Source organism: Streptomyces sp. NPDC088097 (assembly GCF_044741845.1).
Taxonomy (GTDB): Bacteria; Actinomycetota; Actinomycetes; order Streptomycetales; family Streptomycetaceae; genus Streptomyces.
Genome location: NZ_JBIUTJ010000019.1, coordinates 1 through 54,772 on the forward strand (window position 1 = coordinate 1; position 54,772 = coordinate 54,772).

Annotated in this window: 58 protein-coding genes and 1 pseudogene (1 of these 59 cut by a window edge); 36 read left to right on the forward strand and 23 right to left on the reverse strand. The window is 70.6% G+C overall.

Features of this window, described 5'->3' with window-relative positions:
- Positions 1-282: 282 nt before the first annotated feature.
- Positions 283-2,019 carry an Imm49 family immunity protein gene (locus tag ACIOD1_RS31830; protein WP_401906418.1) on the forward strand — a complete coding sequence of 579 codons (1,737 nt, stop codon included), beginning with the start codon at positions 283-285 and terminating at the stop codon, positions 2,017-2,019.
- Positions 2,020-2,111: 92 nt separating this feature from the next.
- Here ACIOD1_RS31830 and ACIOD1_RS31835 read toward each other — a convergent pair whose 3' ends face one another.
- Positions 2,112-3,023: a hypothetical protein gene (locus ACIOD1_RS31835; RefSeq protein WP_401906255.1), complete on the reverse strand. Its 912-nt coding sequence runs from the start codon at positions 3,021-3,023 to the stop codon at positions 2,112-2,114.
- Positions 3,024-3,230: 207 nt separating this feature from the next.
- Here ACIOD1_RS31835 and ACIOD1_RS31840 point away from each other — a divergent pair, with 207 nt between their 5' ends.
- The 6 genes and pseudogenes from ACIOD1_RS31840 to ACIOD1_RS31865 all read left to right on the forward strand — a co-directional run bounded on the left by ACIOD1_RS31840 (position 3,231) and on the right by ACIOD1_RS31865 (position 8,810).
- Complete coding sequence (locus ACIOD1_RS31840) at positions 3,231-4,205, forward strand: Ku protein (RefSeq protein WP_401906421.1); 975 nt, start codon at positions 3,231-3,233, stop codon at positions 4,203-4,205.
- Positions 4,206-4,517: 312 nt separating this feature from the next.
- Positions 4,518-4,679, forward strand: a complete 162-nt coding sequence (locus ACIOD1_RS31845) for a carbohydrate-binding protein (RefSeq protein WP_365627218.1) — start codon at positions 4,518-4,520, stop codon at positions 4,677-4,679.
- Positions 4,680-5,214: 535 nt separating this feature from the next.
- Positions 5,215-5,325, forward strand: a pseudogene (locus ACIOD1_RS31850) (helicase associated domain-containing protein); the annotation flags it as partial.
- A 478-nt stretch (positions 5,326-5,803) separates the two neighbouring features.
- A complete protein-coding gene (locus tag ACIOD1_RS31855; protein WP_401906424.1) occupies positions 5,804-7,309 on the forward strand; it encodes a PP2C family protein-serine/threonine phosphatase in 1,506 nt (501 codons plus the stop codon).
- Positions 7,306-8,382: a B12-binding domain-containing protein gene (locus tag ACIOD1_RS31860; protein ID WP_401906258.1), complete on the forward strand. Its 1,077-nt coding sequence runs from the start codon at positions 7,306-7,308 to the stop codon at positions 8,380-8,382. Before ACIOD1_RS31855 ends, ACIOD1_RS31860 begins: the two co-directional genes overlap by 4 nt.
- Complete coding sequence (locus tag ACIOD1_RS31865; RefSeq protein WP_401906260.1) at positions 8,379-8,810, forward strand: STAS domain-containing protein; 432 nt, start codon at positions 8,379-8,381, stop codon at positions 8,808-8,810. The genes ACIOD1_RS31860 and ACIOD1_RS31865 overlap by 4 nt, the downstream gene beginning before the upstream one ends.
- A gap of 67 nt (positions 8,811-8,877) precedes the next feature.
- Here ACIOD1_RS31865 and ACIOD1_RS31870 read toward each other — a convergent pair whose 3' ends face one another.
- A complete protein-coding gene (locus ACIOD1_RS31870) occupies positions 8,878-9,273 on the reverse strand; it encodes a TIGR03618 family F420-dependent PPOX class oxidoreductase (protein WP_365627211.1) in 396 nt (131 codons plus the stop codon).
- A 253-nt stretch (positions 9,274-9,526) separates the two neighbouring features.
- Complete coding sequence (locus ACIOD1_RS31875) at positions 9,527-10,774, reverse strand: hypothetical protein (RefSeq protein WP_401906262.1); 1,248 nt, start codon at positions 10,772-10,774, stop codon at positions 9,527-9,529.
- A gap of 244 nt (positions 10,775-11,018) precedes the next feature.
- Here ACIOD1_RS31875 and ACIOD1_RS31880 point away from each other — a divergent pair, with 244 nt between their 5' ends.
- Positions 11,019-12,254 (forward strand): hypothetical protein, encoded by a 1,236-nt coding sequence (locus tag ACIOD1_RS31880; protein ID WP_401906264.1) that lies wholly within the window; start codon positions 11,019-11,021, stop codon positions 12,252-12,254.
- Between the two features lie 334 nt (positions 12,255-12,588).
- Here the strand turns inward: ACIOD1_RS31880 and ACIOD1_RS31885 are convergent, their stop codons facing one another.
- On the reverse strand, positions 12,589-13,599 hold the full coding sequence (locus ACIOD1_RS31885; protein WP_401906267.1) for an NADP-dependent oxidoreductase: 1,011 nt from the start codon (positions 13,597-13,599) through the stop codon (positions 12,589-12,591).
- Between the two features lie 111 nt (positions 13,600-13,710).
- Between ACIOD1_RS31885 and ACIOD1_RS31890 the strand changes: the two genes are divergently transcribed.
- The 4 genes from ACIOD1_RS31890 to ACIOD1_RS31905 all read left to right on the forward strand — a co-directional run bounded on the left by ACIOD1_RS31890 (position 13,711) and on the right by ACIOD1_RS31905 (position 16,878).
- Positions 13,711-14,298, forward strand: coding sequence for a TetR/AcrR family transcriptional regulator (locus ACIOD1_RS31890; RefSeq protein WP_401906269.1), 588 nt, complete (start codon positions 13,711-13,713; stop codon positions 14,296-14,298).
- A gap of 432 nt (positions 14,299-14,730) precedes the next feature.
- A complete protein-coding gene (locus tag ACIOD1_RS31895) occupies positions 14,731-15,144 on the forward strand; it encodes a TraR/DksA family transcriptional regulator (protein WP_401906271.1) in 414 nt (137 codons plus the stop codon).
- Between the two features lie 190 nt (positions 15,145-15,334).
- Complete coding sequence (locus ACIOD1_RS31900; protein WP_365627195.1) at positions 15,335-16,225, forward strand: SDR family NAD(P)-dependent oxidoreductase; 891 nt, start codon at positions 15,335-15,337, stop codon at positions 16,223-16,225.
- Between the two features lie 71 nt (positions 16,226-16,296).
- A complete protein-coding gene (locus tag ACIOD1_RS31905) occupies positions 16,297-16,878 on the forward strand; it encodes a TetR/AcrR family transcriptional regulator (protein ID WP_401906273.1) in 582 nt (193 codons plus the stop codon).
- Between the two features lie 29 nt (positions 16,879-16,907).
- Here the strand turns inward: ACIOD1_RS31905 and ACIOD1_RS31910 are convergent, their stop codons facing one another.
- The 3 genes from ACIOD1_RS31910 to ACIOD1_RS31920 all read right to left on the reverse strand — a co-directional run bounded on the left by ACIOD1_RS31910 (position 16,908) and on the right by ACIOD1_RS31920 (position 19,126).
- Complete coding sequence (locus tag ACIOD1_RS31910) at positions 16,908-17,345, reverse strand: pyridoxamine 5'-phosphate oxidase family protein (protein ID WP_401906275.1); 438 nt, start codon at positions 17,343-17,345, stop codon at positions 16,908-16,910.
- Positions 17,346-17,546: 201 nt separating this feature from the next.
- Positions 17,547-17,975, reverse strand: a complete 429-nt coding sequence (locus ACIOD1_RS31915; protein ID WP_365627186.1) for an SRPBCC family protein — start codon at positions 17,973-17,975, stop codon at positions 17,547-17,549.
- A 110-nt stretch (positions 17,976-18,085) separates the two neighbouring features.
- On the reverse strand, positions 18,086-19,126 hold the full coding sequence (locus ACIOD1_RS31920) for an alpha/beta hydrolase family protein (protein WP_401906278.1): 1,041 nt from the start codon (positions 19,124-19,126) through the stop codon (positions 18,086-18,088).
- Between the two features lie 121 nt (positions 19,127-19,247).
- Here ACIOD1_RS31920 and ACIOD1_RS31925 point away from each other — a divergent pair, with 121 nt between their 5' ends.
- Together ACIOD1_RS31925 and ACIOD1_RS31930 are read left to right on the forward strand one after the other, a co-directional pair.
- On the forward strand, positions 19,248-19,883 hold the full coding sequence (locus tag ACIOD1_RS31925) for a GNAT family N-acetyltransferase (RefSeq protein ID WP_401906280.1): 636 nt from the start codon (positions 19,248-19,250) through the stop codon (positions 19,881-19,883).
- 35 nt (positions 19,884-19,918) lie between these two features.
- Complete coding sequence (locus ACIOD1_RS31930; RefSeq protein WP_401906427.1) at positions 19,919-20,782, forward strand: PaaX family transcriptional regulator C-terminal domain-containing protein; 864 nt, start codon at positions 19,919-19,921, stop codon at positions 20,780-20,782.
- Between the two features lie 207 nt (positions 20,783-20,989).
- Here the strand turns inward: ACIOD1_RS31930 and ACIOD1_RS31935 are convergent, their stop codons facing one another.
- From ACIOD1_RS31935 to ACIOD1_RS31950, 4 genes are all read right to left on the reverse strand, one after another.
- Complete coding sequence (locus ACIOD1_RS31935) at positions 20,990-22,195, reverse strand: transglycosylase family protein (RefSeq protein ID WP_401906282.1); 1,206 nt, start codon at positions 22,193-22,195, stop codon at positions 20,990-20,992.
- 96 nt (positions 22,196-22,291) lie between these two features.
- Complete coding sequence (locus ACIOD1_RS31940; protein ID WP_401906284.1) at positions 22,292-23,833, reverse strand: FG-GAP-like repeat-containing protein; 1,542 nt, start codon at positions 23,831-23,833, stop codon at positions 22,292-22,294.
- Positions 23,834-24,054: 221 nt separating this feature from the next.
- On the reverse strand, positions 24,055-24,330 hold the full coding sequence (locus ACIOD1_RS31945; RefSeq protein WP_401906286.1) for a hypothetical protein: 276 nt from the start codon (positions 24,328-24,330) through the stop codon (positions 24,055-24,057).
- 5 nt (positions 24,331-24,335) lie between these two features.
- Entirely contained in the window at positions 24,336-24,587 is a 252-nt protein-coding gene (locus ACIOD1_RS31950; RefSeq protein WP_401906289.1) for a hypothetical protein, read from the reverse strand.
- A 306-nt stretch (positions 24,588-24,893) separates the two neighbouring features.
- On the opposite strand from ACIOD1_RS31950, the gene ACIOD1_RS31955 reads away from it, so the two are divergent.
- On the forward strand, positions 24,894-25,877 hold the full coding sequence (locus ACIOD1_RS31955; RefSeq protein ID WP_365627909.1) for a LuxR C-terminal-related transcriptional regulator: 984 nt from the start codon (positions 24,894-24,896) through the stop codon (positions 25,875-25,877).
- A gap of 31 nt (positions 25,878-25,908) precedes the next feature.
- Here the strand turns inward: ACIOD1_RS31955 and ACIOD1_RS31960 are convergent, their stop codons facing one another.
- Complete coding sequence (locus ACIOD1_RS31960; protein WP_365627912.1) at positions 25,909-26,403, reverse strand: Lrp/AsnC family transcriptional regulator; 495 nt, start codon at positions 26,401-26,403, stop codon at positions 25,909-25,911.
- Between the two features lie 245 nt (positions 26,404-26,648).
- Between ACIOD1_RS31960 and ACIOD1_RS31965 the strand changes: the two genes are divergently transcribed.
- Positions 26,649-27,137: a DUF2000 domain-containing protein gene (locus ACIOD1_RS31965; protein ID WP_401906291.1), complete on the forward strand. Its 489-nt coding sequence runs from the start codon at positions 26,649-26,651 to the stop codon at positions 27,135-27,137.
- A 97-nt stretch (positions 27,138-27,234) separates the two neighbouring features.
- Here ACIOD1_RS31965 and pgm read toward each other — a convergent pair whose 3' ends face one another.
- Complete coding sequence (gene pgm / locus ACIOD1_RS31970) at positions 27,235-28,875, reverse strand: phosphoglucomutase (alpha-D-glucose-1,6-bisphosphate-dependent) (protein ID WP_401906292.1); 1,641 nt, start codon at positions 28,873-28,875, stop codon at positions 27,235-27,237.
- Between the two features lie 238 nt (positions 28,876-29,113).
- On the opposite strand from pgm, the gene ACIOD1_RS31975 reads away from it, so the two are divergent.
- The 3 genes from ACIOD1_RS31975 (at position 29,114) to ACIOD1_RS31985 (ending at position 32,596) form a co-directional block, all read left to right on the forward strand.
- A complete protein-coding gene (locus tag ACIOD1_RS31975) occupies positions 29,114-30,337 on the forward strand; it encodes a cytochrome P450 (protein WP_401906294.1) in 1,224 nt (407 codons plus the stop codon).
- Positions 30,338-30,446: 109 nt separating this feature from the next.
- Complete coding sequence (locus ACIOD1_RS31980; protein WP_401906297.1) at positions 30,447-30,887, forward strand: hypothetical protein; 441 nt, start codon at positions 30,447-30,449, stop codon at positions 30,885-30,887.
- A gap of 128 nt (positions 30,888-31,015) precedes the next feature.
- Positions 31,016-32,596: an FMN-binding glutamate synthase family protein gene (locus ACIOD1_RS31985; protein WP_401906428.1), complete on the forward strand. Its 1,581-nt coding sequence runs from the start codon at positions 31,016-31,018 to the stop codon at positions 32,594-32,596.
- A gap of 16 nt (positions 32,597-32,612) precedes the next feature.
- Here ACIOD1_RS31985 and ACIOD1_RS31990 read toward each other — a convergent pair whose 3' ends face one another.
- Complete coding sequence (locus ACIOD1_RS31990; protein ID WP_365627927.1) at positions 32,613-33,248, reverse strand: TetR/AcrR family transcriptional regulator; 636 nt, start codon at positions 33,246-33,248, stop codon at positions 32,613-32,615.
- A 105-nt stretch (positions 33,249-33,353) separates the two neighbouring features.
- On the opposite strand from ACIOD1_RS31990, the gene ACIOD1_RS31995 reads away from it, so the two are divergent.
- Positions 33,354-34,049, forward strand: a complete 696-nt coding sequence (locus ACIOD1_RS31995) for a hypothetical protein (protein WP_365627930.1) — start codon at positions 33,354-33,356, stop codon at positions 34,047-34,049.
- A 71-nt stretch (positions 34,050-34,120) separates the two neighbouring features.
- Here ACIOD1_RS31995 and ACIOD1_RS32000 read toward each other — a convergent pair whose 3' ends face one another.
- A complete protein-coding gene (locus tag ACIOD1_RS32000; RefSeq protein WP_365627933.1) occupies positions 34,121-34,648 on the reverse strand; it encodes a dihydrofolate reductase family protein in 528 nt (175 codons plus the stop codon).
- The gene (locus ACIOD1_RS32005) at positions 34,645-35,226 is read right to left on the reverse strand and encodes a TetR/AcrR family transcriptional regulator (RefSeq protein WP_365627936.1); all 582 of its coding nucleotides are present in this window, start codon (positions 35,224-35,226) and stop codon (positions 34,645-34,647) included. Before ACIOD1_RS32005 ends, ACIOD1_RS32000 begins: the two co-directional genes overlap by 4 nt.
- A 210-nt stretch (positions 35,227-35,436) precedes the next feature.
- Here ACIOD1_RS32005 and ACIOD1_RS32010 point away from each other — a divergent pair, with 210 nt between their 5' ends.
- From ACIOD1_RS32010 to ACIOD1_RS32020, 3 genes are all read left to right on the forward strand, one after another.
- On the forward strand, positions 35,437-35,847 hold the full coding sequence (locus ACIOD1_RS32010) for a RidA family protein (RefSeq protein WP_365627939.1): 411 nt from the start codon (positions 35,437-35,439) through the stop codon (positions 35,845-35,847).
- Between the two features lie 277 nt (positions 35,848-36,124).
- Positions 36,125-36,280, forward strand: a complete 156-nt coding sequence (locus ACIOD1_RS32015; RefSeq protein ID WP_365627942.1) for a hypothetical protein — start codon at positions 36,125-36,127, stop codon at positions 36,278-36,280.
- A 223-nt stretch (positions 36,281-36,503) separates the two neighbouring features.
- Positions 36,504-38,000, forward strand: coding sequence for a UDP-N-acetylmuramoyl-L-alanyl-D-glutamate--2,6-diaminopimelate ligase (locus ACIOD1_RS32020; RefSeq protein WP_365627944.1), 1,497 nt, complete (start codon positions 36,504-36,506; stop codon positions 37,998-38,000).
- A gap of 117 nt (positions 38,001-38,117) precedes the next feature.
- Here the strand turns inward: ACIOD1_RS32020 and ACIOD1_RS32025 are convergent, their stop codons facing one another.
- Entirely contained in the window at positions 38,118-38,696 is a 579-nt protein-coding gene (locus tag ACIOD1_RS32025) for a DUF2231 domain-containing protein (protein WP_401906299.1), read from the reverse strand.
- A gap of 170 nt (positions 38,697-38,866) precedes the next feature.
- Between ACIOD1_RS32025 and ACIOD1_RS32030 the strand changes: the two genes are divergently transcribed.
- The 8 genes from ACIOD1_RS32030 to ACIOD1_RS32065 all read left to right on the forward strand — a co-directional run bounded on the left by ACIOD1_RS32030 (position 38,867) and on the right by ACIOD1_RS32065 (position 47,010).
- Positions 38,867-39,076 (forward strand): hypothetical protein, encoded by a 210-nt coding sequence (locus ACIOD1_RS32030; RefSeq protein WP_365627950.1) that lies wholly within the window; start codon positions 38,867-38,869, stop codon positions 39,074-39,076.
- A gap of 36 nt (positions 39,077-39,112) precedes the next feature.
- Entirely contained in the window at positions 39,113-39,721 is a 609-nt protein-coding gene (locus tag ACIOD1_RS32035) for a DUF4383 domain-containing protein (protein WP_401906301.1), read from the forward strand.
- Between the two features lie 262 nt (positions 39,722-39,983).
- Positions 39,984-41,240 carry an MFS transporter gene (locus ACIOD1_RS32040; RefSeq protein WP_401906303.1) on the forward strand — a complete coding sequence of 419 codons (1,257 nt, stop codon included), beginning with the start codon at positions 39,984-39,986 and terminating at the stop codon, positions 41,238-41,240.
- A complete protein-coding gene (locus ACIOD1_RS32045; protein WP_401906304.1) occupies positions 41,237-43,168 on the forward strand; it encodes an alpha/beta hydrolase family protein in 1,932 nt (643 codons plus the stop codon). Before ACIOD1_RS32040 ends, ACIOD1_RS32045 begins: the two co-directional genes overlap by 4 nt.
- Positions 43,169-43,473: 305 nt before the next feature.
- Positions 43,474-45,375 (forward strand): RiPP maturation radical SAM C-methyltransferase, encoded by a 1,902-nt coding sequence (locus ACIOD1_RS32050; protein ID WP_401906305.1) that lies wholly within the window; start codon positions 43,474-43,476, stop codon positions 45,373-45,375.
- A 35-nt stretch (positions 45,376-45,410) separates the two neighbouring features.
- Positions 45,411-46,070, forward strand: a complete 660-nt coding sequence (locus ACIOD1_RS32055; protein ID WP_401906307.1) for a DUF5825 family protein — start codon at positions 45,411-45,413, stop codon at positions 46,068-46,070.
- Positions 46,071-46,199: 129 nt separating this feature from the next.
- Positions 46,200-46,748: a hypothetical protein gene (locus ACIOD1_RS32060; protein ID WP_365627969.1), complete on the forward strand. Its 549-nt coding sequence runs from the start codon at positions 46,200-46,202 to the stop codon at positions 46,746-46,748.
- A 25-nt stretch (positions 46,749-46,773) separates the two neighbouring features.
- Positions 46,774-47,010, forward strand: a complete 237-nt coding sequence (locus tag ACIOD1_RS32065; RefSeq protein WP_365627972.1) for a hypothetical protein — start codon at positions 46,774-46,776, stop codon at positions 47,008-47,010.
- An 83-nt stretch (positions 47,011-47,093) separates the two neighbouring features.
- Here the strand turns inward: ACIOD1_RS32065 and ACIOD1_RS32070 are convergent, their stop codons facing one another.
- The gene (locus tag ACIOD1_RS32070) at positions 47,094-47,759 is read right to left on the reverse strand and encodes a TetR/AcrR family transcriptional regulator (RefSeq protein ID WP_401906310.1); all 666 of its coding nucleotides are present in this window, start codon (positions 47,757-47,759) and stop codon (positions 47,094-47,096) included.
- Positions 47,760-47,876: 117 nt separating this feature from the next.
- Between ACIOD1_RS32070 and ACIOD1_RS32075 the strand changes: the two genes are divergently transcribed.
- Together ACIOD1_RS32075 and ACIOD1_RS32080 are read left to right on the forward strand one after the other, a co-directional pair.
- On the forward strand, positions 47,877-48,575 hold the full coding sequence (locus tag ACIOD1_RS32075; protein ID WP_401906312.1) for a hypothetical protein: 699 nt from the start codon (positions 47,877-47,879) through the stop codon (positions 48,573-48,575).
- Between the two features lie 60 nt (positions 48,576-48,635).
- Positions 48,636-49,133, forward strand: coding sequence for a YbhB/YbcL family Raf kinase inhibitor-like protein (locus ACIOD1_RS32080; protein ID WP_401906315.1), 498 nt, complete (start codon positions 48,636-48,638; stop codon positions 49,131-49,133).
- A 39-nt stretch (positions 49,134-49,172) separates the two neighbouring features.
- Here the strand turns inward: ACIOD1_RS32080 and ACIOD1_RS32085 are convergent, their stop codons facing one another.
- Positions 49,173-50,204, reverse strand: a complete 1,032-nt coding sequence (locus tag ACIOD1_RS32085) for a hypothetical protein (protein WP_401906318.1) — start codon at positions 50,202-50,204, stop codon at positions 49,173-49,175.
- A 286-nt stretch (positions 50,205-50,490) separates the two neighbouring features.
- Between ACIOD1_RS32085 and ACIOD1_RS32090 the strand changes: the two genes are divergently transcribed.
- Positions 50,491-50,766, forward strand: coding sequence for an isoamylase early set domain-containing protein (locus ACIOD1_RS32090; RefSeq protein ID WP_365627987.1), 276 nt, complete (start codon positions 50,491-50,493; stop codon positions 50,764-50,766).
- Positions 50,767-50,875: 109 nt separating this feature from the next.
- Here ACIOD1_RS32090 and ACIOD1_RS32095 read toward each other — a convergent pair whose 3' ends face one another.
- The 4 genes from ACIOD1_RS32095 to ACIOD1_RS32110 form a co-directional block, all read right to left on the reverse strand.
- Positions 50,876-51,232 (reverse strand): PRC-barrel domain-containing protein, encoded by a 357-nt coding sequence (locus ACIOD1_RS32095; RefSeq protein ID WP_365627990.1) that lies wholly within the window; start codon positions 51,230-51,232, stop codon positions 50,876-50,878.
- Positions 51,233-51,438: 206 nt separating this feature from the next.
- On the reverse strand, positions 51,439-51,600 hold the full coding sequence (locus ACIOD1_RS32100; RefSeq protein ID WP_053676175.1) for a hypothetical protein: 162 nt from the start codon (positions 51,598-51,600) through the stop codon (positions 51,439-51,441).
- A gap of 191 nt (positions 51,601-51,791) precedes the next feature.
- On the reverse strand, positions 51,792-52,154 hold the full coding sequence (locus tag ACIOD1_RS32105) for an ATP-binding protein (protein ID WP_365627992.1): 363 nt from the start codon (positions 52,152-52,154) through the stop codon (positions 51,792-51,794).
- Positions 52,155-52,808: 654 nt separating this feature from the next.
- Entirely contained in the window at positions 52,809-53,129 is a 321-nt protein-coding gene (locus ACIOD1_RS32110; RefSeq protein WP_401906321.1) for a hypothetical protein, read from the reverse strand.
- Positions 53,130-53,428: 299 nt separating this feature from the next.
- On the opposite strand from ACIOD1_RS32110, the gene ACIOD1_RS32115 reads away from it, so the two are divergent.
- A complete protein-coding gene (locus ACIOD1_RS32115; protein WP_401906323.1) occupies positions 53,429-54,583 on the forward strand; it encodes an aromatic acid exporter family protein in 1,155 nt (384 codons plus the stop codon).
- A 136-nt stretch (positions 54,584-54,719) separates the two neighbouring features.
- Positions 54,720-54,772, forward strand: the 5' portion of a protein-coding gene (locus tag ACIOD1_RS32120) for an NAD(P)H-dependent oxidoreductase (RefSeq protein ID WP_365628001.1). 574 nt of this gene lie beyond the right edge of the window; 53 of the gene's 627 nt are visible here — the first part of the coding sequence; its start codon is at positions 54,720-54,722; the stop codon falls past the right edge of the window.

Genomic DNA, 54,772 nt, shown 5'->3' on the forward strand with positions numbered 1-54,772 from the left:
CCTCACCCACACCGGCCTCACCATCCACCCACCACACCCACCGAACTTACGAAAAGATCAGTAAGGGCTGTCCCGTAATCCGTGGTGGATCAGCGTGCGGCGTCGGATGCGGTGCATCGCAAGGCGGAGGGACGCCCGAATACTCGACGTATTCGGGCGTCCCGACAACGCGGCGAGGTGCCGTAGCCGACGCCGCGCGCCCACCAGGGATGACGGGACAGCCCTTAGGCTGTCGCCGAGATCCGATCAAGGAGCAGGGCAGTGGAGATAGAGCGTCACCAGGTGGGCGGGGCCGCTGTGTCGGCGGCACGCGAGGACTTCGCCAACCGCATCGGGGGCCGGGTCCGGTCCATGTCGCGGGCCGGGCGGATGGCCACGTACGACTGGCAGTCGATCGCCGACGAGTTCCTGGACTACCTGGGCGCCCTCTCCATCGAGACGCCCGGCCTCGACACCGCTGAGGCCGAGGCCGCCCTGAAGGACGCCTCCGAAGCCGCGGTCGGCGCCGTCGCGTACGCCGCGTACCACCCCCACTGCAGCTTCCAGGTCTTCCTGGACTACGTGAACTTCGGCATGAGCTACGACCCGGGTGAGGACGCCCCCGAGGAGAGCGTCACGACCGGGGAGTGGATCGACGCACTCTGCCTGACGGTCCTCAGGGACAAGGCCAAGTGGCACGGCGAGGCCTTTCACTTCGCCCGAGCCAAGTTCGCCGCGCAGGCCGAGGGAACGCCCGCCGGCGAACTCGCCACCGGGTTGACGGCCGTGGTCTTGGACGACACCGGCGACGACGAGGAGTACCCGCCGAGCGCGCGAGCCAGGCTCGCCGCCGTCGACGCGGCCTTGGACCGTATCCGTACCCGCGCGGCGGAAACCGGCGAGCCCCTCTTGGACCGGGCCGACAGTGCGGCCCTCCACGCGCTGCGCGCCCTGGTCGGCGAGGATCGGGAGGCCTTCGACGCCGCGCTCGCCGACCTACTGGTCAAGTACGCCGCCCTGCACCGCCCCGGCGCCTCCCCGAGCACCCTGCTCCCGCTCGTTCCCCTCGCTCTCGCCTCGATCGCGTACCGGACGCTGGGCTGGGCGCCGGCCGTCCGCACCGACTACCTCCCGCACGCACTGATCACCGGATTCGAGACGCGGGGGCCGCGGGTCACGGGGTTCGGCCGAAACCGGAGGCCGGATGCGATCGCCGCGCTTGCCGCGGGCCCGCTGGTGGTGGAACGGCCGGCCTGCGAGCACGATGGGATCCGGGAGATCGAGGCCATTTACGAGAAGCACCTCCAAGAGGCGTTCACGCCCGTCGACGGAGGGCCCCCAGCCCTCTGGCGCCTCGGCAGTTCCATGGGCAATCAAGCACGCCTCTTCAAGTGGCGGGCGGGGAACCCCGATGGCGGCGCGGACGCCCAGCTCGCGACCCTTCGGCTGGCCTCACGCATGGGAGCGGCTCTGTTCCGCATCGCGCTTGCGGAGCCCGGCACCGAGACCGAGGTGACCATCGACGGCCGCCCGCTGCGCTACACGGCCAAGCGGGGCGAGGAAGCCGGCGCCGGCAACTGGCAGACGGCCGTTGCCTTTGCCCTGATCACCGGTGCGCGCGAGGACCTCGCGCCGCTGGTCCTCACCGGCCCCACCTTCGCCCGCCCGGACGGCTCCGCCTTCGGCGCGTACCGCGAAGCCCTCCATGCCTACCTCAAGGGTGCCGACCCCGAAGCGGCGGCCCAGCGGGCGCTACAGGAGGCCGAGAAGGCCAAGGACTGGGGCTTCGCGATGCCGCCGACCGTGCTCCTCTCTCAGCTCGTGGAGGGCGACGAGGAGAGCTTCAACCTCGCCCTGGCCGACGCGCTCGAAGCCCACCGCGCCTACTACGACGTCGCCGACCGCGCCGACAGTCCGGATGCCTCCGTCAACCTCGACGTCCTGGCCCTGGCCTGCCACGCCCGCCGCCGCGGCTGGGCCATCCGCGTGGAGTCCCCTTACCTGCCGAAGGATCTGCTGCCGGCCGCCCAACCGTTCTAGCTGAGGCCACAGCCTCGATTGTCGTAGGCCCGTCGCGCTGCCAGGTAGCCCATTCGGACCAGCCCCCGCCGTCGCCGCTTCCCGGTCCCCTTTCAGCCGGCGTCGGTGTCGCCACGTCCAAGGGCTTCGTGGGCGCGTACGGATTCCGCGTGCGCGGCATGTGCCGCGCGGCCGGCCGCGCGCTGCTGTTTGCGGGCCGTCTGTTCGGCGGCCTGAAGGCGGGCGCGTTCGCGCCGGCCTTCACCGAGTTGTTCCCGCAGGTCCGCGATCTTCTTGTCCAGGGCAGTGAGCCCGGCCCGAGCCTGCTCCAACTCCTTCTCCGTGGCTTCCAGGGCCCGCTCTGCCTTCTCCATCACCTGGGCGGCGCGGCGGGCCTCCGCGCGGGCCGATTGTCGGGCCGCTTCACCTTCGCCCTTTCGGGTCGGTCGGGGCGGCGCGGGAACTTCACCGGCGCCGCTGCGGGCCGCGACCGGAGGCAGTGGTGGGGGCGGGGGCGGGGAGGGTGTCGTACCGGGTGCGGGTTCCAGGTCGGTGAAGCCGACCGTCATGTCAGGTGCCTTGGCCAGAACGCCTTCTCGCCAGGCCTTCCCGGCCTTGGGGTCCGACAGGACACCGTGGAGGGTCTGCACGAGGTCGCGCTGCACCGATTCGGAAAGGTCCTGACCCGCTTGTCCGGCCAGCCGTGCGGCTTCGCGGACCATGGCCCCGATCACGCCGTGCTGCTGGTGTGACAGATCCCGCAGTACGGCTCCGTCGAGATTACGGTGCGCCTCCCGCAGCCCCTCCCCCAGTTTCAGCAGCCGAGCAGCCTGGCCGGGGTCGTGGCGGGCGAGGAGGTTCGCCGCCCACACGGCCAGGCCGGGCTTGCGCAGCGCCGCGATCTGCTTGGCCTCCCCCGTACGGCCCTCCTTGCGGGCTCCGCTGACGTGGGCATCCCGGGCAGCGGTGAACTCCGCGGGCACCAGACCGTAGAGCTCGCGCATGACCGCGTCGACATTCACCACCCCTTTACTCTCCCTCGCCGTCCGCCCCGGGGCACGGGCAGCGTGCAGCCGAGGCCCCCGGTGTGGCCGGCCACGGAAGTGACGCCGGTGGGGATGGCGCACGTGGAAGGGGGAAGGCCCCGGGACGAGGGAGCAAGGAAGGCGGTGGTGGTCGTGGCGAGACCGGTGTGGGCCGGAAATCTGTCGTTTGGGCTGGTCAGCTTGCCCGTGGGCCTCTACACGGCCACGGGCAGCCACACGATCCATTTCCACCAACTCCAGCGCGGCACCTCCGACCGGATCCGCAACCGCCGTGTGAACGAACGCACCGGCAAGGAGGTCGAGCTCGACGACATCGTCAAGGGCTACGACACGGGCGGCGAGTACGTCCTGGTCGAGCCGAAAGAGCTGGACGAGATCGCACCGGGCCGCTCACAGGCCCTGGAGATCACCGGATTCGTAGACCTGGACGAGGTCGAACCGATCTTCTTCGACAAGACGTACTACCTGGGCCCCCGCGGGACGGGCTTCGAGAAGGTCTACAACCTGCTGGAGCAGGCCCTGGCGAAGGAGGGAAAGGCGGGCATCGCGACGTTTGTGATGCGCCAGCACGAGTACCTGGTCGCGCTGAAGGCCGAGGACGGCCTCCTGACCCTGCACACCCTGCACTGGGCGGACGAGATCAGGAACCCGAAGGAGGAGATCGACAACCTGCCCAGGAAGGCGAAGGCCTCTGCCAAGGAATTGCGGATGGCCGACCAGCTCATCGAAGCCCTCACGATGACCTGGGACCCGAGCCGGTTCCACGACACCTTCCAGGAGAAGGTCGCGGCCCTGATCGAAGCCAAGCAGGCTGGGGAGGCAGTCGAGAAGGCGGAGCCGGCGGCCGAGCCCACGGGCGCCGTCGACCTCATGGAAGCCCTGCGAACCAGCGTCGAGCGGGCCCGCAGCCCCAAGGAGACGCAGGACACGAAGGACACGAAGGACACCAAAGCGTCCTCCTCCGCGCGACGGGCGCCGGGCGGCTCCGCCGGCAAGAAGCCGGCCGGCAAGAAGCGGATCCACTCCAAGCCCGCCAAGACCGGGGACCTGTCCGAGCTGACGAAGGCCGCCCTCTACAAGAAGGCCACCGCCGCACACATCCCGGGCCGTTCCCACATGACCCGCGACGACCTGGTCGACGCCCTCCAACACGCGTCCTGACCGATCCGCAGTCAGCGGCCGCGCAATCGGGTCCCGGGAAGGGCCTGCGGGAGTGTGGCGGGCGGGGGCCCGGCCCGCTGATGGCGCGGCATTCCGTCAGCCGGGCCGGTGGTGGGGATCTGCATGGCCCGTGTGATCACGGCGGCGGGGGGCGGGCATCGGCGGGTGGCGCGTCACTGTGCGGTGGGGCCCGTCAGGTGCCGTGGGCGCCGGTCGGGCGGGGTGGCGCCCGCTCCGGGCCGACCAAGGCTGCGACGTGCGAGGATTTGAGTGGGCCCGGCAGTGGGTCGGCCCGATGAAAGGTACCGCGACATGGCAGCAGGATTTTCGGACTGGAAAGTCAACCGGCAGTACGCGGCGAACGACCGGGTCTCCTACCAGGGGAAGCAGTACCGCTGCCTGGTGGCGAACAAGTCCAACTCCGCGTCGAACCCGAAGACGGCAGTGAAGCTCTGGCAGGAATACTCGGTGTGACCGGTTGGTTGCTCGGGGCCGGCAGGTCGAAGCCGATCTCCTCGGGCGAGCGGGCGCCCGCCCGGGCCATGGCCTCGGCCGGCTCGGTCCGGTAGGAGTCGGACCAGGGTCTGTACGCCCCCGGGCCCGGACGGCCGGCGCCCACAGGAGCGGCCGCCCGGCCAGTACCGCGTCCGCGGCGCGGGACAGAGCCGTCAGCACGTCCGGACCGGTGCTCAGTCACAGGGGCTGTGCCTGCCTGAGCACCGGTACCTGGGGGGATCCGTCAGGTACCGCGCTGAACAGTGCGGTGGTGGCGAGGGCGGCCGGTCAGTCGCCCACGATGCCCGGCCCTGGCGGGCCGGTGGCCTGTTCAGCCTTGGCGCCAGACTTGCTCTCCGCGCAGCTCGCTCAGTTCTGCCTCCACGGCGTCGAGCAGCTGGGGTCCCCACACGGTCGGTGTCCGCGGTCCGGCATGGGAGAACAAACCTGCCCACGCGGACGTCCGCTGGGACCCGACTGAGGACGGGTACCTCGCCCCGGAGACGAGCACTGGCGGCGCGGGGTGGAGACCGCCGTCATCTACGCCCGCGAGCACGGCGACCTGCGCCCCCGGCCCACCTCCCTCGCGGATTTCCCGCTCGGGCAGTGGCCCTCCGGGACGTGAACGACGGCGGCGGAGGAGCGGTCCTCGGCGACGGCGAGGAGACGGCGAGGAGATGGCAAGGAGACGGCGCTCCGCCGGGTCTGGGTCCTGGCGTGAGGGCGCGGGGCGCGCAATCGTTCGTCATTTCACCTCGTGTGACGTGCGGTTCAGGGTTCCGCCAACGAAGGCGGGGCGTGGTTTCGGTGCACAGGCGACGCGAAGGGCATGGCCGGGGGGTGCGGTTGCCAAGGGAGCGGTGAATGGGTGATGGTTGCCTGACGGCAAGTGTTTTTCGTCTAGGCAATTGAGGTGAGGGGTCCGCGCAGCGGGCCTTCGACGTTTGCTGAATACCCCCCAGGCCGATTCCACCCCAACCGCGGTTCACATCCCGTGGGGTGACGCCCCCTACCCGGTCCTCGTCGCGGATGCCCAGTCGGTGCTGGTGTTCGTCAACGACGCGGCAGGCCTCGTCTTCCCCGGCGCCCGCTCGGGCTCGCCGATGGCCGATACGGTGCCCGACTGGCTGTCGTCGGCCCACGCCCGCCGCCTCTCCCCCGCTCCGACGCGACCCGTGCCGGGCTCCGTCGCGGATGCGTTGGCGCGAGGCCCGGTGGGTGAGCGTACGTACGAGGCACATCCGACGGCCCGTCACGACGGCACGGTGGTGTGGTGGCTGGTCGATGACACCGATCACCGCCTGGCCCGCGAGGCCCTTCGGACAGAGCGGGAGCGCACCGCGTTCCTGACGGAGGCGTCGAACCTGCTGCTTTCGTCACTGAATGTGGAGCGGTGCATGGACGTCACGGCGCAGATGGCCGCAGAGCACCTCGCCGACGCCGCCCTGGTGATCGCGCCCTCGCGCGGCCGCGAGCTTCCGCTGGTGACCTGCCTACGCGGCGAAAGACCGTCCACGTCCCGGGTGTCCGCCGCCCCGGAGGAGGTGCCGGGGCTCGGCGAGGCCCTCCAGGGTTTCCCGCCCGTGCCCTCCCGGTGGATCGATCCCGGCGCGGCGCCGGACTGGCTGATCCCGGAGGGCTTCGGGCCGGTGCGGTCGATCGTGATCACGCCGCTGCCGGGGCACGGTGTGCCGGCGGGCGCCCTGGTCCTCCTGCGCCGTGCCGAAAGCCCCGCCTTCACGGAGGACGAGGAAGTCTTCGCCAGGTTGTTCGCCGCCCGCGCGGGCGCGGCGATGTCGGCGGCCCGCCTGTACGCGGAGCAGGCGGCGATCACCGAGACGCTGATGCGGGAGTTGCTGCCGCCGTCGCTGCACCAGGTCTCGGGGGTCGAGTACGCGGGCGGCTACCGGCCCTCGCTGGACCACGAGCGGATCGGCGGGGACTTCTACGACGTCCATCCCGCGGCGGTGCGGGGCGACCCCTCGCTGGTCGTGCTGGGGGACGTGTGCGGCAAGGGCCTGGAAGCGGCGGTGATGACGGGGAAGATCCGCAACACCCTGCAGGCACTGCTGCCGATGGCGGAGGACCACCAGCGGATGTTGGCCCTGCTGAACACCTCGTTGCTGAACACGCACAACGCCCGGTTCGCGACCATGGTGCTGGCTTCCGCCGCCCGCGAGGGCAACGCCGTGAAGCTGCGGCTGACCAGCGCCGGCCATCCCGCTCCGTTGATCCTGCGTGCCGACGGCCGCGTCGACGAGGCGCCCACCCAGGGCACCCTGGTCGGTGCGCTGCCCCACGTCACCGCCGCGACGGTGCTCATGACACTGGCGCCCGGTGAGACGTGCGTGCTGTACACGGACGGGATCACCGAGGCACGGGGCGGACCGCTGGGCGACGCCATGTTCGGCGAGGCCCGGCTGCGCCGGGTCCTGTCGGAATGCGGGGGAATGCCCGCCGAAGCCGTCGTGGAACGCGTCCAGATGCTCGCCTCCCAGTGGGTGGGCACCGGCCACCACGACGACATGGCCGTCGTCGTCATCTCCGCCCCCCGCACCAACCACCTGAGCGCGGTGAACGGCCACACTCGGGGCAGGTTCACCGCATGACCATGGATTTCGTAACCCCGCTCGACCACCTGCCGAGACGGCTGTGGGACGCCGTCATCGACGGGGACGAGCATGCCGCGACCGGAGCGGTCCGGCGGGCGCTGGACGACGGGGCGGACCCGGAGGGCGTCCTGCTCGACGTGATCGCCCCCGTTCAGGGCCGGGTGGGCCGGGAGTGGGCCGCCAATCGCATCAGCGTCGCCCAGGAGCACGCCGCGACCGCCATCAACGAACGGGCGGTCGCCGCCGTCGCGGGGCACCCCGCAGTCCGTACGGAGCCCACCCTCGGCCGCATCACGGTCGCCTGCGTGGACGGGGAATGGCACGGCCTGCCGGCCCGGCTGCTGGCCGAGGTCCTGCGGCTGCGCGGCTGGTACGTCGACTACCTCGGCGCCCAAGTCCCCACCCCCCACCTGGTCACGCACATCCATCGCACCGGGCCCGACGCCGTGGCGCTGTCCGGTTCTATCGCCACCCGCCTGCCCACCGCGCACGCCACGATCACCGCCTGCCAGGCCGCCGGCACGCCCGTTCTCGTCGGCGGAGCCGCCTTCGGGCCCGACGGGCGCCATGCCCGCCTGCTGGGCGCAGACGCCTGGGCGCCGGACGCTCGCAGCGCCGCCGACGAGCTGGCCCGGCGACCGCTGCCCCGGCCGCGCCCCGACCACCAGCCGATGGACGACCTCCCGCACCTGAGCGATCAGGAGTACACCTACGTCGCCCGCAGCCGCCCCCGGCTCGTTCGGGCGGTCTTCGACGGGCTGGAGGCCGCCTACCCCGCGATGCGCGGCTACGACGAACTCCAGCGGGAACACACGGCCGAAGACCTCTCCCACATCGTCGAGTTCCTCGCCACCGCCCTCTACACCGACGACGGGGAGCTCTTCGGTGAGTTCCTCCTGTGGACCGCGGGCGTCCTCGCCGCCCGCGGTGTCCCCGCGAGCAGCCTCCTGCCCGCTCTGGAACTCCTCAGCCGCGAGCTGCAGGAGTTCCCCCGCGCCGCCGGCGTCCTCCGAGCCGGCTCGGCGCGCCTGACCCGTACCCCTCTCACCACCGCCGGGACAACCGAATGACCATGCTGCCCACCGGCCGGCTCCGGCTGACGCGCGTCGACGCGGACGCCACTGTGCGCATCGAGCTGCACGGCGACCTCGACCACGAGAGCGCGGGCGCCCTGTTGGACGCCGTCGACGGTGTGCTGGCCGAGGCCGTCGGCCCGCGCGAACTGCATCTGGGCTGCGCGGACCTCGCGGCGGTCGATTCGAGCGGACTGTCGACGTTGCTGATGATCCGGCGGCTGACCGATGCGGCGGACGTACGCCTCCGCCTGGGCGAGCGGCCCGTGCGACTGGACCGCATGCTGCGCGTGACCGGTACGTTGGACCACCTCACGGCACCGGAGGCAGGAGGCCGCTCCGGATCCTCGTCGGAGCAGAGCCCGTCCGCTGCTTCGGAGGAATCCATACCGGCCCACTCCAGCAGCCCGGACACCAGCAGCTGAATGGGAAAGCGCCCGCCAGTCTGAACCGACCCCTGTTGCGCGGAAGGGACGGCCGCCGGGCGCCCGGTCACGGAGTGCTGCTCACCTTTCGTGGCGCGATGGTGAGCCGTACCCGGACCTCGTCCGTGCCTCCGAACCACGGGTAGGGGCGGCCGAGGTACCTCTGGGAGAGGTCCTCGATGTGCTCGACGGCGCCCTCCGTCGTGGTGTCCACGACTTCCCCGCGTACCTGGAAGTAGCGGGCGGGCGCCGCGGGGTCGGAGATCGTGACGGCCACACGCGGGTCGCGGCGGACGTTGCGCACCTTCACGTGGGTGTCCACGCTGTTGATGACGATGTTCACCCCGTCCGTGTCCACCCAGGTCTGGGTGAGCTGCGGAGAACCGTCCGCCATCAAGGTGGCCAGGTAGCAGGTGCTCGGGCCGCGCAGCAAAGCCACGAGCTCAGGGGGCAGAACGCTCACAGAAGACTCCTCACGCCATGGGGCCGGGGCGAGTTCCGGGTCACCCCCGGTCGCCCCGCACGGAGATCACGCTAACCAGTGGTGCCTGGCCCGGCCACCACAACACAGCCCGCAGGCCCTGTGGGCTGCGTGGGAACGGTCGGCCGGACCCGCGAGTTCGGGCACTCCGTGTCCGCCGCGACATCATCGTCTCCGCCGCCGGCCCGCATCCCCCTCTGCCCCGGTTCGGGCGCCCGGGGGAGGGGGCCGGCACCTACGGGGCGATGACCACCTGGTACGCCTCGCCGTCGAGGATGCGCTCGTACTGCACCTCGCGGCCTACTTCCCGCCCCGCGTTCTGGTTGTCGTTGGAGGGGACATGGGCCCTGACGCACGGCGCGACCGGTTCGCCACGTACGACATCCACCCTCCATGCGCCGCCGCCCACGTAGCGGGGGATGATCTCCGTGCACAGCGAGCCGAGCGTGCCGCCCTGACGGGTCTTGGCGAAGGGGAACTCGTCACATTCATCGTCCACGACGGTGAGGTCGGCCACGAAGGGCTTCGGTGGAGCCTTGCAGCTGTAGTAACGCCTGCTCTTCTCCCGCGGCTCGTCGGCGTCACGCGTGAGCGGCCTTTTTTCGGTGCCCATGGCGTTGTTGTCGCTCAGGTTGTTCTGCGCCCATTCGTAGGCCACCGCGGCGGCCCCGAATTGGGACTTGCTGAGGGTCACCCTGGCCAGATCCTCGGTGACGATGCAGCCGGGGTTCCCGCCGACCTGCCCGTCACAGCGCAGTGAGGGGCCCGCCCACTGCCCGTAGCTGATGACGGGCTCCGCGTTGCTGCTCTCCGTCTGGCTCTGGTACGCGATCTGGCTGCGCTGGCGCGGGCCGCCGCCCCGGACGGTGGAGTCGTAGGAGAGGGTTCCGGTGTGGTCCTCCTCGCCCTGACCCAGCTCGATGCTCCCGCCGCCCCATGCGGGCGGCCCCGCTATGCACTCGGTGCAGGACGATGACAGAGCGAGTCTCATCCTGGAAATGTTGGAGTACCCGCCGGCATAGACGGAGACGCGCTCCTGCCACCGCGTGCTGTAGGGGTTTGTATCGGATGCGGCCGTGATCGTGAGTAGGGCCGAGCCGATCGTCTCGCCCCCGCGGTCGACGAGCACGTACACGATGTTGTGCCGCGTGCAGTAGGCGTGGCGGTTGGAGACGACATCCTGTTGTTTCTTGGAGGCGCACAGGGCCGTCGAGTTGTCCCCGGGGGCGCCGCCGCCGTCCAGGGGGGCGGCGACGCGGATACGGGCGAGATCCTCGGCGGTGACGGGCCGCTCCTTGATACAGGTCCATGCCGCGCCTTGGCGCGCGAGGCCGGAGCCGGGGGTGGTAGCCGTGCAGGTGCCGTGGCCCTCGGGAGCCGCCGATAGTGGTGCGGCGGCGGCCGGTGAGACGCCCAGGGTGAGGAGAGCGGCGGTCACGGCGAGCGAGGCCATCGCCGCGAGCAGCCGTATGACGTGTTTCAAAGGGTGGCCCCCCTGTTCGGTGGCGTACGGGTCCGTCAGGGATGGAACCGGTTCGGCGCCCGTGCGCGCTAGGGGCGGAATAGGCCCCTCTATGACCATTTCTGTGATCATTTTTGGCCCGTTGCGAGCTCACGCCCCCACCCGCGTGGCCACTACGTTCACCCCTTGACCGAACACACACCACCAGGGGGAAAGGGCAACGATGCGCCCCACAAAACCCGTCAGCCGCATAGGCACAACACTCATGGCCTGCGCTGCCTCGGCCGCTGTAGCCACCGTCGGCCTTGCCGTCTCACCGGCCTCGGCCGCACCCGCGAAGTCCGCCACGGCCACGCAGGTCAAGCCCGGTGACGCCTGTACGGCGGCCGACCTCGGTACACGCCATCCGTACATCAAGACGACCGAAGTCACGCCGGAGATCACCCACTTCAAGGGCTGGTACGTCACCGAGGGCGCGACCGGCTACCAGAACGTCACCACCAGCACCCAGACCACCATCTCGGTTTCCGTCGGCCTCAACGGCAACGTCCAGGGCAGCTTCGCCGTCGAGACCCTCGGCACCGTCGGCGCGAGCCTGGGCCTGAACGTTCAGGTCACCTACTCCTCCACCAGCAGCGAGTCGAACTCGGTCACGTGGAATTTCAACCGGCCCGGCTACTACGGCGTCTACAAGGGAACCAAGAAGGTCACCGGTACGTACGCGAGCCTCAACTGCAACCGCTCCCAACAGGGCGACGGCACATGGGTGTTGCGGTGGAACGAGGGGGCCGGTGGCGGCAGCTTCACCACCTACACCACCCTCGAAGAAGGCGCGGTGCGCTGCCAGGACAAGGTGCCCGCCAACAGCATCATGGCCAAGGCGCAAGGCCTCCTCGACTGCGGCTCGGCCGCCGCGAAGGCCGAACACCCGGCGGGTTCGGTGGCCCCGACAGCGAAGCAGACGCAGGACCGCCTCGCGCAGCGCCCGGCTCCCACCGGCGGCACGTCCGCCGAACAGCCCGAGGCCACCGGGCGCAGCGCGCAGGCCGCGCTCAACTGCGAACCCGGCGCCTACAAGATCGACGTCCCCGGCAAGCCCCTGAACTGGAGCGCACCGCTCCTGGCCAACGACGGCATCCGCCTGCGCGAATCCAACTTCTTCAGCGCCCACCTGGACAACTGGCGTTTGTGCAACGTCACGGAGGCCAACGGAGTCATCGAGGCGTCCCTGTGGAACTGGGGCAACGGCGGATGCGCGACCATCCCGGCGAACATCGCCAACCAGGAGCAGGCCTACCTGACGACGGCCACCTGCGGGGAGGACGACCTCCAGCGGTTCTACATCTACCGTGACGTACCCGGTAGCTCGAAGATCGGTGTGCAGAACAAGCACACCGGCTCCATGATGGGCCACGACCGGTACGCGGACGGGGAGTTGATCCGCCAGTACTCCAGTGGCAGGCAGGACGGTACGGGTACGTACACCCTGACCGGAGTCTGACGGCCCGCACCCCGTGAGCGGCCCCGCACGTGAGCCCCCGACCTCCGGGTTCCGTGCGGGGCCCTTCGCGTCCCTACTCCGGCCCTTCGTCGGGCGTTGGAGGCCCCGGGTCGCGAACGAGACAGCCAAGGTCGGATGGCCGGCCCGGCCGGAAGTGGCTGACGAAGTCCGGAAAGTCCGCACAGAGATACTGCGGATCGCACGGCTTCAGCCGGATCTGCTTGCGGCTGTCGGCCCACCAGGTCTCGGGACGTCGCGGGTGCTGAAGGCTTCGATCCGCCCCCGTGTCCGACAGTCACGCGCCGCGTGGTCAGGTTGCTTGCCGCCGGACGACCTAAGCGACCGTGAGCACGATCTTGCCCTGGATGTGCCCTCGGGCGGCGCGTTCGTGTGCGGCTCGGGCATCCGCGAGCGCGAACGTGCTGTCGATCGCGACGCGGACCGTGCCCGCGTCGAGCAGGCGCCCCAGTTCGGCAAGCTGCGCGCCGTTCGAGCGGACTTGGGCGCTGGAGACCGTCACTCCCAGCTTCGCGATCTCCTCCTCGTCGAAGTCCCCCGGGAGTACGGGGAACTGGACGCCGCCGTGCTTGAGCGTGCGCAGCAGGCGTTTGCTGTCGGGGCCGCCGACGGTGTCGAGAACGAGGTCGATGTCGTGCACGCGTTCCTCGGGGCGACTCTGGGTGTAGTCGATGAACCGCTCGGCGCCGAGTCCCCTCAGGAACGTTTCGTGCGCGCCCGATGCCACTGCGATGACACGTGCACCCTTCCATTTCGCGAGCTGTACTGCGAAGTGGCCCACGCCGCCCGCGGCGCCGTTGACGAGCACCGTCGTGTCGGCGTCGAGTGCCGTCGGGCGATGCCGCCCTTCCTGGAACGGCGAGGGGTGATCGTGTCCGACCTCGATCAGGAACTGCCAGGCGGTGAGCCCTGCCATGGGCGCCCCGGCGGCGTGCACGTGATCGATGCCGGCCGGCTTGTGTGCGAGGTCCGATGCCGGCGCGGCCACGTACTCGGCGTACGCGCTGCCCCCGAAGCTGGGAAAACGCAGGAGACCGAAGACTTCATCGCCTACGGCGAAGCCGTCCACGTCCGGGGCGACGGCCTCGACGACGCCGGACACGTCCGTCCCCGGAATCACCGGCAGGCTGACCGCCGATTCCGTCTCTCCGGGCATGGTGGTCATCCCGCCGCGCAGGTACCAGTCGGGAGGATTGACGCCGGCCGCGTGAACGCGGACGAGCACCTCGCCCGGCCCCGGCTCGGGAACCGGGACCTCCTCGAAGAGGAGAACTTCGGGGCCGCCGTGCTCATGGAGCCTGACCGCCTTCATCGTGCGTGTAGGCATCGCACTTCTCCTGCCCTCGGTGCGGGATAGACTGATTCGGATCAGCGATCCACATAAACGGACCACTGGTGCGAATATATGGACCACTGATCCGGATAGTCAAGGGGACACATGCGGGCCGACGCCAGGAAGAACCGCGACCACCTGCTCGCAGTAGCGGGCACCGCCATCACCGAGCAAGGCGTGGACGTGTCGCTGCGCGACATCGCACGCCGGGCCGATGTCGGGCTCGCGACGCTGCTGCGTCACTTCCCGACGCGCGAGGCGCTGCTCGAAGCCCTGCTCCGCACGAGCTTCGACGAGCTGACGGCGCGGGCGGCCGAACTCGAAACGTCGAGCTCGCCCGTGGACGCTCTCGTTGCGTGGCTGAGCGACTGCGTCGCGTGGACGACCGAGTACCGGGGAGTGACCGTACTGATGGCGGCCGCCATCGACGACGCCGAATCCGCACTCCACGCCTCGTGCGTCACCCTGCGCGCAGCCGGCGCGCGGCTCCTCACCCGAGCCCAGGCCGCCGGCATGGCGCGGAGCGACATCGATGGCGCCGATCTGTTCGCGCTGGTGGCGATGCTCGCTTGGCTCGGCGATCAACCCTCGCTCGCGCCACGCGCCGATCGCCTCTTCGAGGTTGTCGCGAGCGCGATTCTGACGACCCCCGGGAACAGCGATCCCGACGCGGAACGCCGCTCTCGGGGCTGAGGGGCGACCGCAGCGGTCAGAGGCCGGGCACATCGCCCCCCGGCGGTGCGACGCGGTCCGCCGCAACGCCGATCTTGTGGGGGTGTACGCAGGCCGGAAGTCCGTCAGCGGTGTACCGGTAGCCGTCGGCCGGGTCGAACGGGCACGCGCGGGAGGGACGGTCGTAGACCACGAACGCAGGGCGCGGCATCCGTCTGCCCGGGCAGGTCCCGCACGCGGGATGGTCCGGGTCCGTCACGAACGGCATCTCCATGGCGGGACGATAGCGCTACCGGCGCCAAGCCGGGAGACAACGGACGTTCCCCCAACCCCCAGGCCTGCGCACCCGGGCCGAATTCGGTCACGCACTCACGGGTGGTTTCGGTTCTCCGTGGGAGGAGGGGACGCGACGTCCGGGGGAATCGGGGACCGCGAGCCGGCGTTTTCGCACGCATGGGCGACACATCACCGCACGACCAGGACGACCGCGGCCCGGCCCCCCTCGCGATCGCCCGCGCACGCCTCGCGGCCGACCGCGCCGACACCCTCGCCCGCACGGCCGCGCTCGGCCGTGATTTCGACGCGATCGTCGCCGCGAACGCACTCGTCGCCGTCGACGATGAGCACGACCCCGAAGGAGCCAGCACCGCCTTCGAGCGCGCTCACGTGGCCGCCCTCATAGCGCGGGCGAACGAGCACCTGGAAGAACTCGACCAAGCCCTGGAACGCCTCGAACGAGGCGAGTACGGACGGTGCGAAAGCTGCGGCCGGACGATCCCGACCGAGCGCCTGGAGATCCGTCCGGCGGCGACCACCTGCGTCCACTGCGCCCAATCCCACTCGCGCCGGCCACCGCGCCCCGCCTGACGGACGGCGCTGCCCCGCCCCGAGGGAGCGGATCGCCGAGCTGTCGTGGTGCGCGACTTCCGCCCCCCGATCGCGCGATCGGCCGACGAACCTTCCGAACGAACCACTAAATGGATGGGTTATCCATATGCGTGCTACGGTCGCCCTAACCGGATAGAACATCCGGATGCGTATCAGGGGTGAGTGAGTCATGAAGAGGACCGCTGTGGTCACGGCCGGAACAGCCGGCATCGGCCTGGAGACGGCGGTGGGGCTGGCCGCTGCCGGGTTCTCGGTCACGGTCGTCGGACGCGACGCCGACCGAGGCGCCCGGGCGGTCGACCGGATCAACGCGACGAGTCCGGCACACCCTGCCCGGTTCCTGCCCACCGACCTCGCCGCGCTCGACGAAGTGCGCGCGCTCGCCGACCGGATCGCCTCCGAACACGCCGCCTCGGGTGAACCGCTGAGCGTGCTCGTCAACAACGTCGGGGCGATGTTCGCGGACCGACGGGACCTGGACGGCGTCGAGGCGTCGTTCGTCGTCAACCATCTCTCGCCCTACCTGCTGACCGAGCTGCTGCTCCCCACGCTGACGGCAGGTGCGCCGAGCAGGATCGTGAACGTGACCTCGGGTGCGGTCGGGGCCGCGAAGCGGGTGTTCGATGCCGTCGAACCACCCGGCGGCTACTACGGATTCCACTGGTACGGCCGCGCCAAGCTGGCCAACCTCGCCTACACGCTCGACCTGGCCGGTCGGCTGGACGGCACGGGCGTATCGGTCTTCGCCGCCGACCCCGGAGGCGCCGCGACCGACATGACCAACGGCACCATGACCGACCCGAAGATCGTCTCACCCGCCCTGCGGGTGCTGTGGCCCCTGGTGCGCCGCACGTTCGAACGCTCGACTTCCGGCCCCGCGTCCTCAGCGGCCAGATCCTCGGTCACCGCCGCCACCGACGACGCCCTGACAGACCGTACCGGCATCGTCATCGACGCCCAGGCACGCCCCGTCGCGCCGCCTCGCGCCGCGACCGACCCGCGCGTCGCCGCCGCCGTCCGGCGGCTCAGCGAGCGGTACGCGCCCCTTGCGGCCACCTGATCCGTCCCGCCGTGCGGCATCGGCACGGGCGACGCGGTTTCCGGATGGAGCATCCGATTAACATGTCCGTCATGACGACGACGCCACTGCGCAAGGACGCCGCCCGCAACCGGGACCGGATCGTCGCCGTTGCCCGCGCCCTCGTCGATGAGGGCACCCCGTTGCAGCTCAACGACGTCGCCCGGCGCGCCGGAACCGGTGTGGCCACCGTCTACCGGCACTTCGCCACGCCCGAGGCGCTGCTGGAGACGGTCGCCACCCCCTGTCTGGAAGCCCTGACCACCTACGGCGAGCAGGCCCTCGCCGACCCCGACGCCTGGGGCGCACTGGAGGCCTTCTTGACCCGCACGGTCGAAGCCCAGGTCGGCGACGTCTCCCTGGCGCCCGTCACCGCCGCACCCGAGAACGCCCTGCCGCGCACCACCGAACTCAAGACGTCGCTGTGGTCGACCGGGCGTACGCTCCTCGACCGGGCTCGCGAGGCCGGGACGGTCCGCCCCGATCTGAGCCCGGCCGACCTGGTCCCGCTCATGTGCGGCATCGCCTACGCCGTACACGTCCACGGCGGCACTCCGGCCGACCGGATCGACACCGCGCATCGCTACCTGGCCACCCTCCTCGGGGGCCTGCGAGCCACACCGCCGGCCGTGTGACATGCGCCCCGCATGACGCGGAACGCGCCTCAGCCCTGGGCCGGGATGTCCAAGGCGGTCCCGTACAGCCGGGAGACCCGAATGAGGATCACCACGCGTCGGTCGGGCAGCGGCTGTTCGCCGGAATCCGCCCCGTCGGCCGGGTCCACGATCTCCGCCTCGCCCTCCGCCACGGCGAAGGACCAGACGTCCGGACCGCTGACATGCAGTGAGGTGTGCGGGTCACGGCGCAGCTGGCGCACCTTGAGGCGGTCGGCGGTGGAGGAGACGCGCAGTACGCGCTGCTCGGCGTTCCAGTCGTAGAGGACGGTCGACAGGTGCGGGTGGCCGGTGCTCCGGACGCTCGCGAGTACGCCGAACTGCTGCTGCCCCAACAGTCGGGAAAGCTCTCCGTCGGTGAGCACCCGAGGGGCCGGGCCGTCGTTCTTGGTGCCGGCAGTGGTCTCGGTGGTGGTGTTCTCGCTCATGAGGGTCAGCCTTTCGCGGGTCGGGGCCGGGCGGGGCAACAAGAGAGACCGTAGCAGATGGTTTCGTTGCGGACTATCTTGTTTTTGCCCCGCTCCGGTCGCGACCTTCGAGCCGAGTGCGATGCGGCCGTCCTGCACGTAGGGGATGACCCGGTTGGCCATGAGGCCGGGGGTGGAGGGACGCCGATGTCGGCGGGGGTGTCAGGTGCCCACGGCCTCGCGCTCGGCCATTGACTGGAATTGGCCCAGGTCGTAGTTGGCCAGGACCGAGTCGAGGTTCGTGAGGGCGCCCAGGTGCTCGACGAAGCCCTGCGGGTCGTACTCGACCTGAAGGGTGACCCGGCTCTCCGTGTCACTGAGGCGGTGGAACGTCACCACGCCCGCGTGGTGCACCCCCTCGGTGGTGCGCCAGGCGATGCGCTCTTCGGGCATCACCTCGGTCAGCTCTGCCACGAACCGCTTGTCGGCCCCGGGCAGGGAGACCTGCCAGGCGAAGGTGGTCCCGTCGATCCGCTCGACGTGCCGGACGTGGCTGAGGAAGGAGGGCCAGCGCTCGACGTCCTGCCAGAGGGCCCAGCTCACGGAGACCGGCGCCTTGATGTCGACCGCTTCGAGCAATGAGGATGCCATGGACTTCTTCTCCTTCGTGCGGGGCGACTTGTGCTCGCGCGGCTACCCGCGAGAGGGGCTTTCACCGCGTGCGAACGCACCCGCTTGCACCACGACCCGTTCCGCCCGGATCAGAGTTCCCTGAGGAACTGTCGTTGGTCGTCCAGGAACCCGTCCGCGAAGAGCGAGCGGGGCGAGAGGAGCGCGGTGAGTGTGATCTTGAGGTCCGACCGCTCGATGGACTGCTTGAGCAGTGAATGGGACGCGTCCGGGTAGCGCTTGACCGTCATCGCACCGCCCGTGTCCAGCGCCTCGCGGTAGGTGCGCTCCGTGTCGGCGGTGTCCACGTTGACGTCCTGGCCCGCGAGAGTCAACAGCACCGGTACGCCTCGCAGGGCGTGGAGTTCTCGCGTGGCGTCAGCGGTGTAGTTCTTGGAGATGAAGCCCCAGCGATCGGCGGTCATGCCGTCCGCGTCGCCGCCCATCGCCTTGACGTACGCCTCGAAGGTCGCGTGGCGCTCCAGCAGCCCACGAGTGGTGTCGCTCTTGGCGATCGCCGCGTGGGTACGGGCCGTTGACGCATGGTCGGCGCGCAGCTCGGCGAGGAGGTTGTAGCGACCCTGCCGGAGCCAGTTGATCGCGGGCGAGACGGCGATGACGAAGCTCACGGGCGTCTTGGCGGCGACCTTCGGCAGGACCCAGCCCGCCTGGCTGACGCCCCAGAGCCCGATGCGGTCTCCGTCGATGTCCGGGCGGGCGCGCACCCAGGCGATGGCGGCGGCCGCCTCGTCGGCCCGGTCGTCCATGGATTGGTCGAGCCAGTTCCCGGGTGCGCCGGCAACCCCGGGCTTGTCCCAGGACAGGGAGGCGTAGCCGGCCTCGGCGTTCGCTTCCCACATGGGCTTGTACCCCTCGTCATGGGTGGCATCGACGGGCCCGTCGCCGTGGACGTACACGACCAAGCCGTGCCGCCTGCGGCCGTCCTTGGGGGTGACCAGCACACCGTTCAGGGTGTGGCCACCGTGGCGGATCGAAACCCGCTGCTCGTCCATGTCGTAGGAGTGCTGCCACAGCAGCACGCCGAAGAGCCCGGCGACCACGACCAGGGCCGCGACGAGTGACCACACGACGATGCGGAGTCCGCGTCGACCGGGCCGGAACTGTGGATGCATGGGATCTGACCGCCTCGGTTCGAGTAAGCGTCGCGCCCTGAAACTATCAGAGCAAGGACGATCGTCCGAGAAGTGATAGTTTTCTGTCTCGGGTACTGAGCGAGAGCAGAGGGGGGACGGCATGGGACGGGACGCGACGGACGCCGGTGCGGGACCGGTGACGCTCCGGCGGGGCCTTCCGGCGGGCGCCGAGCGGCGGGCGGCCGAGCTGTACTGGGACGCTTTCGGCCGCAAACTCGGCCCCGCGCTCAACCCGCCGGAGAAGGCAGTGCCCTTCATCGCCGCCCACCTGAACGGCGATCGCGCGGTGTGCGCGTTCCTCGACGGGCAGCTCGTCGGGCTCGCCGGCTATCAGCTCGGCGGGCGTGCCCTCACCGGGGGCTCGGCCTCCGCCGTGCTGCGCGCGTACGGACACGTGCGAGGACTGCACCGACTCCTGCTCCTCGCCCTGTTCGAACGCCACCCGACCCCCGGACAGCTCCTCATGGACGGCATCGCCGTGGACCCGGGCATGCGTGGCCGTGGCGTCGGGAGCCTGCTCATCGAGGAAGTGGCCGCCATCGCGGCGGAGCAGCACTGCCGGGAGATCAGACTCGATGTGATAGACACCAATCCGCGAGCCAGGGCCTTGTACGAGCGGCGCGGCTTCACGGCCGCGGGGACCGAGCGCACGCCCTGGCTGCGCGGACTGCTGGGGTTCGGAGCGGTGACCACCATGCGCCGCGCCGTCGGAACGAGAGGGGCGAAGGAACTGTGAGCGCCGAGACGGACCACGTCGAGGTCCCCACCCGCATGCTCGTCCACGCGCTGATCCGCGAGGACGGCAGTGTCGGCGCGGACGAGCTCTACACCGTCGCCAACACGCTGGGCATGAGCGACCAGCAGGTGCGGTTGTGCGTCAAACGGCTGGTGGCCGAAGGCCGGTTCACCCACGAGGGCCGTGGTCGCAAGGCGGTGCTGCACGCGACCGGGGACACCACGCGCGCCTTGGCCCCCAACGTCGACTTCCTCCGGCACGCGTTCCGGCAAGACGCCGGGCTCGCACCCTGGGACGGCGTCTGGCACCTGGCCGCCTTCGCGGTGCCCGAATCGGCGCGCACGGCCCGTGACGCGCTGCGCGAGACGCTCGTCCACCTCGGGGGCGCACCGCTCCAGGGCGGGCTGTACGTCTGCGCCAACGCCTGGGAACCGTACGTGGAAGAAGCGGCCCGGCGTCTCGGCGCCCTCGACGCGCTCACCCTCCTCACCACGACGGACCTGCGCAGGGGCGACGCCCAAGAGCCTGCCGAACTCGCCCGCCGCCTGTGGTCCTTGCCGGAGATCGCCGACCGCTACCACCGGCTGAGCCGCGTGGCCCGTCCTCGCCTCGCCCGGCTCACCGGCCCTGCCGAACTCTCCCCGTCCGCACTCCTCACCATCGCGGTCGAGCTGGCTGCCGAACTCACCCGCGCCATGGAGCCCGACCCGCTGTTGCCGCCCCAACTCCTCCCCCAGCCCTGGGCCGGCGCCCAGGCCCGGGAACTGATCGCCCGGTGTTGGGCGGCTCTACACGAACGAGAAGGCGCAGAAGCCCGACCTGTCCTCTTCCGCCTCTACGCCGACATCACCCGCGAAGCGGCGGACCGGGCGACGCCGAGCGTGACGGGGGCCCCATAACCGCCGGCCTCCTCCTCTCCCTCCCCTTCGCCGTCCTCGGAACCGGGCTGTACATGTCGGGGACCTCGACGGTCCGCACCGCCGCGTACGCCGCGGACATCGCCCGCCTGAACGCCACCAAGGAGATCTGAGCCTTCGGTCCCCGACAGCCCAAAACGAGCCGGTGCCCCGGGGAGACTGGAGGGTCCTCCCGGGGCAGGGTGTCGGCTACTCGAAGGAGAGGGTGCCCTGACCGGGCTGGCTGAGGTAGTTCTGCCAGCCCGAGGAGAGCGGGACGTTCGCGCCGAAGCTGGTGCCCGAGCCGAGGTGGGTGGCGACGGTGCCGTCGGTGCCCTGGATCACCAGGTCGGCCTTCTTGTCACCGTTGATGTCGGCGTAGTACAGCCGACCCTGACCGGGCTGGCTGAGGTAGTTCTGCCAGCCGGAGGACAGGGGGACGTTCGCGCCGAAGCTGGTGCCCGAGCCGAGGTGGGTGGCGATCGAACCGTCGGTGCCCTGGATCACCAGGTCCGCCTTGCCGTCACCGTTGATGTCCGGGAAGGACAGCCGCCCCTGACCGGCCTGACTCAGGTAGTTCTGCCAACCCGAGGAAAGCGGGACGTTCGCGCCGAAACTGGTCCCCGAACCGAGGTGCGTGGCGATCGAACCGTCAGTGCCCTGGATCACCAAGTCGGCCTTGCCGTCACCGTTGATGTCCGGGAAGGACAGCCGACCCTGACCGGGCTGGCTCAGGTAGTTCTGCCAACCCGAGGAGAGCGGGATGTTGGCGCCGAAACTGGTCCCCGAACCGTTGTTGAGGTGCACACCGATCGTGCCGTCGACACCCTGCACCACCAGGTCCTTCTTGCCGTCACCGTTGATGTCGGCGTAGTACAAGCGCCCCTGACCCGCCCCACCCAGGAAGTTCTGCCAACCCGACGACACCGTCGTGCTCCCACCGAAGCTCGTCCCCGACCCCGGACGCAACCCCACCGACCCGTCCGGACTCAGCACCATCAAGTCCGCCTTGCCATCACCCGTGATGTCCGCACCGATGGAGGCAGGGGGGTACGGGTCGGCATGGTCGCCGGCCAGTCCGGCCGCGGGACCGCAGGTGGGCCAGGCGCCTTCGCCCTGGGAGGCCAGCACCTTCTCGGCGATGAGTATCTGCTGCTGCTTGGTCGCCAGGTCGGCGCGGGCGGCGTAGGCCGTTCCACCGTACGAGTTCCAGGTACCGGAGGTGAACTGCAGTCCGCCGTAGAAGCCGTTGCCGGTGTTGATCGACCAGTTGCCACCGCTCTCACAGCCGGCGACCTTGTCCCAGGTGGTGACGGACGCGGCCTGCGCGGTAACGGAGCCGAGCAGCGGCAGGAGCGCGAGAGGGGCGACGGCCAGGGCGAGGACGGCCTTGCGGACACCGGGGGTTGTTGACACAGGAGTTCTTCCCATCAGGGTGCGGAGGGTGAGTGGGCGGGGCTGGACGAGGCGGCGCCCCGGGGGACTCGACGGTCCCCCGGGGCAGGGTGTCGGCTACTCGAAGGAGAGGGTGCCCTGACCGGGCTGGCTGAGGTAGTTCTGCCAGCCCGAGGAGAGCGGGACGTTCGCGCCGAAGCTGGTGCCCGAGCCGAGGTGGGTGGCGACGGTGCCGTCGGTGCCCTGGATCACCAGGTCGGCCTTCTTGTCACCGTTGATGTCGGCGTAGTACAGCCGACCCTGACCGGGCTGGCTGAGGTAGTTCTGCCAGCCGGAGGACAGGGGGACGTTCGCGCCGAAGCTGGTGCCCGAGCCGAGGTGGGTGGCGATCGAACCGTCGGTGCCCTGGATCACCAGGTCCGCCTTGCCGTCACCGTTGATGTCCGGGAAGGACAGCCGACCTTGGCCGGCCTGACTCAGGTAGTTCTGCCAACCCGAGGAGAGCGGGACGTTCGCGCCGAAACTGGTCCCCGAACCGAGGTGCGTGGCGATCGAACCGTCAGTGCCCTGGATCACCAAGTCGGCCTTGCCGTCACCGTTGATGTCCGGGAAGGACAGCCGACCCTGACCGGGCTGGCTCAGGTAGTTCTGCCAACCCGACGACAGGGGGATGTTGGCGCCGAAACTGGTCCCCGAACCGTTGTTGAGGTGCACACCGATCGTGCCGTCGACACCCTGCACCACCAGGTCCTTCTTGCCGTCACCGTTGATGTCGGCGTAGTACAAGCGCCCCTGCCCGGCCCCACCCAGGAAGTTCTGCCAACCCGACGACACCGTCGTGCTCCCACCGAAGCTCGTCCCCGACCCCGGACGCAACCCCACCGACCCGTCCGGACTCAGCACCATCAAGTCCGCCTTGCCATCACCCGTGATGTCCGCACCGGTGTCGGTTCCGGTGTCCTGGATGTTGTCGTAGCGACGGGGGCTGAAGGTGCCGTGGCCGCTGTAGTACGGGTAGGGGATGCTGTGGCGGACGGCACCGCTACTGCCGGACTCCTCCAGAGCGTCGTACGTGGAGTGGTCGGAGCTGGTCCACCCGTTGAAGATGACGACGTGGCCGTCGGCGCCCGAGTCGGGGTTGAGGAGGACATCGCCCGGCTTGAGGGACTCCTTGGCGATCGAGGAGGTGTAGTTCAGCAACGTGCCGGTGGTCTCACCCCAGTTGTTGCCGCCGGAGGCTGCCAGGTGCCAGGCCATGGAGACGAAGCCGGAACAGTCCGTGCGGTAGCTGCCGTTGGAGTCCGTGCGGTAGGTGTTCCAGTTGTACGGCACCCCGGCGTCGACCCACGACTGGGCCCGGCTTATGACCTCCGCCCGGCTGATGCTGCCGCCCACCGAGGAGCTCGCGGTCAGGGCGAAGGCGCCGAAGGGTGCGGAGGCGGCGGCCTTCCCCGATCTGGCGGCGGCGGCCAGCTGCGCCGCGGAGGCGGTGGTGGGGTTGGGCACGGTCGGAGTGAAGGCGGTCAGGAAACCCTGCGTGGCCGGGCTGGACACCGCGGCGTTCGGCCTGGGGGTGTCGGCGACAGCCTGGCCGAGCGTCGGCACGGTGACCGCACCGACGACCGCGATGGACAGGGCGAGACGAGTGACCATGTACATGTCAGAATCCTGATGGTGTGAGAGCGAGGAGGGCCCTGCGGATGCGCCAGGCCCAAAGGGACGGAACTGCGAAGGATGTGCGGGGATCGCTGTCCTGCAGGTGCAGCGATCCGAACGGTCGGCACGACCGGGAAGGGGGGGTCCACCCCGCATGAGAGTGGTGTTGCGGGCGGCTCCGGACACGGGACTCGGGTCGGGACTTCAACACCGCCGGGCGAGCGTCAGCCGAAAGTGCGGCCGATGACATAGCCGAGGCCGCTGATCGGCGTGACCGCGCCGGACAGGAGGCTGCGAGCTCGGGCCGTCGCGATGGCTTCGGTTTCGGCACGGACGAACAGGACGAGTTCGATGCCGTGCGGTGCGGCGCGGACGCGGATGTGTTCCACAGCGTGTTCCGGGCCGGCGTGGGCCCAGAGGAGGTCCTGCATCAGGTGGGCGTCGTCGCGGGTGCCCGCGCCGCCGGCCTCACTGAAGAGACGGGTGTGGACCAGTCGCAAGGGCCTCAGTCCCAACCGATGCCGTCGTCGAAGGAGGCGCCCTGGACGGTGACGGTCGGGGCTCCGGCGTCGTCCCACCCGATGCCGCCGAGCGGTCCGCTGCTCGCGGACACGGCGGATGCCGGCTTGCCGTCCCAGCCGATTCCCGTCGCCCCGGTGGTGACCGCCCCGTTCAGTGCCACGGATGCGGCGAGTCCGGACAGCGTCAGCGCGACGGCGGTAGCGGTGACAGCGGGCAGGCGAGTGGTCCAAGACATGGCGGTCCCCCGGGATGGCTGTGCGGCGATTGAGTCACGTACGGAACGTTGCGGTTCAGCGTCCCTGCGACCGGTCGGCCGGCGGGGGTGTGTTCCCCGCCGCCCTTCCGGTGAGCACCATCCTGTTCGACCGCTCCACCGCACGGAAGGCAATCAGCCTGGCAGCAATGGGGCTGGCCGGATGGTGCCAAGTCTCCTTGTGGCAAAGGAGTTTCGTCCGCGCTTGCGGTTCACTTCCGCGCCTTGAGAAGATCACGCGACAGACGGCACCCTTGGTCTGTTCGATACAGCTGGGGGGCTGAACGCATGCTGGAGTTCTTGGGGTTGGACAGTCGCACAGAGGCGGTCTACCGGGAGATGGTCGCCGCCCCCGTGGGTGGAGTCGCCGAACTGTGCGACGCGCTCGGCCTCTCGGAGAACGAGGTCAGGGCATGCCTGGACCAGCTCGCCGATCTACAGCTCTTGCGATCCTCGCGCGACGACCCGGGCGCGCTGCGAGCGGTCAGTCCGGAACGCGGACTGGAACTGATCCTGCGCCGACAGGAGGACGAACTCCTGCGCCGCCAACAGGAGTTGATACTCGGCAAGGTGGCCGCGGCGCGGGCCGTGACCGAGTACGCCCGCGCCCACCCCTCCCCCGGCAGCCTTACGGAACGCCTGGACGGGCTCGACGCCATCCAGGCCAAGCTCGAAGTACTCGCGGAGTCGCTCACGCGGGAGTGCCTGTCCGTCATGCCCGGTGCGGCGCAGTCCCAGTCAAGCCTCGACGCGTCGCGCCCGCTGGACCAAGAGGCGATGGAACGCGGCGTGACCATGCTGACCCTCTACCAGGACAGTGCGAGGAACGACCCCGCGACGTACGCGTACGCCCGGTGGATGACGGAGCAGGGCGGCATGGTCCGCACGTGTCCCGTACTGCCGCCCCGTTTGCTCGTCTTCGACCGCGAGGTCGCGATCGTGCCCATCGACCCCACGAACAGCCGACTGGGTGCGCTGTGCACCCGGGAGCCCGGCATCGTGGCGTCCCTGATCGCCCTCTTCGAACAGACCTGGCACACCGCCGTCCCGCTCGGCACCAGTCAGCCGCAGGACACCCGGAGCGGGCTCACTCCCGGCGAGAAGGAACTGCTGAGGCTCCTCTCGACCGGAATGACCGACGAGAACGCCGGCCGGCACCTGGGCATCTCCATGCGTACCGTCCGCAGACAGATGGCCGCGCTCATGGAACGCCTCAACGCCTCCAGCCGCTTCGAAGCGGGACTGAAGGCCGCGCAGCACGGCTGGCTCTAGGGGTGTTGCGGGCCGTCTCCGGACCAGCCGGTCAGCGGGCTCTGCGTGAGGGGCGGGGGCGGTCCGGGTGGGTTGGCTCGATGTAGCGGGACTGGACGTGCTCGTAGACCATCGTGGTCTGCACGTCGGCGACTTCGCGGCGCTCGGTGAGGCGGTCGATGACGAAGGCGTACACGCCCTCCACGTCGGGGACGGCCACGTGGATGAGGAAGTCGTGAGCCCCCGAGGTGACGAACAGGCCGATCACCTCCGGCAGCCGTGCCGCCCATTCCCGGAACCCCTCGATGACGGGGCGGGCCGGAGGCCGGATGCGTACCGAGATGAGTGCCTGGACCGGCCGACCGACCGTGTCCAGGTCCAGGGCGGCGTGGTAGCCGGTGATCACGCCGCGCTCGCGCAGCAGCCGTACCCGCTCCAGCGATGTGGAGGGTGACACCCCGGTCTTGGCCGCGAGGTCCCGATTGGTCTGGCGTGCATCGTTCTGCAGCTCCCGCAACAGGGCCCGGTCCAGCGCATCAAGTTCCATGAAATCGACTTTATGGCGTACGAAGTGCGGACGCCGACGGCATCGCTCGGAGTTTTGCCTAGTCTCGTGAGCCATGGACACACGAACGAACAGCCCGCCGTCCGGCACGGGGCTCGTGCTCGGCGGCCTCGGGGGCCGGGCCTCCGGGCCTCTCGTAGCCGGCGAACGAAGTTCGGGCCGGACGTCGTAGCTCCGCACACCTGCCTAGGCCTTCGCCACTTGACCGAACAAGCAAAGAGGATGACATGTCTGCAGTGAACGCTCCCGAGGCGACAGCGGTCGGCTTCGCGCCCGAGGAGAGGGACTACTCCCTGTCCACCCGCCAGGCCCGGCTGAAGTGGGTCGTGGTCGTCAACTCCGACCTTCCGCCCGGCCGGGCCGCCAACGCCGCCATCTGTGCCGCCGCCCCCACGGCGACCGCGGTTCCCGGTCTGCTGGGCGACGGCGCGGCCGACGGGGCGGGCGCCGTGCACCCGGGCCTGCCCTGGGCGGGCTGCTCGGTGCTCGTCGCCGACTCCGCGACACTGCGCACCATCCGGGCGAAGGCGACCTCCCGTCCGGACGTCTTCGTGGCCGATGTGCCCACCGCGGCCCAGAGCACCCGCGTCTACAGCGACTTCATGGCCGCCGTGGGCGAGACCCGGACCGAGGACATGGACTACTGCGCGATCAGCATCGTCGGTCCGCGCAACCCGGTCGACAAGATCGTCGGCAAGCTCCCCCTCATGCCCTGAACCCCTCATGCCCTGAACCGGGCACGCGCGGGCGGGGGAACCGCGTGAGGAGCACGGCCGGGGAAGCCGGGGCCCGGCTCCCCCGGCCGCCACCGGGTCAGGCGGAGAGCGCCGTCGAGACCACGGACCGTGCCGCTTCCTGGACCTCGGCGAGGTGCTCGGGGCCGTCGAACGACTCCGCGTAGATCTTGTACACGTCCTCGGTGCCCGAGGGGCGCGCCGCGAACCAGGCGCGGTCGGTACTCACCTTGATCCCGCCGAACGCCGCGCCGTTGCCCGGGGCGCTCGTCAGTACGCCGGTGACCGGGTCTCCGGCCAGGGTGTCCGCGGTGACCTGGTCCGGGGAGAGCCGGCTCAGCACGGCCTTCTCCTCCCGGGTGGCCGGTGCGTCGATGCGCGCGTAGGCGGGCTCGCCGAACCGGGCGGTGAGCGCGGCGTACCGCTCGGAGGGGCTCTGTTCCGTCACCGCCAGGATCTCCGAGGCGAGCAGGGCGAGCAGGATGCCGTCCTTGTCGGTCGTCCACACCGAGCCGTCGCGGCGCAGGAAGGAGGCGCCGGCGGACTCCTCGCCGCCGAACCCAAGGGTGCCGTCGGCCAGTCCGTCCACGAACCACTTGAAGCCGACGGGTACTTCGACCAGTTCGCGGCCGAGGTCGGCGGCCACCCGGTCGATCATCCGCGAGGACACGAGCGTCTTGCCGATGCCCGCGGCGTCCGGCCAGCCCTCGCGGTGGCGGTAGAGGTAGTCGATCGCGGTGGCGAGGTAGTGGTTGGGGTTCATCAGCCCGCCGTCCGGGGTGACGATGCCGTGCCGGTCGGCGTCCGCGTCGTTGCCGGTCGTGAGGTCGAAGCGGTCCCTGCCCTCGATCAGCGAGGCCATCGCGTACGGGGAGGAGCAGTCCATCCGGATCTTGCCGTCCCAGTCCAGCGTCATGAAGCGCCAGGTGGGGTCGGTTTCCGGATTGACGACGGTCAGGTCCAGGCGGTGTTCCTCGGCGATGCGCCCCCAGTAGGCCACGGAGGCGCCACCCAGCGGATCGGCGCCGATGCGCACGCCCGCCGCTCGGACGGCGTCCAGGTCCAGTACGGAGGGGAGGTCGCGGACGTAGGTGCCGAGGAAGTCGTACCCACCGGTGGTGGCGGCCGCGAGGGCCCGCGCGTAGGGCACCCTCCGCACCTCCTTCGAGCCGCCGGTGATGATCTCGTTGGCGCGGTCCTGGATCCAGCCGGTCGCCTCGGACCCGGCGGGTCCGCCATGGGGCGGGTTGTACTTGAACCCGCCGTCGCCGGGCGGGTTGTGCGAGGGGGTGACGACCACCCCGTCCGCCAGGGCCGCGGTGCGGCCGCGGTTGTGGGTCAGGATGGCGTGGGAGACCGCGGGGGTGGGGGTGTACCCGTCGGCGGTGTCGACGAGGACGCTCACGCCGTTGGCGGCGAAGACCTCCAGGGCCGTGACCCGGGCGGGTTCGGACAGCGCGTGCGTGTCGACGCCGAGGAACAGCGGCCCGTCCACGCCCTGGCGGGCCCGGTACTCGCAGATGGCCTGGCTCGTCGCGGCGATGTGGTCCTCGTTGAAGGCCGTGTCGAGGGACGAACCCCGGTGGCCCGAGGTGCCGAAACTGACGCGCTGGGCCGGATCGGCGGGGTCCGGGTGCAGGGCGTAGTACGCGGTCACCAGGCGGGACACGTCGATGAGGTCCCCGGCTCGCGCCTGCTGCCCCGCTCGCTCATTCGGCATCCGTTCGCTCCTCCGTACTGGTCGGGACCCCGACGGGGCCCACCGCTCCATGATCGTGCGGGCGGCGCCCGCGACCGGGCCCGACGCCCCGACCGCCACGACCCGCCCTCCACACGCTCTACCCGGTGGGGGCCGCTCCTACCAACCCGGGACGTCTCGAAAGGCGCGTACGTCGTCCGACCGTTCGGGCGGCGGAAGCGACGTGCATCCCCGGGTGGCGCCCGGGTATCCGCGCGGCATGCCTTCCTTCAGTGACAGTACGGTCGGGCTCCTGACCAGCGGTTACGCCTGGCTGCCCAACCGGATGCGCGTGACGTCGGACATCGCGTTCAGGACCCGGCTGCTGGGGCGGCCGACCATCGCCCTGCGCGGCCCGGAGGCTGTCGGGTTCTTCTACGACGAGCGCCACGTCCTACGGACGGCGGCGCTGCCCGATCCGGTCCTCGACACCCTGTTCGGGCAGGGCGCCGTAGACGCCGTCGCCGGCGGTGCGCACCGGGTCCGCGAGGAGCTGTTCTTCGCCCTCCTCAAGGACCAGACGGGCATCGCGGCGTTCGGTGGCCATGTCACCTGGCGGTGGCGCGAGGCGGTCGCCGGCTGGGAGCGAGGCCGGGTGGTCCTCTTCGACGAGGCCGCCACGGTTCTCGCCCGGGCCGTCTGTGACTGGGCCGGTCTCCCACTCTCCGAAGCCGGGACCGCCGCGCTGGCACGTGACTGCACGGCCATGGTCGACGGGTTCGCCTCCCCGGGCCTCAGGCACCTGCGCGCCCGCCGGGCCCGCGACCGTCAGGAGAAGGTTCTCGCCGCCCTGATCGTCAACGTGCGCGACGGGCCTGAGGTCGACGCCAAGAAGTCGGCCTTGGAGGCGGTGGCGTGGCACCGTGGCGCGGACGGCGCCCTCCTGGCCCCGCGCATGGCCGCGGCGGAACTGCTGAACGTCATCCGGCCGACGGTCGCCATCGCCTGGTTCGCGGTCTTCGCCGCCCACGCCCTGTACCGCCGGCCGCACCACCGGGACCGTCTGAACTCCGACACCGAGGGCGCGTACGCCGAGGCGTTCGCCCACGAGGTACGGCGCTTCTATCCCTTCACCCCGTTCGTCGGCGGCCTCGCCGCCCGCGACCTGACCTGGCGGGGCAAGGAGATACGGAAGGGCAGCCTGATCCTGCTCGACATCTACGGTCAGAACCACGATCCGGGTCTGTGGGATCACCCGTACCGCTTCGACCCGCACCGGTTCATCAGCGCCAACGTCTCGCTCGACCACCTGATCCACCAAGGTGGCGGCGACCCGGCCGGCAGCCACCGGTGGCCCGCCGAAGTCATCACCGTGACGGCCCTCGCGGCCTTCGCCGCGGAACTCGCACGGCTCGACTACGAGGTGCCCGACCAAGACCTGACCATCCCCTTGTCCCGCATGCCGACCGCTCCCCGCAGCGGCTTCGTCCTGAACCTGCCGTGAGGCCGTGAGGGTCGGCCGGGAGCCGTGCGGCGGCCCTGACGAGGTGGCGTCCACCCGTTGCCGCGGCCCTGATGCGTGAGGTGACGTCCGGGCAGGCTAGTTTGCTCGGATGAGTCTTCTTGATGATGTGGCCGAGCGCGACGGCTGGCGGTGCTGGGTGTGCGACGAACCGGTCGACCCCGACAAGTCCGTGAACGACGCGCAGGGGCCCAGCGTGGACAGCCGGACCGCCGAGCGGAAGACCAAGGTCGCCGAGCGGCTCGCGCACCGCGGGTGCAACAGCCGCAAGGGCGCGGTCAAGGTGGTCATCGCCTGGCCCGACCGCCTGTACGTGGTCGAACCCGCGCCGCTAATCGCCGTTGCCGCGAGGCTGGAGCGCAAGGGGGGCCGCGAGATGGTGGGCCGTTGTCCGAGCAAGCGGGACGCCCAGGAAGCGGCGGATTGGCTGGTGGACCGGTTCTCCCGACTGGTGCCGGGGCTGCCGGTGACCGCCGACGTCGAGCCGGGCGGCGGCCAGTTCCTCGTCATCCTGGCGACCGGCCGCCGCTGAGCGGAATCCACCGGCGCACGCGCGCGCCGAGCTGACGGTCGGCGCACGTCGAGCTGAACGGTCGGCGCGCGTCGGCCGGCTTCGACCCGACGGTTGGCGGGGAGACTTCGGGACACACGCGAGAGGTGCTGAAGATACCTTTCGTGGTCCTGCTCGCCCTCCTCGCCCTGGGTGCCTCGGCCGCCGCCGCCCTTGCCTCGCCCTGGTTCGGCGTCCTGGCCGTCCCCCTGGTCCTGCTCGCACTGGTGGCGGTGTACGACCTCGTACAACGTCGTCACTCGATCCTGCGGAACTATCCGCTGCTCGGGCACCTCCGCTTTGCCCTGGAAGCCCTGCGGCCGGAGATCCAGCAGTACTTCGTCGAGCGGAACTTCGACGGGCGTCCCTTCGACCGGGACACCCGAAGCATCGTCTACGAGCGGGCCAAGGGCACCGATGCCGAGGAGCCGTTCGGCACCGAGTTCGACCTGTACAGGCCCGGCAGCGAGTACCTCACTCCTTCGATGGCGCCGAGGCCGGTCCACACGGACCCGCCCCGGGTTCGGATCGGCGGACCCGACTGCACCCGCCCGTACGACATGGCCCTGCTCAACGTGTCGGCGATGAGCTTCGGCTCGCTGTCGGGCAACGCGGTACTCGCCCTCAACGCCGGCGCGCAGTTGGGCGGCTTCGCCCACGACACCGGCGAGGGCGGCCTGTCGGAGTACCACCTGCGCCCGGGCGGGGACCTGATCTGGGAGATCGGCACCGGCTACTTCGGGTGCCGCACCGACGACGGGCGGTTCGACGCGCGACAGTTCGCCGAGAAGGCCGCGCACGAACAGGTCAAATGCGTCTCACTGAAGATCAGCCAGGGCGCCAAACCGGGTATCGGCGGTGTCCTGCCGGGCGCCAAGGTCAATGCCGAGATCGCCGAGGTACGCGGCGTCCCCCAAGGGAAGACCATCGTGTCGCCGCCCTTCCACCACGTCTACTCCACTCCGCGCGAGCTGGTGCGCTTCCTGGCCCGGATGCGTGAACTCGCCGACGGCAAACCGGTCGGCTTCAAGCTGTGCGTCGGCTCCCGCCGGGAGTTCCTCGCCGTGTGCAAGGCCATGCTGGAGGAGGGCACCACGCCGGACTTCATCATCGTCGACGGCGCGGAGGGCGGAACGGGCGCCGCACCCCTCGAATTCGCCGACAATGTCGGGCTGCCGCTCGGGGAGGGGCTGATGACCGTCCACAACGCGCTCGTCGGCACGGGGCTGCGCGACCGGATCCGGATCGGGGCCAGCGGCAAGGTCGCCACGGGCAGTGACCTGGTCAAACGGCTCCTCCAAGGCGCCGACTACACCAATGCCGCGCGGGCCATGATGTTCGCGGTCGGTTGCATCCAGGCCCAGCGCTGCCACACGAACACCTGCCCCGTCGGCGTCGCCACCCAGGACGAGCGGCGCGCCCGCGCCCTCGACGTCGGCGACAAGGCGCAGCGGGTGCGGCGCTATCAGGAGGCGACCGTCAAGAGCGCCCTGCAGATCATGGCCGCGATGGGGGTCGACGACCCGTCCGGGCTGCGCCCGCACCAGCTGGTCCAGCGGGTGGACGCGCACACGGTCCGGTCCTACGCGGACCTGTACGCATGGCTCACCCCGGGACAGCTCCTCGCCTCGCCGCCCGAGGACTGGACGGCCGACTGGCAGGCGGCCGACCCGGACCGCTTCGCGCTCTGACGGGCGCGTCCGGCGTCTACTCCGGGGCGCGCTCGATGAGCGTTTCGAGCCCCGCGCACAACAGCCGGACGCTGCGGAGGAACTTCTCGTCCTCGGTGAGGGTTCCGGCTTCGGTCATGGTCATCGGGAAGCGCTCGCGCATGGCGGTGACGTCTTCGGCGCTGATGGTGATCGTGTGCGTCTGGCTCTGTTCTTGAAGGACGAAGCCGGTGACGTGGCTGAGCAGCATGTCGGCGCCGACGCCCCGGTGTTCGGCGGGGACGCGGGCCTCGCGCAGGGTCTCAAGGAGTCGTTCCATCAGGGACAGTGCGCCGGGGCTGAGGACCTTGGGGCTGTCGGCGAGCATGACCGCACCCCCCGGGTGGCTGCGGATGCTCGCGCGGAGCGTCGTGAGCTGGGCTTCGATGCGCTGTCGCCAGTCCGCCCCGGCGGGCAGTCCGTCCAGGGCGGTGCCGGCGGCCTCGTACGCCTGGCGGGCGACGCGGTCGGCCATCAGCCGGACCAGGGCGCTCTTGTTGGGGACGTGGTAGTAGAGGCTTCCCGCCTGGGCGTCGAGTCGCTGCGCGACTCCCCTCATGGACAGCCCGTGGTAGCCGGATTCGGCGAACACCGCCATACCGGCGTCGATGATCCGCTCCTTGGTCAACTTCATGGGACCACTCTACCCCGCATTTTCTAACACTGTTTGAATTTGAGTGGCGGGCGGGCTACTGTCGCTCTCGCAAGCGGCGATGGCGACTGAAGGGGGGTGGTGGCGGTGGGCGCTCTGGTGTTCAACGTGACCACGGCGGCGTTGATGGTCCTGATGTTCAAGGGCGGCTCGGCCCTGCTGGGAGAGGGCGGAGCGCGCGGGCGGAGCGTGCCGTGGGCGGCGGTGGTCTTGACCGGGATCGCGCTCGTCGGGGTGGCGGTGCAGATCGGCTGGTCCGGTGCGATGGACGCCCTCGACGCCGACCCGGCCAAGTCCGGCTGGTGGCGGGAGTTCACCTCGGTCTTCATGCAGAACGGCGGCCTGTTCGGCGGTGCCTGGAACATCGCCACGCTCGCCGTCATCGCCGCCTTGGCCACCTGGTGGTGGGGTACGCCCCTCACTCTGGGGCTGTTCCTCGCGGGGATCGTCCTGCCCGAGCACATCGACGCCTTGCTGGGCGCCGGCGGCCAGCACAGCACCGATCCGCGCAATTTCGCGGGCAGTTCGGGCGCCACCTACTTCCTCGGCGCGACCCTGGCCGCCGCCCTCCTCGTACGCGCCGTCCGGACCGGCCGCGCCCGGTCCGAACGCAAGGAGGTCCTCTTGGCCGCGGCCGTCCCCGTACTGGGGCTCGCCATGTGGTGCGCGCAGTCCAACGGCCACGGCCTCGTGGCCGCGTACGGCTTCCTCCTGGGCGCCCTGACCTGCCCGCTGTACCAGCGCGTCACGGACGTGCGGGCACGCCGGGCCGTCGCCGCGTAACCGCGCCGCCCCTCCAAGCGATGCCGCCGCCCCGTTCCCGTGCCGCTTCGTCGGCCCGTGCGGATCTGCCGCTACTTCTCCACGGTGTACCGCAACTGTGCGAAGCCGCCGATGTCGGTGACGGAGTCCAGGCGCAGGGGTACGTCCTGAAGGAGTTCGCCGAAGAGCCGGTGACCGGTGCCGATGAGGACCGGGGCGACGCTGATGACGAACCGGTCGACGTGTCCGGCGCGGATGAAGGTCTGGACGAGGCGGCCGCCGTCGGGGTAGACGTGCTTGATTCCGCGCTGGTCGAGGTCGGCGACGAGACTGCCCATGTCGCGGTAGACGGTGACGCGCGGGTCGACGTCCTCGGGGAGGGTGGTGCTCAGGACGCCGACGTGACGGCCGCCGTAGTGCCAGTTCTCCTCGCCGAAGCCGATGACCTTGTCGTAGGTGTTGCGGCCCATGATCACGGCGTCGACCGTGTCGAGGAACTCGAAGAAGCCCAGGTCGCCGGCCTTCTCGCCGCGCGAGGTCAACCACTCGATGTCATCGTCGGAGCGGGCGATGTGGCCGTCGAGGCTGGTACCGATGAAGACGGTGGAGCGGAAGGTCACCGGGTCCTCCTGAGCAGGTGGTCGAGGTCGTCGTGGAGAAGGGTGGCGGGATCGCCGTCGCCGGTGAGGGCCCACCGCAGAAGTGAGCCGTCGGTGGTGATCTGGACCGCGCGCGCCAGGCGTGGCACGTCCGTGTCCGTCGGGAGCTCGCCACCGGCGACGGCGTCGGCGAGCAGCTCTCGCAACGCCGCGTCGACCGCGCGGGTGTGCGCGGCGGCATGGAGGCGGAACTCGGGATCGGAGAGGTCGAGTTGGAGCATTCCGAGATGGTTGGCCATCTCCTCGGGGGTGGACATGTGCCCGGCGAACTCGTCGGCGACGGCGTGCAGCGCCGCCACCGGTGAGTCGTACGCGGCCCGCGCCCTGCGGTAGGGATCGGCGGCGGTCGCGGCGGCGCCCGCGGCGAACGCGAGCAGCAGCCCCCGCTTGGACCCGAAGCGCTGAGACAGCGTCGCCGGGGAAATTCCGGCCTCGGCGCCGACCTGCGCGAGGGTGAGCCTGCCGGGGCCGTGAGCGCCGATGGCCCGCCCGGTGGCGGCGAGGATCTCGACGTCGCTGATGGTGCGTGGTCTTGGCATGCGTTCCTCCCTTCGGACGCGAACGTAGCACGTTTATAAATGACGGTTCACTTACTAACCGGCGAACTGTGCGCCGCACCCTCGGACTGGATGGGGGCAGGGGCTCCGCGGGAGTTCGTGGAGGGGAGCCGAGCCCGCGATCGACGACCGGCGGGTGTGGCGGATGAAAACCCGATGCACGTCATCTGCCTGATCGGCAGACTCGCCCCCATGACAGCCGAGATCACTCGAATCAACCCTGCTCAACTCCAACCGACCCCGGGTTATCACCACATCACGGTGGTGGAGGCGGGCCGGACGGCCTTCCTGGCCGGGCAGTGCCCTCTTGATCGTTCCGACGCGCTGGTGGGTCCGGGTGATCTCGACGCGCAGATCGACCAGGTGGCCGCCAACTCCCTGATCGCCCTGAGCGCGGTCGGTGCCCGGCCCGATCACGTCGTCCGTTCGGTGATCTATGTGGTCAGCGCCGATGTCACGGTCCTGGGCTCGGCCTGGCGGCGCCTCACCGATTCGGTGATCGGACCCGCGTTCACCACCGCGAGCACGCTGCTGGGAGTCACGCGGCTCGGCTTTTCCGGGCAGCTGGTCGAGGTCGATCTCACGGCGGCACTGCCCACGTAGGCGACGGGACGGCCGGCGGAGGCCGGGGCCGCGGCGGAATTGAACGGGCGTCCGGGTGGCGGCTGCGGCGACGGCTGCCTCATGAGACCCGCGCCCCGGGGCCGGTTTGCCGCGCGTGACGAGAAGCCTGCCCTCCACGGTGTCCCCGTGAGTGACCGGTCTACCGGGGTCTGCCGAACCGTCGCCGGACGCCCTCGATGCGGGCCCGCCCGGCATGCCGGAGGCTCCGTACGCCGACGCGGCGTACGGGTCGCGCGAGCGCACGTACACTCGGTCCATGAACCGCACACGAAGCGTCACGGGAGAGGGCCTGCCGCAGGCCGCACCCGCCGCGCGTGCGGCCCGCGCGCGTCGGGCGGGCGTCAGCCCCCGGACCGCCGCCGACGGCCAGGCCCCCACGGTCGGCCGCGGCGCCCTGCACGGCCACGGCTAGCGCTTCCCCACCGCGCCCGCGCTCACTCGCTCCCGCCGCACCGCTTCCGCGACGGGACCCTCGCGGCAGCCCGGCCCTCACCGCGCCCCCGACCGGCCACCGCCGCCTCGCGGGCGACGCATCACCCCTTCCCACCGCACCACCGCAGCCCCGATGCTCCGTCGGCGCTGCCTCCAGGCGAGGGCCGCACACCCGGGCCGTAGCCGTCTTCGAAGGGACCACCGTGAAGTTGAGCGGGTTGTTGACCGGCCATGAGCACCACGTCATCCAGGGCGACACCGAGGCGACGGGAATCACCGCGGGCACCACCTTCGACGTCGAGCGGGTGGTGCCGGGGTCGCTCTTCATCGCCGTACCCGGCCATCGTGGCGGCGGCCCCGCCTCCATCGGTGCGGCGCTCGCGCGCGGGGCGGTCGCGGTCCTCGTCGACGCGGCGGGCGCCGCCGCCGCGCCCCCGGGGCGGGAGCTGCTGCCCGCGGTGTGCGTCGTACGGGTGCCCGACACCCGCAAGGCGGCCGCGGTCGTCTCCTCCCGCTACTTCGGCGAGCCGGGCCGGCACATGGACCTGGTGGCCGTCACCGGTACCAACGGGAAGACGTCCATCTCCTACATGGTCGAGTCGCTCCTGAGGATCTCCGAGGGCGCCTCGGTGGGCGTGATCGGTACGGCGGGCAGCCGGATCGGCGACGAGGTGATCCCGATGCCGCCCTCCGTGCTGACCACACCGGAATCGCCCGACCTGCAGTACCTCCTGGGCCGCATGCGGGACCGGGGCACCGGCAGCGTGGTGTTGGAGGCCACCTCGATGGCGCTGCAGACGTACCGGATGGACAGGACCTTCGTCGACGTCGGCGTCTTCACCAACCTCACCCAGGACCACCTGGACGACCACGGCACGATGGCCCACTACACGGACGCCAAACTGCGGCTGTTCCAGGGGCTGTGCCGACACGCCGTGGTCAACGTGGACGACGCCGTGGGAGCCGGCATCCGCGCGATGATGCCGGACGCGGTGACGACCTACGGCCTCGACGAGCAGGCGGACTTCCGGGCCACGGATCTGATCGCGGACGCCTCGGGCACCCGGTTCACCCTGCACCACGCCGGCCGGGCGTACCCGGCGGCGATCCCGGTCCCGGGCCGCTTCTCCGTGTCCAACGGGCTGGCGGCCGTCGCGGCCTGCCACGTCCTCGGGCACGACCTGGACGGACTGGTCGCCGCGCTCGCCCAAATGCCCCCCGTACCGGGTCGGTTCGAGCGCTTCGTGACCTCCGCGGGCACCTCGGTGATCGTGGACTACGCGCACTCGCCCGACTCCCTCGACAAGGTCCTCACGGCCATCCGCGGCTTCGCCCGGGGCCGGATCATCACCGTCTTCGGCTGCGGCGGGGACCGCGACACCACCAAGCGCGCCGAAATGGGCCGCATCGCCGGCACCCACTCCGACCTGTGCGTCCTGACCTCGGACAACCCCCGCACCGAGAACCCCGAGGCGATCCTGGACCAGATCACCCCCGGCATCGAGGCCACCGGGACACCCTACGAACGCTCCGCCGACCGCCGCCGGGCCATCGCCCTCGCCCTGTCCGCGGCTCAGCCCGAGGACATCGTCCTCATCGCCGGAAAGGGCAGCGAACCGCACCAGATCGTCGGCGAGGAGCTGCTCCCCTTCAGCGACATGGCAACCGTCCGCGACCTGGCCTCACGCCTGCTCCTCTGACAGGCGTCACGGAACTCCGACGGCCAGGGCCGCATCCACGACGAGGACCCCGCCCCCAGCCGATGTGCCACGAGGCCCACGGCCGGAGCGGGGCCGGGGCACCGCCGCAGACACCCCCTAGAGCCCGGACTGATCGGCGCCGACCGCCCGCCGGTACGCCACGTGTCCGCCCAGCGCCCCGGTGAGGGCCACAGCCGCCAGTCCGGCCGCCGACCACAGCCGGCCCTTCGCGGAGCGACCGCCCAGGCGGTTCGCCAGGGCGGCCGCGTAGCAGGTGACCGCCACCGCGTTGGAGGCCGCGTGCGCGAGCCCCACCCGGGCCTGCTCCGGTGGCAGATCCGCCCAGTCGACCCAACCCGCCACCGCCGCCGGCGCCACACCGGCCAGCCCCACCGCCGTGAGGACCGTCCCCACACGCCGGGATCCCGGTACGAAGTCCGCCACCGCGGCCGACAACCAACAGCCGATCGGCACCTGCACCAGAACGGGGTGGACGGGGTGACCCAGCGGCCGTCCACGGAGCAGATCACGGGCCCCGCCCAACGGCAGAGAGCGGATCCGCTTCTGCAGCACCCGGATCACCGGGTCCGCCTTGGTCGACTGCTCGACGCGGTCCAGGCCCCTCAGCCACCACACCGACGCCCTACCGGCCGCGGATCCGGGTGAAACGAAGTCGTCAAAACTTTGTGTGTCCATGCGCTGCCCCTACCCGCCATTCCACGACATCCCCGCACGGGAAACGATGCACAAAGGGTGCAAATCGCCACCCGCTCGTCCCGTGGATAGGTTCGGTTCCACCGGAGCCCCTCCGAAGGCCCGGACGACGCTTCTCCCGCACACCGCACCGATCAGAAGGAGACTCCATCATGATCGTCAAGAAGCTGCACGACGCAGGGGTCAAGAGTGAGCACGCCTACCTGGCGGCCACCCTGTCCATCGGTCTGTCTCTCGCATCGTGGCTCGCCTCCAACAGTCGCGAGGACATCGAGCGCGCGGACCGGTGGGGCATCTTCGTCGGAGAGTGGGCGCCCACGTTCTTCGGCCTCGGCCTGGCCCTCGCGAACTACGAGAAGTGAGAACGGCGCCCCACGAAAGACACCCGAGGAGTCCCCGTGAAGATGAGTGACGAGCTACCCATCAACCATCGACTGGCGACCGTCTACCGGTACGGCGCCCTGCTCTGTGGCCTGGTCCTGATCGGGTTCGGGGTCCTTGGATTCGCCAACGCCCTCAGCCCCTTCGACACCTACGGCGAGACCATCGCGGGCCTGGCCACCAACACCGCGCTCAGCGTGATCTCCGTCGTCGTCGGGCTCGCACTCGCCGCGGGCGCCTTCGTCGGCGGGAACTTCGCCTCCAGCCTCAACATCACGGTGGGGGCCCTGTTCCTGATCAGCGGGTTCGCACACATCTTCATCCTCGACAAGGGCGCCAACATCCTGGGCTTCGGCATGACGAACGTGATGTTCAGCTTCGTCATGGGGCTGATCATCATGACCTTCGGGATGTACGGCCGCGTTTCGAGCAAGCTCCCCCACGACAACCCGTACTGGCAACACCGCCACGCGGGCCACACCGACCACCCGGGCCACTCCGGCCGCAACGACGAACCGGCCGCACGGGCGCACCCCGCTACCGCCGGTCGGGCGGCCGACCCCGCCGCTCGGATCGCACACACACGCCCGACCCGCCCCCTCGGAGCCGACGACTCCGCACGCTGAGCGCGTGGGGAGCATGCCGAGACCGGCGCACTCCCCCCACACGCTCCTCGCGTGCGCGGCAAGCACACCTCGTGGGGAGGGAATCAGTTGCCCGGCACACCGGAAAATCTGATTCCTTGATCAAGAATTCCATTCGAACGCGGGTGTTGTGACAGGTGCCTCCGTTCGATACGATCGCAACCCTCAAGGCCGTAAGTCCGCTTATCAAAGGGGGCATTGTGGGTGCGTTAGCGTCGGCAATACCCTCGGGGCGGAATTCTTGATGGGCGAGGCCGATGAGAAAGTAAAACACTCCGGCCCTTTATTACCCGAAGCCCCGTCCTCGTCCCCATTCCGTAGACGGGACTTCACGCTCTTCTGGACGGCGGGTGCCGTCGACGGCCTCGGCACCTGCGCGTCCTCCCTCTTTCTCCCGCTGATCCTGCTGGGCGCCGGATATCCCGCCGGACTCGCCGGACTCGTCGCCTCGGTGGCACTGGTCAGCGGCCTGGTGGTCGCACCGGTCGCGGGCGTGTACGCCGACCGGTGGCCGCGCAAGCCGATGATGTACGTGGCGGCCCTGGTCGCGGCGGGCGCCATGGGATCGGTGTTCGTGGCCGTGGCCCTCGGCCACGTCGTCCTCGTCCACGTCCTCCTCGCGGCCGTCGTCGAGCAGGCCGCCGGCGCCACCTACGGGGCGGCGGCCTCGGGGACGATCCGACGGCTGGTGCCGCCCGAGGGGTACTCCCGGGCGATCGGGTACCTCCAGGCGCGGGACCAGGGCGTGCAGATCGTCGGCCCGACCTTGGGCGGGGTGCTCTACCAGTTGGCGCGGTGGGTCCCGCTGCTCGCGGACGCGGTGTCGTTCCTGCTCGTGGCGGTGTTGAGCAAGGCGATCCGCACGGACCTGACACCCGAACGGGACGGTCCGCCCCCGTCGTTCACCCGCGACCTCGCCGAAGGGCTGCGCTTCGTGTGCGCCGAGCCCTTCCTGCGCTTCGTCGTGGTGTGGACCGCCGGGATCAACGCGCTGCTCGGCGCGCTGTACTTCCACGCGGTGTTCGCCTCCCACGCCCGGGGGGCCGGCCCCTCCTCGATCGGGCTCATCCTCACCCTGGCGGGCGTCGGCGGGCTGCTGGGCGCGCTGGCCCCGCCGTGGCTGGTGCGGCGGGTTCCGCCGGCCCGGATCGTGACGGGTGCGTCGTGGGCCATGGTGCCCACCGCCGCCGGGCTCGCCTTCGCCTCCCGGACCTGGGCCTACGGGCTGCTGTTGGGCGGGGTGTCGCTGATCGTGCCGTCCGTGGTCGTCGTGGTGCAGACCCGGGCGATGCTGGTCACGCCCGACCGGCTGCTGGCCCGGATGGGGACGGTGCTGGGCACCGCCGGCCAAGCCGTCGCGGTGCTCTCGCCGCTGGCCGCGGGGGTCCTGGTGGCGGCGTACGGGGGTCGTACGGTGGCACTCGGCTGCGCGGGCGCATTCGCCGGGCTGGCGTTGTACGCGACCGTCAGGGCCGGGCTCGTGACAGGGGAGGCGCCGTGACTCCGGCCCCGCCGAAAGCGGCCGCGCGCACCTACGGCGTCTACCGGCCGGTACTGCCGGTGGCCGGCCCCCGGCACCCGGACCGGATGGTGTACACCGGGGACGCCGACGGCCGCTGCGAGATCTTCACGTGGGACCGCTCCACCGGCGTCGGACGGCAGTTGACGGACCGTCCGCACGGCACACTGCTGTGCGCCATCGACGAGGACGACGCCGTCTGGTGGTTCGACGAGGACCCCGGCGGCAGCGGCGGCTGGCGCACCCAGGACTTCGACGGCGGCCCGGACCGTCCGGCGCTGACCGGGGTGCCGTACGGACGGCCCGCCGGACTGGCCCTGGCGGCAGGGGGCATGGTGGCCGTCGGCATCCGCGGTCCCGAGGGACTCGGCATCCATGTGGGGCGGCGCGGGGGCACCGCCACGTCCGTCCTGCACACGACGGAATCCGGGACGCTCTGCGACCTGGCACCGGACGGCGGGCTGCTGGCGGTGTCCGGGCCCGCGCACTCCGCGCGCGCCGTGACGCTGCTGCGCCCGGACGGGACCACCGCCGCGGTGCTCTCCGGCACCGGGGAACGCACCTGGGCGCTCGGCTTCGCGCCCGCCCTCGCACCGTTGCCCGACACCCCGCCGTTGCCCGACACCCCGCCCTTACCCGGATCCACGTCACGACCCGGTACCCCGCCGTTACTCGGATCCGCTTCGTCATCCGGCTCCCCGTCGTCACCCGGCCCGACGCCCGGTCGTACCCTGCTGCTGGTCATGCGGGAGCGGGCCGGCCGCTACCACCTCGGCACCTGGGCCCCCGGGCGCGGCGTGGAGCTGCTGTCGTGGTGCTCGTTCGACACCGAGACGACCGCCCGCTGGTACCCGGGCCCGGGTGGGGCGCGGGTCCTGCTCCGGCAGGACCGGCACGGCCGTAGCCGGCTGTTCACCGCCGATCTGGACCGCCGCGAGCTGACCCCGGTGCCCACCCCGGAGGGCAGCATCCTGGACGCGTCACCGGCCGCCGACGGTGACGTGCACTTCATCTGGACCGACGCGGTGAACGTGCCGCGCGCGCTGTCCCTGTCGGGTGCGCCGCTGCCCGGGCAGAGCCAGTGGCGCCTCCCCCGGTTCGGCCGGCGCCAAGACCTGTGGACGCCCGGGCCCGACGGCCCGGTGCACACCTTCGTCACCACACCCGCCGACCGGCCCGCGCCGTACCCCCTGGTCTTCCTCGTCCACGGGGGCCCCGCCGATCACGACCGTGACGCCTACGACCCCATGGTGCAGGCCCTCGTGGGCTCGGGCTACGCCGTGGCCCGGGTCAACTACCGGGGCTCGACGGGCTACGGACCGCGCTGGCGCTCCGCCTACTCCGAGGGAGTCGGCCACACCCAGGTCGCCGACCTGGTGCGGGCCCGGGCCGACTTGCTGGACCGGGGCATCGGCCGCGAGGGCGCCGTGGGCCTGTGCGGCACCTCGTGGGGCGGCTATCTGACGCTGCTGGCCATGGGAACCCGTCCGGACCTGTGGAACGTCGGGGTCGCCGTCAAACCGCTCGCCGACTGCGTCACGGCGTTCCGGCACTCCACCCCCGCCCTCCAGGCGCTGGACACCGCCCTGTTCGGCGGCACTCCGGACGAGGTGCCCGAGGCCTACGCCCACGCCTCCCCGTCCTCGTACGCGGCCGCCATCCGCTCCCCGCTGCTGGTCGTCGCCGCGCGGCGGGACGCCAAGTGCCCGCCGGAACAGGTCGAGGCGTACCTGGAGGTGCTGCGTGCCGGTGGTGTGGCCCACGAGCTGATGTGGCTGGACTCGGGCCACGACGGCTACGACGGCGCGGACCACCTGGCCGTCATCCGGCGGTCCCTCAGATTTCTCGGCCGCGGGCTGCCTCCGGCACCCGAGCGGGCCGAGCCGTCCCCGCACCCGGAGAGGAGGTGAACATCATGCAGAAGGACATCATCCACGGCGACCCGCTCGACGGCGACGAGGAGAGCCGCAAGCCGGGCGTCGGCGTCGTCGTCTACCTCCGCTCCGCGGAGGAGATGGAAGACGAGGACAAGTAGCACCTGGGGGCCGGTTCCGCACCTGGTGCGCGACCGGCCCCGACCAATCCGGCGCATGCCCGACCCGACGACGGACCCGAGACCGACTCGACGACCGACTCGACACCTGACTCCGCACCCGCGCCCGCACCCGCACCCGCACCCGCATTCGCACCCCGATCACATGAGAAGAGGCCAGCCATGCGCGTACTCCTGGTGAACATGCCCTGGGCCCCGATCGACCTCCCGTCGCTGGCTCTCGGAATTCTCAAACGCAGTGTCGACGAGCGCGTTCCGAACGGAACGGCGGACGTCCTCCACGCCAATCTCGAATACGTGGACTGGATCACCAAGAACACGGAATTCACCCTGGAGGACTACTCTTACTACGCGCTCGGATCCTATTTCCTCGGCTGCGGCGACTGGGTTTTCTCCTCGGCCCTTTACGACGACCCCGAGTGGCGGGTTCCGGAGTTCACCGAAGCGATGAGAGGCCGGGTCCGCGGGGCTCGCATGGAGATGACGAAGGCGCTGCACGTGTCCGCGCCCGACTTCGTTCAGCACATCGCCGAACGCATCGTCGAACTCGCCCCGGACGTGGTCGGTTTCACCTCGACGTTCCAGCAGAACACGGCCGCCCTGGCGGCCGCCAAGTACGTCAAGCGCCTCGCCCCGCACATCGCGACGGCCATGGGTGGCGCCAACTGCGACGGCAAGCAGGGCGAGGCCGTCCACCGCAACTTTCCCTTCGTCGACTACGTGCTGCGCGGCGAGGGAGAGGTGTCGTTCCCCGCGCTGCTGAAGGCACTGGACGCCGACGAGCCGCTGTCGGAGGTACCCGGGCTGTGCCGGCGCGACACGGACGGCACGTCCGTCGTCAATGCCATGAGCACCAAGCCGCTGCCGCCCGCCTCCATCCTGCCTCCGGACTACGCCGGTTACTTCGAGCGGCTCGCCTCCTCCCACGCACGGAACTGGGTCGAGCCCAAGCTGGTGGTCGAGGGCGCGCGGGGCTGCTGGTGGGGCGAGAAGCACCACTGCACCTTCTGCGGACTGAACGGCTCGTTCATGCAGTTCCGCAGCAAGAGCCCGGACGTGTTCTACGACGAGATCATCGAACTGGCCCGCAGGCACCGGGTCCTGGACATGTACGTCGTCGACAACATCCTGGACATGGGGTACGTGAACACGGTGCTGCCGCGCATCATCGACAGCGGGTTCGACCTGCGCATGCACATCGAGATCAAGTCCAACATGCGGCAGAAGCAGCTCCAGACCCTCGCCGACGCGGGCCTGATCTTCGTCCAACCGGGCATCGAGAGCCTCAACAGCCGGGTGCTGACACTGATGGACAAGGGCGTGACCGGCGGGCAGAACGTCCGGATGCTCCGCGACGCCGCCACCGTCGGACTCTCGGTGGCATGGAACTACCTGCACGGATTCCCCGGCGAGGACGCCGAGGACTACGACGACGTGGTGGCCCAACTCGCCGCGCTGGAGCACCTCAACCCACCGGTGGGTCCGTCCTCCCGGATCGCGATCGAGCGGTTCAGCCCGTACTTCAACAACCCCGGGCTCGGATTCTCCGAACTGCGCGCCGCCGAACCGTACCGGCTCACCTACGACCTCCCCGACGCCGAGATGTTCGACCTGGCGTACGTGTTCGACGTGCCGCCGCGCGGGATCGGCGAGGACGTCGTCGCCCGCCTGGACAAGGGCATCTCGCACTGGAAGCGCAACTACTCCGGCAGCCGCCTCACCCACTGCGACTTGGAGGACCGGATCGTCCTGGTCAGCAGGCGCCGGGCCTTCGACTGGACGCACATGGAGCTGACCGACCCGTTCGAGCTGGCCCTCTTCAGGCTGCTCGACCAACCGCACACGGTGAAGGCGGCCGCCCGAAAGCTGCACGGGGACCACCACGTGGGCGAGGACGCCCTGAGGGAGGTACTGGCGCGGTGGCGGGCGCTCGGGGTGGTCTTCGAGGACAGCGGCCAATTCGTGCAGATCGCGCCGCCCGCCCGCAACGAGGAGTTCCTGCGGATCGACTTCATGCGGCACACCTCCGCCCGCGACGCCGAACTCGCCGCGACGACCGCCTGACGACCGCCGGACAACCGCCAGACCGAAGGACGACGATGACTCCCACGCTCACCGGCACCGGACGCTTCACCGTGACCGCCTCACGGGACTACGACCCCGAGGTGGGCGCGCTGCCCGGCATGTTCCTGGGCCGCTACGAGATCGACCTCGCCGGCGGCGAAGCCGCCCGTCGGCTCTTCGCCGCCGGGGCCCGGCACGTCACCCTCCCCCGCCCGGTCGACGTGACGGACACCGCCGACGCGGACTGGTCGGTGCGGGCGTTGAGTTTCGTGGGCGACCTGTCCAGCCTGGCCATCTCGGTCGACTGGCAGCTGCACACCGGCCCGGACCCGGACGCCTGGCGCCACTACGGCCACCTCCACCCGCCGACCGCCGTCCTCGGAACCGCCGACCCGGCTGCGACGGCCCTTGAGTGGCGCAACGCGTACTACATCTGCAAGTGCGTCTTCCGCTACGGCCCCGGGTTCATCCAGGTGCGCGACCGGCGCTTCGGCGAGCTGCGCCGCTTCACCATCGACGAGCCGGAGTACCACGAGGCCATCGAGGCGCTCACCGACGGCGCCCGCGCCGACGCGATCCCGCGGCCGGTCCTGGACGACCTCATGGGCGAGGGCCTCGTCCTGCGGTTCGGCGACCACCTGTGGTGGGCCCCGTACCGGGTCCGCCGTTGGTCGGAGGCGCCGATGGTGATCTGACGTCGACCGCGCTCGCCCACGAGCCCACCGATCGAGTCCGTAACCGGCAAACGCCGGACCCGCGCCCCTCGCGCGCTCTACCTTACGGACAGACCGCGCGCCTACCCGCGGTCACACGAGGAGGACTCTGTGGCATCACCCTGCGACCCCCAGCACGCTCCTGCCGGTGACGTGGGCACGGCCCTCATGTTGATCGACTCTCGGCTCAAGACCATCTACGAGGGCGGGACCGGCGCGGATCCCGAACAGCGGGAGTTGATCGAACACCTCACCGCGTCCTGGGGCGACCAGGAGATCCACGACGTGCTCGACGGCGCGTGCACGGTCATCTTCATGTTCACGCAATGGCTGCGCCAAGCGTACGAGCACCACGACAAGGACGTCATCGAGTACGTGGTCCCCAACCTCGTGGCCTCGATGCGCATGATGCCCAAGAGCGTCCGCGCCGAGGCCATCCCCACCATGGCCGGTCTGGTCATCGCGGCCGGCACCGGCCTGAGCCCGAGCCTCTGGCGCAGGCAGTACGGGGACTGGACCGAGACCGAGATGAACCCGCTGGAGGCGACGGCCTTCATCCTCGCCGAACACATCAACCGGCTCACCGACGACCGCGAGTTCGCGACCCGCATGATCGCCGAGGCCCTGTCCAGCGCGGAGCGGGACAATGTGGCGCCATAAATCGAACACGTGTTTCACTTAGGGGATGACGTTCCGCTTCCCCGACGACCTGATGGCGCTCCAGACCTCGTGGCTCGAGACCTACGACGCCCTGGCCGCGTCCCCCCTCAGCGTCGGCACCACCACGCTCCGACGGCGCCTGATCACCCTGTCCCGCCTGATCCACTCCCACCCCTACTGGACCGCGCCGGGCCACTCACGGGCGGCGGGGGCCGAGCTACGACGCCGGGCCCGTGCCCGCGCCTGGGTCCGCGCGGCGTGAACGGGCAGTACGACTTCAACGGCCACGCGTACGGCGATGGAGCCGGGCGGCCGGACGCCGCCCCACCCCCTATCCAGTGGAGATCAACCGGCGGCGCGGGCGGCGCGTGCGGTGCCGTGGCGGTCGGGGGTGAGGAGGTAGGCGATCGCCATCTCGCCGAGGTCGTCCGCGTACCGGTACCTGGCCGCCTCCCCGGCGGCGGGGTCAGGGCGTACGGAGTTGTGGAAGCAGGCGCCCAGGACGGCGCGGGCCGCCGTGTCCAGCGCCGCCTGCGGGTCGGAGCGCCTGATCTCGCCGACGTGGGGGGCCGCGGCTTCGAGCAGGAGGCGGTGGATTTCCGTGATGGTGCGCGCCCCGCGGTCCAGTGACCCGGCTCCCCGCGCGCGCAGCAGTTCGGGGAAGAGGTTGCTGCTGTCGGCGAAGGACTGCAGCAGGGCGTGCGCGTAGGCGTCCATGACGTGCGAGAGCGACGGCCCGGCGGCGCTCAGTTGCTCGGCCACGTAACGCTCGCGCCGTTCCAGCATCCGCTCGGTCAGGGCGGCGATCAGCTGCTCTTTGTCCTCGAAGCGGCGGTAGATCGTCCCGACCGAGACGCCGGCGCGTTCCGCGACCCCGGCCATCGTCATCTCGTCCAAGCCGGATGTGGAGGCGATCTCCTCGGCGGCCTGAAGGACGCGAGCCAGAGTGGCGGCGCTGCGTGCCTGCCGGGGCTCCCGGTAGGGCAGTGGTCGATCTGGCTCCTCGGTCATGAGCGGCATCGTATCGGCGCCGGTCTCGGCCGGATCTGTTGACAAGGGGCGCACCTCCCTGGGTACTCTCGATATGTGAATGCGAATTCGCATTCACATTCTACCCGGGAGGTCCCCATGTCCGACATCCAGACTCCCCCGCCCGTCGCCGTGACGCTCGTGTCAGGACCGACCGGGTCGGGGAGCATCGACGACTTCGAGCTGTTCTACGCACGCCGCGCCCTGGACCGCTTCCGGGTGCGACTGGGACGCCAAGGCCTGCTCGACCTCCTGGCCGCGGACATCAAGGAGGGCAACGCCTTCCTGCGCGAGAGCGCCATCGTCTCCGGCGGCAGCTTCAAGGCGGGCACGACGGTCCTGACGACCCGGGGCCTGACCTCGGGCGCGTTCCTTGCCTGGATGGACAAGGCCTTCTCGGGCGACGAGAAGGCACTTCTGACGGCGCATCCCGAGCACTACGTGATGACTCCCGGACCCGACGGGGCGTTCAACGTCGTGGAGAACATCGGCCCCCACGTCTGCTCCTTCTTCATGGGCGGCTGGGGAACGGACGCGATGGCCTGGGCCGTGGACGCGGACGAGCTCCTCCCGGAGTCGGAGTTTCCGCACAAGATGTCCTCGAACCTCTTCCTGCCGGACGGCACGGTCGTCGGGCGGGCACTGACGCAGTTCGGCGACACCGCCGACGGATTTACCGCGAGCCTGACGGTCTACGTGCCCACCGCGTGCCCGCAGGACGTCCTGGAGCACCACCTGCGGCACTACGCCGTCGAGTTCAGGAACTGGATCATCGCCGCCGCGACGGTACGCGCCTGAGGGGCGCGGTCCCCGCCGGGGTGGCTACTGAAGGGCAGGCGCGCCTGCGAACGGCACAGGATGCGCACCGCACCGGAGTGCGCCACCACCGCCACCCTTGACCTGAGGGCACCCGCGTTCGCCCACGGCGGCCCCATCCCGCCACGGCACGCCTCCAGGGATCTGGGGCCCCACATCTCCCCCGCCCTGAACTGGGGAGCACTGCCCGAGGGGACCGCGCAACTCCTTCTCGTCATGGAGGACATCGACGTGCCCACGAGTCGGCCCGCCGTCCACCTGACCGCCCTGTTCGCTCCCGACACCGCGGGATTCGACGAGGGCGAGCTGACCGCCGACAACCCGCGGGTCAGGCACGTACCCGGCCCCTTCGCCCGTACCGGTTACACCGGCCCGCGCCCGCTGCCCCGCCACGGCCCGCACCGCTACGGCTTCCACCTCCACGGCCTGGACCGGGCGATCCTCACCACCACGCCGCTGACCGGCCGTACCGACCTGCCGGCCCTGGTCGCCGGCCACGTCCTCGCCTCCGGGTTCCTCGAAGGCGTCCACCAGGGCTGACCCGACCGCGCTCCCGCCGCGTCCCCGGGCTGACCGGCCCTACGGCCCGGCCCAGTACGCGGCCCGTACCTCCCCCTCCGCGAAGTCACGGCGCGGCAGGCTCAGGCCGAGGGAGTCCTCCAAGGCGTGGAAGTACAGCTCGAACGTGCTGGTCAGCTCGGGGTGGTCCAGCTCGGCGCGGCGCAGGGCACGGTTGAGGAACTCCAGCTCACCGCCCCGCCGGTAGGGGGCGCGCCCGCGCTCGTACCAGCTCAGTTCCAGCGCGCCATCGTCGTCGGCGACGCGGCGACCGTCCCGCATGTAGTCGAAGGTGTAGATGGCCTTCGCGGAGGTGGCGCTCAGCCACACGCTCTCCTCGATGCCGAGCGCCGCCCACGCCTCCTTGTCGGCGAAGGATCTCGGCGGCGTTGCGTGGTGCAGCAGAAACGTCCACCCGCCTGCCCGACCGAAACAGCAGCTCTTCCACTGGCGGTCCCAGTGGGTCCGGCCACCGTCCACGGCCTGTAGGTCCTTCAGACGCGTACCGGCCGCGATGTGCGCCGGATCGGCTCCGTACAGCAGGGCCAGCCGCTCGGCGTCGACGGTCCGCCCCGGCGCCGCGCGGAAGAAGGCGAGAGTGGTGTAAGGGTCCTGCTCCTTCCAGGAGCCGGCCATCCAGGCAAGCCCCTCCAACGGGTCACGCCCGCACGCCTCGACCGACCCGGTGTCGTCAAGCCCGCCACGGCGAAACCGTCTGCCCCACCCAGGATCGATCCGCTCCAGCGCGACAGCCACGTCCTCCAGGCTCCCGCCGCGCCCTCGCACCTCGGCCTCGGCAATGAGGTAGAGCGCCTGCGGGAGGTCGCGGGTGGCGAAGACCTCGCCGTAGGGACCGTGACGCCCGTGCACCGTGCCGTCCTCGTCCAGCAGCAGGCACAGGCCGCCTTCCCCCGTCTCCTCGGCGTTCTCGGCCCACTCGTCGAGCTCGTCCTCCGAGAGCGCCACGGGCGGCAGTCCGACCTCTGCGAGCAGGTCGTGTCCGGCGGCCGTCCGCTGCCAGGCATCCGCGAGTATGTGCTGGGTGATCTTCATGGCGTCAATATAGGAAGGATCACTGACAACCGGCCGACCCGCGTTGCCGGTTCGGCACCCCTTCCCCCCTGCGTCCGGCTCACCGCCTCAGGCGGGTGGTCGCGTGCGTGTCAGTGTCCGGAGCGGCCTTCCCGACGGAATGCGCACCGGGACCACAGGAGGGTCGAGCGCGATCGTGTGTGCTGGTCGGGTGATGGTGGCCCTCCCCCGGGGCGTCGGCGCGCGCGCGGCGTCCCCGGCGCCGACGATGAGCCTCCCCCGCCCGTTCTCCTCACGTGGAGCCCCGATGTTGGAGCGCACCGCCCGCAAGGACCGCACCAAGGTCACCTTCGTCCTGCCCGCCGACACCCCGCCCGGGCCGGTCAGCGTCGTCGGCGACTTCAACGACTGGCAGCCCGGCGTCCACACCCTGACCCCGCGCAAGGACGGCAAGCGGGCCGTCAGCGTCGAGCTGGACGCCAAGTCCAGTCATTCCTTCCGCTACCTCGCCGCCGGCGACTACTGGTTCAACGACGAGGCCGCGGGCGACCACGACGGCCCCAACAGCCGCCTGCACACCTAGAAAGCCCTCGGGTCCTCCTCGCGGGGCACTCCGGGCGCGCGCGACCGGGCGCAGAGGCCGGGGCGGCAACCCGATGGTTGCCGCCCCGTGGTCCTGCCCGCCCGTACCGTCAGAGACGGTTGGACAGGTCGCCGTAGTAGCCGCCGACCTGGCGGTGATACTCCGGGTTGCCCAGATGGGAGCCCTTGTCGAACTCCGGAGCCGCCTTGATCTGCTCCTTCGTCCGGCTGACGTAGATCTTCTCCTCCTGCGCGTCGATCCGCTCGACCGTGCCCGCGGGCAGGAGGACCTCCTTGCCGAAGATCCACGGCCCCGTGTCGACGACGAGGTACGCGGAGCCGGCCTCGTCGGAGTGCTTGTCGACCTTGCCGATGGAGCCGTCCGTGGCCTCGACCTTGTAGCCCGTCAGGTCAGCACCGGCCGTACGGCCGGACGTCTCTCGGTAACCCCACACGTTCTCAGTCATACGAACAACCCCTTCTTGAAGAAAGTCGGAACAGGCGGGCGACTCATCTTCGGCATCATCGACAACCGGAGAATGCCGCGCCGCCGAAACCGCGCCTGCCCAGACGAATCCTGCCTACACATCAGGCGAGACGCGGAGACAAGTGTGGGCCCCGCACCTGAACGATACGGGACCCACACCATGCCTGACCGGCGCTTACGCCTGCTCTACCAGCGGTACCAGCGGCCGCTGCCACCCTTCGGGCGGGCCACGAAGCCGACCAGCCAGAGCACCAGAACGGCGATCGCGACCCACCAAAGGATCTTCACCGCGAAACCGGCACCGAAAAGAATCAGAGCGAGCAGAAGAACAAGAAGCAGGGGAACCATGGTTATCAACCTCCGAACAGTCGATTGCCCTGACGGTCGGCACCCATGCGTTCGAATTTCACTCGTTTCTTATTCCTCCGGGCGGGAAGCCGCGTTCGCCCTCCGCACGTCGTCCGACAGTCGCGACGCGGCGCGCACGCTCCTCTCGGCGCCGGCGGGTGCGACGACGGCACGAGGCGGAGCCGGGTGGTTCAGGTGCCGGGGGAGGCGGTGAGCGGCACGAACGCGGTGATCGTCTTTCCGGCCTGGCCGGCACTGATCTCCGTACGGGCGGCCAGCCGGTTGACCAGCAGCCAGCCGAACCCGCCCGGCACGGCGGCCGGCGTGCCCGGCGTGTGGGGCAGGAGCGAAGAGGCGTCGGACACCTCGACCGCCACCGCGTCCGGGAGACGCCTGACGTTGAAGTCGGTCACCCCGCCCGCGTGACGGATCGCGTTGCTCACCAATTCCGCGACCACCGTCAGCACGTCGTCCATCACCCGCTCCCCCACACCATGGGAAGACAGGATCTCCCGGGCGACCTGCCGGGCGTCCGCGCCTCTGAGTCCGGCCATGCGGCGTGACCTCCCTGGCATCGCCGCTCCTCTCACCACTCGCGTCTTCCCCGTCTCTTCCACGAATCCCACCCCGCTGACGGTTCCCGTCCTCGCCGAGCGATGCCCGCCCCACGCCGACCGTCGACGCGGTTCTCGTGGGGTGCGCTCCCGGCTCCTACCGCACACCCTGCCAGTAGCCACTGACTCACGCCCTGTGTCCGGGGCAGAACGCACGCGGCCCGAGGCTCATGTTCCCGGCCGGCGCGGGCACGGTCCACCGGAATCCCGGGCGGCGCTTCGCCATCCGGGCGGCGGAAAGGGCCGGTCAGCGGCACGGCGCACAGGTGGCGCGTGGCGGACGGTGAGGAGAAGCCGAGCCACCGGCTCGTTTCCGAGGTCGAACGAGAAGGTAGGACGAGAGGGGGCCGGTCGGCGCCACGGGACGCGGGCCGCGCCGGCGACGTATCCCGGTCGCCACGGCTTCTTTCCGGGGGGCGTAGGCATTGCGGTCGGGGGCGGTGCCGGCCGCCTCGGGGAGGACGGCCGGCGCCGCGGGCGCTCAGCCCGGCCAGGCGCCCGTCAGGCGGCGTACGGCCACGGCAGCCGAGCGGTCGACCGGGGCCTTGATCACCCCGGAGATCTCGACGGGCTCGTAGGCAACCTGGGCGGCGTTCATCGGCGACGCCCGCGGCTACGACGCACCAGCACGAGCGAGAGCGCGACGATCACGGCGCCCGCGGCAAGAAGCGGGGTGCGGTTGGCACGGGCCACCGTCGCGGCCCGACCCGCCTTCTCCAATAGCGGGTCAGGCGTCTTGTCCACCGCGTACTGACCGGCGCGGGTCGCGGTGTCCCACGCCTGCGCCGCTGCCTGCGCGGTCTTCTCCCGGACGGGGTCCGGCAGCTTCTCCTGAACCAGCTGCGCGGCCTGTCCCGCCTTCTCGCGGATCTGGTCGACGACCAGGGACGCCTTCCCAGCGGCTACTTCCTTCATGACGGTGGTCTCCTCCTTGGTCCGGGCCCTGATGTCGGCCTTGGGGCCGGAGCCTCGATGCTCCGGCCGAGTTCGGCATGGGAGCCGTGGTCGTGGCACGTTTACCCCGCCATCGCCTCGACAGCCGTGCCACGGAAGGGAGTTCCACCCAGACCGGTGCGGCCCGCGCGAGCACGCCGACAATCGAGCGCGACCGCGAGGCGTCGCGCCACGCGCCGCGACCTGCGCGAACGGCGTCCCTCCTTGCGGACGTTTGCCTCGGAGCCGTGGGGCAGACGGGCCTGGGGAGGTGATCGGCCATGGCCACACGGGTGGATGTGTCCGGAAGCATCCGGATGGCCGTCGCCGGAAGGGCCGACTACCTACGTCGCGCCGTGCGTGGGCGGGGAAGCGAGCGCGACGAGTTGCTCCTCGGCGCCAAGTCCGTGCTCGCCGCCATGGCCGCGTGGGTGCTGGCCCGCTACCTCCTGCCGCCCACGGTCTCGACCTTCGCGCCCTTCACCGCGCTGGTCGCGCTGCAGGCCACCGTGTACCGCTCGGTGCGCGACTGCATCCAGTACCTGCTGGCCATCGTGGCCGGGACGGCTTTGGCCGCCGCCCTCGCCGCCGTGGTCGGCATCCACGGGTGGTCCTTCGGTCTGCTCACCCTGATCGCCCTTTGCGTCGGACGGATCCGCCGCCTGGGCCGGCAGGGCATCCAGGTCACCATCATCGGCTTCTTTGCTTTCTCCTCCGGCCAGGGACGCATCGACTACATCGGCCACCTCGCCGCCTCCGTATTCATCGGTGCCCTGTGCGGTCTCGCCGCGCATCTCGTCCTCGCACCCGCCCGTCACGTCCACCACCGGCAGCAGGCCGTCGCCGACCTCTACGCGGCGATGAGCGAGCGCGTGGACGGCCTGGCCGAGACCTTCGAGGGAAGCGACACCGATCCCGAACGCGTCCGGGAATGGCGCCGGGACTGGCGCAGGCTGTCCGCCGACTGCGAGCACGTCCGGCGCACCATCGACACCGAGGTCGAGAACAGCCGTCTCCACCCACGACCCCACCCCGCCGGCACGGACCTGGCGCTGCCCCGGGCCCGCGACGCCATCACCGTGGCCGAACGCAGCATGGACCACCTGCGCTCCATGACGCGCACCCTCGACTACGCCCTCGACAGCGAAGAGCTAACGAACCTGCCCGGTTCCTTCCGTACCGCCTTCGGCTCGGTGTTGCGCGAAATCGCCACCACCATGCGGGAGATCGGTCAGATCCCCCCCACCGACCCTGACGGCCTGGCCGACAGGATCGACGACGCCGCGGCGGAACTCGATCGTGTCCAGGTACACGAGCGAGCCGCGGCCGAGGCCCCGCCTGCCGCGCACACCCTCCAGGGCACGCTCCTGACCGACGCCGGCCGTCTCCTGGCCGAACTCCGCACGGGTCACCACACCCTCGCCCACCGCCCCTGACCGGCATGGCCCACGGCGGGCCCCCGCTCTGCTCGGACGTCGCGCGGTACGCCGTACGAGCGTTCCCCGCTCCCCGGGCGACCCATACCCCGACGGCGAACGGGATACGACTCAGGTCTGCGGGTAACCGAAATCCATGGTCACCACAGAGAACACCCCGCTGCGCGCTGTCGCACTGGTCTGCACGCT

Coding starts and splice junctions, on each gene's coding strand:
- ACIOD1_RS31900 (WP_365627195.1), top strand. CDS start 15,335: ATGAAGAGGACCGCTGTGGTCACGGCCGGAACAGCCGGCATCGGCCTG.
- ACIOD1_RS31965 (WP_401906291.1), top strand. CDS start 26,649: ATGTCTGCAGTGAACGCTCCCGAGGCGACAGCGGTCGGCTTCGCGCCC.
- ACIOD1_RS32025 (WP_401906299.1), bottom strand. CDS start 38,696: ATGGACACACAAAGTTTTGACGACTTCGTTTCACCCGGATCCGCGGCC.
- ACIOD1_RS31940 (WP_401906284.1), bottom strand. CDS start 23,833: ATGTACATGGTCACTCGTCTCGCCCTGTCCATCGCGGTCGTCGGTGCG.
- ACIOD1_RS31955 (WP_365627909.1), top strand. CDS start 24,894: ATGCTGGAGTTCTTGGGGTTGGACAGTCGCACAGAGGCGGTCTACCGG.
- ACIOD1_RS31910 (WP_401906275.1), bottom strand. CDS start 17,345: ATGAGCGAGAACACCACCACCGAGACCACTGCCGGCACCAAGAACGAC.
- ACIOD1_RS31905 (WP_401906273.1), top strand. CDS start 16,297: ATGACGACGACGCCACTGCGCAAGGACGCCGCCCGCAACCGGGACCGG.
- ACIOD1_RS31895 (WP_401906271.1), top strand. CDS start 14,731: ATGGGCGACACATCACCGCACGACCAGGACGACCGCGGCCCGGCCCCC.
- ACIOD1_RS32050 (WP_401906305.1), top strand. CDS start 43,474: ATGCGCGTACTCCTGGTGAACATGCCCTGGGCCCCGATCGACCTCCCG.
- ACIOD1_RS32085 (WP_401906318.1), bottom strand. CDS start 50,204: ATGAAGATCACCCAGCACATACTCGCGGATGCCTGGCAGCGGACGGCC.
- ACIOD1_RS31885 (WP_401906267.1), bottom strand. CDS start 13,599: ATGCCTACACGCACGATGAAGGCGGTCAGGCTCCATGAGCACGGCGGC.
- ACIOD1_RS31845 (WP_365627218.1), top strand. CDS start 4,518: ATGGCAGCAGGATTTTCGGACTGGAAAGTCAACCGGCAGTACGCGGCG.
- ACIOD1_RS32110 (WP_401906321.1), bottom strand. CDS start 53,129: ATGAAGGAAGTAGCCGCTGGGAAGGCGTCCCTGGTCGTCGACCAGATC.
- ACIOD1_RS32040 (WP_401906303.1), top strand. CDS start 39,984: ATGGGCGAGGCCGATGAGAAAGTAAAACACTCCGGCCCTTTATTACCC.
- ACIOD1_RS31915 (WP_365627186.1), bottom strand. CDS start 17,975: ATGGCATCCTCATTGCTCGAAGCGGTCGACATCAAGGCGCCGGTCTCC.
- ACIOD1_RS32075 (WP_401906312.1), top strand. CDS start 47,877: ATGTCCGACATCCAGACTCCCCCGCCCGTCGCCGTGACGCTCGTGTCA.
- ACIOD1_RS32005 (WP_365627936.1), bottom strand. CDS start 35,226: ATGCCAAGACCACGCACCATCAGCGACGTCGAGATCCTCGCCGCCACC.
- ACIOD1_RS32030 (WP_365627950.1), top strand. CDS start 38,867: ATGATCGTCAAGAAGCTGCACGACGCAGGGGTCAAGAGTGAGCACGCC.
- ACIOD1_RS31990 (WP_365627927.1), bottom strand. CDS start 33,248: ATGAAGTTGACCAAGGAGCGGATCATCGACGCCGGTATGGCGGTGTTC.
- ACIOD1_RS32115 (WP_401906323.1), top strand. CDS start 53,429: ATGGCCACACGGGTGGATGTGTCCGGAAGCATCCGGATGGCCGTCGCC.
- pgm (WP_401906292.1), bottom strand. CDS start 28,875: ATGCCGAATGAGCGAGCGGGGCAGCAGGCGCGAGCCGGGGACCTCATC.
- ACIOD1_RS31860 (WP_401906258.1), top strand. CDS start 7,306: ATGACCATGGATTTCGTAACCCCGCTCGACCACCTGCCGAGACGGCTG.
- ACIOD1_RS31920 (WP_401906278.1), bottom strand. CDS start 19,126: ATGCATCCACAGTTCCGGCCCGGTCGACGCGGACTCCGCATCGTCGTG.
- ACIOD1_RS31925 (WP_401906280.1), top strand. CDS start 19,248: ATGGGACGGGACGCGACGGACGCCGGTGCGGGACCGGTGACGCTCCGG.
- ACIOD1_RS32100 (WP_053676175.1), bottom strand. CDS start 51,600: ATGGTTCCCCTGCTTCTTGTTCTTCTGCTCGCTCTGATTCTTTTCGGT.
- ACIOD1_RS32080 (WP_401906315.1), top strand. CDS start 48,636: ATGCGCACCGCACCGGAGTGCGCCACCACCGCCACCCTTGACCTGAGG.
- ACIOD1_RS32095 (WP_365627990.1), bottom strand. CDS start 51,232: ATGACTGAGAACGTGTGGGGTTACCGAGAGACGTCCGGCCGTACGGCC.
- ACIOD1_RS31930 (WP_401906427.1), top strand. CDS start 19,919: ATGCTCGTCCACGCGCTGATCCGCGAGGACGGCAGTGTCGGCGCGGAC.
- ACIOD1_RS32055 (WP_401906307.1), top strand. CDS start 45,411: ATGACTCCCACGCTCACCGGCACCGGACGCTTCACCGTGACCGCCTCA.
- ACIOD1_RS31855 (WP_401906424.1), top strand. CDS start 5,804: ATGGCCGATACGGTGCCCGACTGGCTGTCGTCGGCCCACGCCCGCCGC.
- ACIOD1_RS32065 (WP_365627972.1), top strand. CDS start 46,774: ATGACGTTCCGCTTCCCCGACGACCTGATGGCGCTCCAGACCTCGTGG.
- ACIOD1_RS32070 (WP_401906310.1), bottom strand. CDS start 47,759: ATGACCGAGGAGCCAGATCGACCACTGCCCTACCGGGAGCCCCGGCAG.
- ACIOD1_RS31980 (WP_401906297.1), top strand. CDS start 30,447: ATGAGTCTTCTTGATGATGTGGCCGAGCGCGACGGCTGGCGGTGCTGG.
- ACIOD1_RS32015 (WP_365627942.1), top strand. CDS start 36,125: ATGAACCGCACACGAAGCGTCACGGGAGAGGGCCTGCCGCAGGCCGCA.
- ACIOD1_RS31890 (WP_401906269.1), top strand. CDS start 13,711: ATGCGGGCCGACGCCAGGAAGAACCGCGACCACCTGCTCGCAGTAGCG.
- ACIOD1_RS32090 (WP_365627987.1), top strand. CDS start 50,491: ATGTTGGAGCGCACCGCCCGCAAGGACCGCACCAAGGTCACCTTCGTC.
- ACIOD1_RS31880 (WP_401906264.1), top strand. CDS start 11,019: ATGGCCTGCGCTGCCTCGGCCGCTGTAGCCACCGTCGGCCTTGCCGTC.
- ACIOD1_RS32105 (WP_365627992.1), bottom strand. CDS start 52,154: ATGGCCGGACTCAGAGGCGCGGACGCCCGGCAGGTCGCCCGGGAGATC.
- ACIOD1_RS32010 (WP_365627939.1), top strand. CDS start 35,437: ATGACAGCCGAGATCACTCGAATCAACCCTGCTCAACTCCAACCGACC.
- ACIOD1_RS31960 (WP_365627912.1), bottom strand. CDS start 26,403: ATGGAACTTGATGCGCTGGACCGGGCCCTGTTGCGGGAGCTGCAGAAC.
- ACIOD1_RS31975 (WP_401906294.1), top strand. CDS start 29,114: ATGCCTTCCTTCAGTGACAGTACGGTCGGGCTCCTGACCAGCGGTTAC.
- ACIOD1_RS31950 (WP_401906289.1), bottom strand. CDS start 24,587: ATGTCTTGGACCACTCGCCTGCCCGCTGTCACCGCTACCGCCGTCGCG.
- ACIOD1_RS31865 (WP_401906260.1), top strand. CDS start 8,379: ATGACCATGCTGCCCACCGGCCGGCTCCGGCTGACGCGCGTCGACGCG.